Source organism: Streptomyces sp. NPDC003284, assembly GCF_053589675.1.
The window spans coordinates 1-57,671 of record NZ_JBSFSI010000015.1 but is presented as its reverse complement, the minus strand read 5'-3'; the positions used below and the strand labels follow the sequence as shown (position 1 = coordinate 57,671).

General features: G+C 68.9%; 44 protein-coding genes and 8 pseudogenes (1 of these 52 running past the window's edge). 27 read left to right on the top strand and 25 right to left on the bottom strand.

All coding sequences use genetic code 11. From position 1 onward, the window contains the following. The 4 genes from ACWDYF_RS27295 to ACWDYF_RS27280 form a co-directional block, all read left to right on the top strand. Positions 1 to 467, top strand: the 3' portion of a protein-coding gene (locus ACWDYF_RS27295; protein ID WP_389468366.1) for a helix-turn-helix domain-containing protein. Its footprint begins 178 nt before the window's first position; the window shows 467 of its 645 coding nt (coding positions 179–645); its start codon lies beyond the left edge, outside the window; the stop codon is at positions 465 to 467. Between the two features lie 198 nt (positions 468 to 665). After that, the gene (locus ACWDYF_RS27290; RefSeq protein ID WP_389468036.1) at positions 666 to 2,081 is read left to right on the top strand and encodes a lamin tail domain-containing protein; all 1,416 of its coding nucleotides are present in this window, start codon (positions 666 to 668) and stop codon (positions 2,079 to 2,081) included. A gap of 179 nt (positions 2,082 to 2,260) precedes the next feature. Then, on the top strand, positions 2,261 to 2,536 hold the full coding sequence (locus tag ACWDYF_RS27285) for a DUF4190 domain-containing protein (protein WP_018567314.1): 276 nt from the start codon (positions 2,261 to 2,263) through the stop codon (positions 2,534 to 2,536). Between the two features lie 117 nt (positions 2,537 to 2,653). Then, a complete protein-coding gene (locus ACWDYF_RS27280; protein ID WP_018567315.1) occupies positions 2,654 to 3,106 on the top strand; it encodes an SRPBCC family protein in 453 nt (150 codons plus the stop codon). Positions 3,107 to 3,238: 132 nt separating this feature from the next. Here ACWDYF_RS27280 and ACWDYF_RS27275 read toward each other — a convergent pair whose 3' ends face one another. After that, positions 3,239 to 4,675 carry an FAD-dependent monooxygenase gene (locus ACWDYF_RS27275; RefSeq protein ID WP_389468031.1) on the bottom strand — a complete coding sequence of 479 codons (1,437 nt, stop codon included), beginning with the start codon at positions 4,673 to 4,675 and terminating at the stop codon, positions 3,239 to 3,241. Between the two features lie 163 nt (positions 4,676 to 4,838). Then, positions 4,839 to 5,582: a GntR family transcriptional regulator gene (locus ACWDYF_RS27270; RefSeq protein ID WP_381736543.1), complete on the bottom strand. Its 744-nt coding sequence runs from the start codon at positions 5,580 to 5,582 to the stop codon at positions 4,839 to 4,841. A 197-nt stretch (positions 5,583 to 5,779) separates the two neighbouring features. Here ACWDYF_RS27270 and ACWDYF_RS27265 point away from each other — a divergent pair, with 197 nt between their 5' ends. The 6 genes from ACWDYF_RS27265 to ACWDYF_RS27240 all read left to right on the top strand — a co-directional run bounded on the left by ACWDYF_RS27265 (position 5,780) and on the right by ACWDYF_RS27240 (position 11,273). Beyond that, positions 5,780 to 6,319 (top strand): YbhB/YbcL family Raf kinase inhibitor-like protein, encoded by a 540-nt coding sequence (locus ACWDYF_RS27265; RefSeq protein ID WP_389468028.1) that lies wholly within the window; start codon positions 5,780 to 5,782, stop codon positions 6,317 to 6,319. Between the two features lie 8 nt (positions 6,320 to 6,327). Next, positions 6,328 to 7,065 carry a metal-dependent transcriptional regulator gene (locus ACWDYF_RS27260; RefSeq protein ID WP_381736545.1) on the top strand — a complete coding sequence of 246 codons (738 nt, stop codon included), beginning with the start codon at positions 6,328 to 6,330 and terminating at the stop codon, positions 7,063 to 7,065. Between the two features lie 420 nt (positions 7,066 to 7,485). Further along, on the top strand, positions 7,486 to 8,886 hold the full coding sequence (locus ACWDYF_RS27255; RefSeq protein WP_389468024.1) for a DUF7507 domain-containing protein: 1,401 nt from the start codon (positions 7,486 to 7,488) through the stop codon (positions 8,884 to 8,886). Positions 8,887 to 9,109: 223 nt separating this feature from the next. Next, on the top strand, positions 9,110 to 9,832 hold the full coding sequence (locus ACWDYF_RS27250) for a DUF4232 domain-containing protein (RefSeq protein ID WP_389468021.1): 723 nt from the start codon (positions 9,110 to 9,112) through the stop codon (positions 9,830 to 9,832). A gap of 439 nt (positions 9,833 to 10,271) precedes the next feature. Then, positions 10,272 to 10,793 (top strand): hypothetical protein, encoded by a 522-nt coding sequence (locus ACWDYF_RS27245; RefSeq protein ID WP_389468018.1) that lies wholly within the window; start codon positions 10,272 to 10,274, stop codon positions 10,791 to 10,793. A gap of 87 nt (positions 10,794 to 10,880) precedes the next feature. Then, positions 10,881 to 11,273: a hypothetical protein gene (locus ACWDYF_RS27240; protein ID WP_018567324.1), complete on the top strand. Its 393-nt coding sequence runs from the start codon at positions 10,881 to 10,883 to the stop codon at positions 11,271 to 11,273. A 150-nt stretch (positions 11,274 to 11,423) separates the two neighbouring features. Here ACWDYF_RS27240 and ACWDYF_RS27235 read toward each other — a convergent pair whose 3' ends face one another. The 9 genes from ACWDYF_RS27235 to ACWDYF_RS27195 all read right to left on the bottom strand — a co-directional run bounded on the left by ACWDYF_RS27235 (position 11,424) and on the right by ACWDYF_RS27195 (position 19,779). Next, positions 11,424 to 12,383: a GNAT family N-acetyltransferase gene (locus ACWDYF_RS27235; protein WP_451584306.1), complete on the bottom strand. Its 960-nt coding sequence runs from the start codon at positions 12,381 to 12,383 to the stop codon at positions 11,424 to 11,426. Positions 12,384 to 12,523: 140 nt separating this feature from the next. Continuing rightward, positions 12,524 to 13,672 carry an NUDIX domain-containing protein gene (locus ACWDYF_RS27230; protein ID WP_389468012.1) on the bottom strand — a complete coding sequence of 383 codons (1,149 nt, stop codon included), beginning with the start codon at positions 13,670 to 13,672 and terminating at the stop codon, positions 12,524 to 12,526. Positions 13,673 to 14,029: 357 nt separating this feature from the next. Next, a complete protein-coding gene (locus ACWDYF_RS27225; RefSeq protein ID WP_389468362.1) occupies positions 14,030 to 15,892 on the bottom strand; it encodes an ABC transporter ATP-binding protein in 1,863 nt (620 codons plus the stop codon). An 888-nt stretch (positions 15,893 to 16,780) separates the two neighbouring features. Next, positions 16,781 to 16,954 carry a hypothetical protein gene (locus ACWDYF_RS27220; protein WP_389468009.1) on the bottom strand — a complete coding sequence of 58 codons (174 nt, stop codon included), beginning with the start codon at positions 16,952 to 16,954 and terminating at the stop codon, positions 16,781 to 16,783. Beyond that, complete coding sequence (locus ACWDYF_RS27215) at positions 16,942 to 17,451, bottom strand: hypothetical protein (RefSeq protein ID WP_389468006.1); 510 nt, start codon at positions 17,449 to 17,451, stop codon at positions 16,942 to 16,944. Before ACWDYF_RS27215 ends, ACWDYF_RS27220 begins: the two co-directional genes overlap by 13 nt. A 12-nt stretch (positions 17,452 to 17,463) precedes the next feature. Continuing rightward, positions 17,464 to 17,613, bottom strand: coding sequence for an Atu4866 domain-containing protein (locus ACWDYF_RS27210; protein WP_389468003.1), 150 nt, complete (start codon positions 17,611 to 17,613; stop codon positions 17,464 to 17,466). Between the two features lie 322 nt (positions 17,614 to 17,935). Continuing rightward, positions 17,936 to 18,979 carry an amidohydrolase family protein gene (locus ACWDYF_RS27205; RefSeq protein ID WP_389468001.1) on the bottom strand — a complete coding sequence of 348 codons (1,044 nt, stop codon included), beginning with the start codon at positions 18,977 to 18,979 and terminating at the stop codon, positions 17,936 to 17,938. A gap of 25 nt (positions 18,980 to 19,004) precedes the next feature. After that, positions 19,005 to 19,466, bottom strand: coding sequence for an amidohydrolase family protein (locus tag ACWDYF_RS27200; protein WP_389467998.1), 462 nt, complete (start codon positions 19,464 to 19,466; stop codon positions 19,005 to 19,007). A gap of 181 nt (positions 19,467 to 19,647) precedes the next feature. After that, positions 19,648 to 19,779 carry a hypothetical protein gene (locus tag ACWDYF_RS27195; protein WP_389467995.1) on the bottom strand — a complete coding sequence of 44 codons (132 nt, stop codon included), beginning with the start codon at positions 19,777 to 19,779 and terminating at the stop codon, positions 19,648 to 19,650. A 131-nt stretch (positions 19,780 to 19,910) separates the two neighbouring features. Here ACWDYF_RS27195 and ACWDYF_RS27190 point away from each other — a divergent pair, with 131 nt between their 5' ends. Further along, positions 19,911 to 20,060, top strand: coding sequence for a hypothetical protein (locus tag ACWDYF_RS27190; protein ID WP_389467992.1), 150 nt, complete (start codon positions 19,911 to 19,913; stop codon positions 20,058 to 20,060). A 90-nt stretch (positions 20,061 to 20,150) separates the two neighbouring features. Beyond that, a pseudogene (locus ACWDYF_RS27185) lies at positions 20,151 to 20,710 on the top strand (transposase family protein); the annotation flags it as partial. 63 nt (positions 20,711 to 20,773) lie between these two features. Here ACWDYF_RS27185 and ACWDYF_RS27180 read toward each other — a convergent pair. Both ACWDYF_RS27180 and ACWDYF_RS27175 read right to left on the bottom strand, forming a co-directional pair. Beyond that, complete coding sequence (locus tag ACWDYF_RS27180) at positions 20,774 to 21,520, bottom strand: GNAT family N-acetyltransferase (protein WP_389467990.1); 747 nt, start codon at positions 21,518 to 21,520, stop codon at positions 20,774 to 20,776. Between the two features lie 328 nt (positions 21,521 to 21,848). Then, positions 21,849 to 22,788 (bottom strand): annotated as a pseudogene (locus ACWDYF_RS27175) (IS630 family transposase); the annotation flags it as partial. Positions 22,789 to 23,229: 441 nt separating this feature from the next. Between ACWDYF_RS27175 and ACWDYF_RS27170 the strand changes: the two are divergent. Further along, complete coding sequence (locus ACWDYF_RS27170; RefSeq protein ID WP_389467985.1) at positions 23,230 to 24,153, top strand: DMT family transporter; 924 nt, start codon at positions 23,230 to 23,232, stop codon at positions 24,151 to 24,153. A gap of 221 nt (positions 24,154 to 24,374) precedes the next feature. Here the strand turns inward: ACWDYF_RS27170 and ACWDYF_RS27165 are convergent, their stop codons facing one another. Beyond that, positions 24,375 to 25,757, bottom strand: a complete 1,383-nt coding sequence (locus tag ACWDYF_RS27165; protein ID WP_389467983.1) for an STM4012 family radical SAM protein — start codon at positions 25,755 to 25,757, stop codon at positions 24,375 to 24,377. 269 nt (positions 25,758 to 26,026) lie between these two features. Between ACWDYF_RS27165 and ACWDYF_RS27160 the strand changes: the two genes are divergently transcribed. The 12 genes and pseudogenes from ACWDYF_RS27160 to ACWDYF_RS27105 form a co-directional block, all read left to right on the top strand. Continuing rightward, on the top strand, positions 26,027 to 27,133 hold the full coding sequence (locus ACWDYF_RS27160; RefSeq protein ID WP_389467980.1) for a DUF1152 domain-containing protein: 1,107 nt from the start codon (positions 26,027 to 26,029) through the stop codon (positions 27,131 to 27,133). Between the two features lie 636 nt (positions 27,134 to 27,769). Next, a complete protein-coding gene (locus ACWDYF_RS27155; protein ID WP_389467977.1) occupies positions 27,770 to 27,931 on the top strand; it encodes a hypothetical protein in 162 nt (53 codons plus the stop codon). Between the two features lie 551 nt (positions 27,932 to 28,482). Beyond that, entirely contained in the window at positions 28,483 to 28,947 is a 465-nt protein-coding gene (locus ACWDYF_RS27150) for an aldehyde dehydrogenase family protein (protein ID WP_389468359.1), read from the top strand. Positions 28,948 to 29,585: 638 nt separating this feature from the next. Beyond that, the gene (locus tag ACWDYF_RS27145) at positions 29,586 to 29,957 is read left to right on the top strand and encodes a hypothetical protein (protein ID WP_389467973.1); all 372 of its coding nucleotides are present in this window, start codon (positions 29,586 to 29,588) and stop codon (positions 29,955 to 29,957) included. Between the two features lie 223 nt (positions 29,958 to 30,180). Continuing rightward, positions 30,181 to 32,040: an FG-GAP-like repeat-containing protein gene (locus tag ACWDYF_RS27140; RefSeq protein WP_389467968.1), complete on the top strand. Its 1,860-nt coding sequence runs from the start codon at positions 30,181 to 30,183 to the stop codon at positions 32,038 to 32,040. Between the two features lie 806 nt (positions 32,041 to 32,846). Continuing rightward, on the top strand, positions 32,847 to 36,281 hold the full coding sequence (locus ACWDYF_RS27135; RefSeq protein ID WP_389467966.1) for an ALF repeat-containing protein: 3,435 nt from the start codon (positions 32,847 to 32,849) through the stop codon (positions 36,279 to 36,281). A 29-nt stretch (positions 36,282 to 36,310) separates the two neighbouring features. Further along, positions 36,311 to 36,625 carry a hypothetical protein gene (locus ACWDYF_RS27130; protein WP_389467963.1) on the top strand — a complete coding sequence of 105 codons (315 nt, stop codon included), beginning with the start codon at positions 36,311 to 36,313 and terminating at the stop codon, positions 36,623 to 36,625. Positions 36,626 to 37,999: 1,374 nt separating this feature from the next. Then, positions 38,000 to 38,164: a hypothetical protein gene (locus ACWDYF_RS27125; RefSeq protein WP_389467961.1), complete on the top strand. Its 165-nt coding sequence runs from the start codon at positions 38,000 to 38,002 to the stop codon at positions 38,162 to 38,164. Positions 38,165 to 38,727: 563 nt separating this feature from the next. Continuing rightward, a pseudogene (locus ACWDYF_RS27120) lies at positions 38,728 to 39,406 on the top strand (MBL fold metallo-hydrolase); the annotation flags it as partial. A 12-nt stretch (positions 39,407 to 39,418) separates the two neighbouring features. Beyond that, positions 39,419 to 39,708, top strand: a pseudogene (locus tag ACWDYF_RS27115) (transposase); the annotation flags it as partial. Positions 39,709 to 40,182: 474 nt separating this feature from the next. Next, positions 40,183 to 40,281, top strand: a pseudogene (locus tag ACWDYF_RS27110) (transposase); the annotation flags it as partial. 53 nt (positions 40,282 to 40,334) lie between these two features. Continuing rightward, positions 40,335 to 40,798: pseudogene (locus ACWDYF_RS27105) on the top strand (transposase); the annotation flags it as partial. Positions 40,799 to 42,002: 1,204 nt separating this feature from the next. Here ACWDYF_RS27105 and ACWDYF_RS27100 read toward each other — a convergent pair. The 3 genes from ACWDYF_RS27100 to ACWDYF_RS27090 form a co-directional block, all read right to left on the bottom strand. Further along, on the bottom strand, positions 42,003 to 43,391 hold the full coding sequence (locus ACWDYF_RS27100) for a helix-turn-helix domain-containing protein (protein ID WP_389467958.1): 1,389 nt from the start codon (positions 43,389 to 43,391) through the stop codon (positions 42,003 to 42,005). Next, a complete protein-coding gene (locus ACWDYF_RS27095; protein ID WP_389467955.1) occupies positions 43,388 to 43,912 on the bottom strand; it encodes an RNA polymerase sigma factor in 525 nt (174 codons plus the stop codon). The genes ACWDYF_RS27100 and ACWDYF_RS27095 overlap by 4 nt, the downstream gene beginning before the upstream one ends. Before the next feature lie 364 nt (positions 43,913 to 44,276). Then, positions 44,277 to 45,233: a hypothetical protein gene (locus tag ACWDYF_RS27090; protein WP_389467953.1), complete on the bottom strand. Its 957-nt coding sequence runs from the start codon at positions 45,231 to 45,233 to the stop codon at positions 44,277 to 44,279. 635 nt (positions 45,234 to 45,868) lie between these two features. On the opposite strand from ACWDYF_RS27090, the gene ACWDYF_RS27085 reads away from it, so the two are divergent. After that, a protein-coding gene (locus ACWDYF_RS27085) for an IS5 family transposase (protein WP_389468356.1) occupies positions 45,869 to 46,701 on the top strand; the annotation gives its coding sequence in 2 pieces (ribosomal slippage) (positions 45,869 to 46,208 and positions 46,208 to 46,701; 834 coding nt in all). 18 nt (positions 46,702 to 46,719) lie between these two features. Here the strand turns inward: ACWDYF_RS27085 and ACWDYF_RS27080 are convergent. Continuing rightward, a pseudogene (locus ACWDYF_RS27080) lies at positions 46,720 to 47,325 on the bottom strand (transposase); the annotation flags it as partial. 448 nt (positions 47,326 to 47,773) lie between these two features. Between ACWDYF_RS27080 and ACWDYF_RS27075 the strand changes: the two are divergent. Then, complete coding sequence (locus ACWDYF_RS27075; protein WP_389467950.1) at positions 47,774 to 51,379, top strand: TIR domain-containing protein; 3,606 nt, start codon at positions 47,774 to 47,776, stop codon at positions 51,377 to 51,379. Positions 51,380 to 51,409: 30 nt separating this feature from the next. Here ACWDYF_RS27075 and ACWDYF_RS27070 read toward each other — a convergent pair whose 3' ends face one another. The 7 genes and pseudogenes from ACWDYF_RS27070 to ACWDYF_RS27040 all read right to left on the bottom strand — a co-directional run bounded on the left by ACWDYF_RS27070 (position 51,410) and on the right by ACWDYF_RS27040 (position 56,709). Beyond that, a complete protein-coding gene (locus tag ACWDYF_RS27070; RefSeq protein WP_389467947.1) occupies positions 51,410 to 52,300 on the bottom strand; it encodes a DUF4231 domain-containing protein in 891 nt (296 codons plus the stop codon). Between the two features lie 179 nt (positions 52,301 to 52,479). Beyond that, the gene (locus ACWDYF_RS27065; protein ID WP_389467944.1) at positions 52,480 to 53,187 is read right to left on the bottom strand and encodes a hypothetical protein; all 708 of its coding nucleotides are present in this window, start codon (positions 53,185 to 53,187) and stop codon (positions 52,480 to 52,482) included. Between the two features lie 60 nt (positions 53,188 to 53,247). Next, positions 53,248 to 53,535, bottom strand: coding sequence for a hypothetical protein (locus tag ACWDYF_RS27060; protein ID WP_389467940.1), 288 nt, complete (start codon positions 53,533 to 53,535; stop codon positions 53,248 to 53,250). Between the two features lie 13 nt (positions 53,536 to 53,548). After that, positions 53,549 to 54,181, bottom strand: coding sequence for a hypothetical protein (locus tag ACWDYF_RS27055; RefSeq protein WP_389467936.1), 633 nt, complete (start codon positions 54,179 to 54,181; stop codon positions 53,549 to 53,551). Positions 54,182 to 54,608: 427 nt separating this feature from the next. Continuing rightward, a pseudogene (locus tag ACWDYF_RS27050) lies at positions 54,609 to 54,993 on the bottom strand (DUF6415 family natural product biosynthesis protein). Positions 54,994 to 55,129: 136 nt separating this feature from the next. Then, the gene (locus ACWDYF_RS27045; protein ID WP_389467933.1) at positions 55,130 to 56,098 is read right to left on the bottom strand and encodes an alpha/beta hydrolase; all 969 of its coding nucleotides are present in this window, start codon (positions 56,096 to 56,098) and stop codon (positions 55,130 to 55,132) included. A gap of 38 nt (positions 56,099 to 56,136) precedes the next feature. Further along, entirely contained in the window at positions 56,137 to 56,709 is a 573-nt protein-coding gene (locus ACWDYF_RS27040; protein ID WP_389467931.1) for a TetR/AcrR family transcriptional regulator, read from the bottom strand. Positions 56,710 to 57,671: the final 962 nt, after the last annotated feature.

Here is a 57,671-nt window from a genome sequence, read left to right as displayed (position 1 = left end):
TGGCGAAGGCGTACGACGCCTCCCTGGACGAACTGACCGGCACCGCACCCGAGACCGCCCCTGCCACGACGACCGGCCCACGCGCCCCGGCGACCGACCCACGCACCCCGGCGCCGCCGCCGCGCCCCGGTGACGACAAGGCCGTACTGCCGCTGACCCGCTACGTGGGCGGCCTGCACGCCCACAAACACGTCCTGCCCGCGCCCGGCACACCGCCCACCCGGCCCCGGCAGGTCTCCCACGACGGCTACGAATGGCTGTGCGTCCTCTACGGGCGCCTGTGGCTGGCCCTCGGCGACCAGGATCTCGTGCTGGGCGCGGGGGACATCGCCGAGTTCGACACCCGCACCGCCCACGGAGTCGCGAACGCCGGGACCGGCGGACCGGTCGAGTACCTGATCATGTTCGGCCCCCAGGGAGAACGCCTGCGGCCCCGTACACCACCGCTCCCCGGCCGTACCCGGTAGGAACGGCGAGGCGGCACGCCAGGGTCAACCACCCCCGGCAAAAAGCCAGTTGCCCGAGACCGGCGCCCACCCTGCCTGCCCGCCGCAACACTTCGGCGATCGTTTACCCACCGGTCACCTGGGTAGAGCAGTCCCGTTCGGCCGGCGCCGCAAACCTCATGGCGCCCTGCCCCCCCCGACGCACTCAGGACGGACTCCGTGACTGCATCGATCGCCCGCCGACGGCGCCGAGTTCTCGCCCTCCTCCTCGTGGCGGGCCCGCTGCTGGCCTGCGGCACCCTGACCGCCCCGGCGCACGCGGCCCCGGCCGACGACATCCGCATCAACGAGGTGGTGACCACCGGCGACGTCGACGACTCGATCGAGCTGTACAACCGGGGCACCGCGGCGGTCGACGTCTCGGGCTGGATCCTCAAGGACGACGACAACGACTCCCGGTACGCGATCCCTTCCGGGACCAAGCTGGCGGCAGGGGCCTTCCGCGCCTTCGACGTGCACGCCCAGTTCGGCCTCGGCTCCAACGACAAGGCCCGGCTGTACCTGGCGGACGGCAAGACCCTGGTCGACAGCTTCTCCTGGAGCAAGCACTCCGCCCCCTCCTGGTCGCGCTGCCCCGACGGCACCGGCCCCTTCAAGGCGGCCGCCCTCACCCTGGGCGCGCCCAACGACTGCGGAGGCGACGGCGGTGGCACCACGCCCGTGGCCTGGCCGGGCGGCAGCACGGTGAAGACCGCGGACGCCGCGAACGTCTTCGGCGAGGACCTCAGCGGCCTCTACCAGGAGGGCGGCGTGCTCTGGGGCGCCCAGAACAGCGGAAGGCTGTGGCGCCTGGTCCGGGACGGCTCCGGCGGCTGGAAGCCCGACACGTCCGCCGGCTGGTCGTCCGGCAAGTCCCTGCGCTTCCCCGGCGGTTCGGGCCGCCCCGACAGCGAGAGCGTCACCCTCACCGGCTCCGGATCCGCCGGGGGAGTGTTCGTCGCCACCGAGCGCGACGGCGACGCCTCCGGGACCAGCAGGCTGTCCGTGCTCAAGTACGACGTGAGCGGCACGGGCTCCGAGCTGACCGCCGCCAGGGAGTGGAACCTCACCTCCGACCTCCCCGCCGTCGGCTCCAACGCGGGCTTCGAAGGCGTCACTTGGGTGCCGGACACCTACCTCACCGGCGCCGGGTTCAAGGACGCCTCGACCGGCACGGCGTACGACCCCTCCCGCTACGGCGCGCACAGCGGCGGTGTGTTCTTCGTCGGCGTCGAGGGCACCGGCATGGTCCACGGCTACGTCCTCCAGGACTCCGGCGCCTACCGACGCGTCGCCTCCGTCAGCAGCGGCATGAGCGGCGTCATGGAACTCCAGTGGGAGCCGCAGGCCAAGCGCCTGTGGGTCGTCTGCGACGACACCTGCCACGGCCAGCACCGCACCATGAGCGTCAACGCCTCCGGCGCCTTCGCCACCACCGCCGTCTACAACCGCCCCAGCGGCATGCCCGACTACAACAACGAAGGGTTCGCGCCGGCCGGCGCCGACGAGTGCGTGTCCGGCACCAAGCCGGTCTACTGGGCCGACGACTCCGACGACGACGGCCACGCCCTGCGCAGGGGCACCATCACCTGCTGAACGCGTACCTGCTGCCCTCTCCGCCCCCGAAGCTCCAGCTCATCGCCGCCCCAGGCCAACTTCTGGGACACGCGGCGAAGTTGACCTCGCCGCGCACAGGCATGACCCGGCCGGTACGGGCAACCAGAAAGGTACCGAAGGAGTAAAGGAAACCAACCGCCACAGACTGGGAGATAACAATGTCGTCCTACAGCCATCGAACGAGCGCGCGGAAGCCGAGCCGGACGAGCGGGCTGGCGATCGCGGGGCTGGTCTGCGGCATAGTCGGCCTGTTCTTCCTCCCGATCATCCTCGGCCCGCTGGCGATCGTCTTCGGTGCCGTCGCGCTGAAGCAGACCGGCTCCACGATGGCCAAGTGGGACATCGGCCTCGGCGTGGCCGACATCGTGCTCATGATCGTGATGTTCGCCGTCGCGGCCCACAACGGCGGCAGCCTGACCTGGAACATCGGCTGATCCACTCCCCTCGGGCGCCGAAGCGGGAAAACGCCAGGCATGAGGACCGGCGGGCAAGGAACTCTGTGGAGGAGCAGAGGCTCGTTCCCCTCGGCCGATGAGAGGAGAGGAAGACACGTGTCACACGTCGAAGAGTCCATCGAGGTCAATGTCCCTGTCCGCGACGTCTACGACCAGTGGACGCAGTTCGAGGACTTCCCGCAGTTCATGGACGGTGTCGAGCGCATCGAGCAGCGCACGGACACCCTCACCCACTGGAAGACGAAGATCGGTGGGAGGGAGCGCGAGTTCGACGCCGAGATCACCGAGCAGATCCCAGACGAACGCATCGCCTGGACGTCCATAGGCGGCGACGCGAAGCAGGCCGGCGTCGTCACCTTCCACCGTCTCGACGACGGCACCACCAAGGTCATGCTGCAACTCGACTACGACCCCGAGGGCCTGGCCGAGACGATCGGCGACAAGCTCGGGTTCGTCAAGCGGCAGGCCACGGGCGACCTGAAGCGGTTCAAGGGGTTCATCGAGGACCGTGGCGGCACCGCGACGGGCGCCTGGCGCGGCGGTGTGTAGGTACGCGGACCACGTCACGCGCCACGCACCACCCGCCACGCACCACCCACCATCGTGCCCGGTCCGGCTGAGGTCCGGGCACGGTGGGCTCGACGACGCGTCCCGGTCCCGGATCTCCGCCGCCCGCCCGGCTCAGCGGGGCTCGCCGAACCAGCGGCCGAGCGCCGGTACCGGATCGCCCGCTCCGGCCCAGCAGACGTAACCGTCCGGCCGGACGAGCATCGGCTCGGCGGCGACGCCCTGACCCACCCGGTCCACCCGGTCCGACCAGGGCGCGGCGGTCCGGGCGAACGCGTCGGCCGGGTCCAGCAGGACGCCGTGCCCGGACCGCAGCAGTTCGTGCACCCGGGCCGGGCCGAGGTCCAGGTCCGGAGCGGGACGGCCGACGAGCGGGTGGTCCTCGGTGCCCGGCATCGGGTAGCGGACGGCCATGCCGGACATCAGACCGGCGAGCCGGTGCCGGACCTCCGGAAGCCCGGTCAGGTCCGTGAAGATCTCCCGGGCGGCCAGCACCTCGGGGTCGCGGGTACCGGCCCAATCCATCAGCAGGCTCTGCGCCCGGACGTTGCGCAGGACGGCGGCCCCGGCCGGATGCCGTTCCGCGTGATACGTGTCGAGCAGATCCTTCGGTGCCCAGCCCTGCACGGCGGCGCCGAGCTTCCAGCCCAGGTTGAAGGCGTCCTGCATCCCGGTGTTCATGCCCTGCGCGCCGAGCGGCAGATGGACATGGGCGGCGTCGCCCGCCAGGAACACCCGTCCGTGCCGGTACTCCGCGACCTGCCGCGACGCGTTGGTGATACGGCGGGCGTAGCGCAGTCCGAGCAGACGCACCCGTGTCCCGAACACGGTGTCCAGGCCGCGCCGCACCTCCTCCTCGGTGACCGGGACCTCCCTCGGCAGTGAGTGGTCCGGCCCGCCGAGGACCAGGCGGCGCAGCGGCCTGCCCTGCGGATCGGTGCCGAGCGGGAACAGCGCCGCCCAGTGCCCGTCCTCGTTCCAGGTGTGCGACAGGACCGCGTCGGCGCCATCCAGCCGCGCATCGGCGGCCACGACCGTCGACGTACCGGCCTGGCCGGGGAACGCGGCTCCCAGCAGGGACCGTACGGTGCTGTGGGCCCCGTCGGCGGCGACGAGGTAGCGGCAGCGCAGCACGGTGCCGTCGGCGAAGGCCGCGGTGACTCCGTCGCCGTCCTGGGCGAGCCCGGCCAGCTCGTGGTTCCGCCGGGCGCGCAGGCCGTGCGCGGCGAGGTGCTCCTCGAAGAAGCCCTCGATCACCACCTGCGGCACGGACCGCCACGGCAGCGGGTGCTCGTCGGATCCGAGCGGGAGGGGGATACCGGCGAAGTGACCGTTGCCGACGGGGTGTTCTCCGGTGGCGAGCAGCGGCTCCAGCAGCCCGCGCTGGTCGAGCGCCTCCAGAGTGCGCGGCTGCACGCCGCCCGCCCTGGACAGATCGCTGCGCTGCGGCAGCCTGTCGGCGACCACGGTCGAAACCCCCGCCAGCAGCAGCTCGTTGGCCAGTGTCAATCCGGTCGGTCCTGCGCCGACGATGAGCACATCGGTGTCCATGGATTCTCCCGTTGCCGTGCCGATCAGGTCAGGAGCAACGCTCCGCCGATCGCACGACCTGTGCCGGGAACCTGAGCCGTTGCGTCGTTTTCCGACGCGTTCGGCCGTCGCCCCGGTGGAATTCGACTACGACAAGACGGCGGCCTGCCACCCGCCCCGCCTGTCACCGCCCCCGCCCGCCGCCGGATCCGCCTGCCGCCCGGCGTCCTCCGTTCTCCGGGGCGGGACCGGTCTCCCCGGTCAACGCGGCCGCGGTCAGGGTGAGATGCCGGACCAGCACCGCGGCGGCGGTGTCGGCGTCGCGGGCGAGCGCCGCCTCCTCCAGTCGCCGGTGCTCGTCGGCGCCGTCCCGGTGCGGATCGCGCCGGGCGGACCAGCGGCGGGCGAGTTCGCTCGCGGTCCACAGCCGGTCGAAGGTCTCCATGAGGACGGGGTTGCCGCACCCCTCCAGCAGAGTGCGGTGGAAGACCCGGTGGGCCTCGGCCCAGGCGGCGGTGTAGTACTCGCCCTCCTCCGCCGCGAACGCCGGGGTGCGGGCGAGGCGGTGGTGGGCGGCCCGTACGCGCGCCTCCCAGTCGACGTCGCCGCGCTCGACGGACATACGCAGCATGACCGGCTCGACGGTCCGGCGGGCCTCCGCGATCTCCTGCCAGCGGCGGTCGGAGAAGGCCGGGACGGCGAAGCCGCGGTTGGGCAGCCGGTCGGCCAGGCCCTCACCGACCACCCGTACCAGCGCCTCGCGCACGACGGCCAGACTCACGCCCTGTTCCCTGGCGATGTCCTGCGGTTTGAGGGCGTCGCCCGGAGCGTGGTCGCCGCGCAGGATCGCGTCCCGCAGGTGCGCGTAGACCTGCTCGGAGAGCATCCGCTTCCCCGGCGGGGCCGAGGTGTCTGCTGCTTGATTCATGCCTTCAGCATAGACGATCCAGCAGATAATCGATTTTCCGTGGTACTGTCGATCGGCAGGCGGGGAACTCCGGACCATCCGGATCACCGGACCATCCGGATGATCCGGTGATCGTGATCCGGACCGCCGCGATCCCCGCATGTCCCGGACACCCGGGCATGCCCCGACCTCCCCGTATTTCCGAGAGGAACCACGTGTTGAACACCGACGACCCCTTCGCACGCCTCCCCGAGGCAGCCGCCTTCACCGTCACCAGCACCACCGTCTCCGACGGCGCACCCTGGCCGCCCGAGCAGTACTCCGGCCTCTTCGGTGTCCCCGGCGGCAAGGACCTCTCCCCGCAGCTGAGCTGGCACGGAGCCCCCGAGGGCACCAGGAGCTACGCCGTGACGGTCCACGACCCCGACGCCCCCACCGGCTCCGGGTTCTGGCACTGGGCGGTCGCCGACATCCCCGCCGCCGTCACCGAGCTGCCCGAGGGCGCGGGCGACGACACCGGCTCGGGTCTGCCCGCAGGCGCCTTCCAACTGCCCAACGACGCCCGCGCCGCCCGCTTCATCGGCGCCGCCCCGCCGGCCGGACACGGCCCGCACCGCTACTTCGTGGTGGTGCACGCCCTCGACACCGAGTCCATCGGCGTCGAGGCCGACGCCACCCCGGCCGTCCTCGGCTTCACCATGGCCGGCCACATACTCGGCCGCGCCGTGCTGACCGCCACCGCCGAGACACCCGCCTGACGGACCCGATGTCGCACCTCATCGACACCACGGAGATGTATCTCCGCACCGTCCTGGAGCTGGAGGAAGAGGGCGTGGTACCCCTGCGCGCCCGCATCGCCGAGCACCTGGACCAGAGCAGCCCCACCGTCAGCCAGACCGCCGCCCGCATGCAGCGCGACGGCCTGCTGCGCCTCGCCGGTGACCGCCACCTGGAACTGACGGCGGAGGGCCGGCGCATCGCCACCCGCGTGATGCGCAAGCACCGGCTCGCCGAATGCCTGCTCGTCGAGGTGATCGGGCTGGAGTGGGAGCAGGTCCACGCCGAGGCGTGCCGCTGGGAGCATGTGATGAGCGAGGCCGTCGAACGCCACCTCGTGCGGCTGCTGCGCCACCCGACGCGATCTCCCTACGGCAACCCCATCCCGGGCCTGGAGGAACTCGGCGCGCCCGGCACCGCCGCCGCTCCGCTCCCCGGCGGACGGGAGGTCAGCCTCGGCGCGCTGGCCTCCCGCCCCGGCGGCGCGAGCGCGGTCGTACGGCGCATCGGCGAGCCGGTCCAGACCGACCCCCGGCTGCTGCGCACCCTGTGGCACGCCGGAGTGCGGCCCGGCGCGGTCGTCCATGTGTCCTCCTCGCCCGCGGGCGTCGTGGCGGTCGGCAGCGGTCCGGAGAGCGCCGAACTCCCCTCGCGGACCGCCGCGCACATCTTCGCGACCGCGAGCCGAGCCCCGGCCCCCGCAGACGGGCAGGCGACGGGCAGGTGACCGGCCGCGGCGGCCCGGCGACCGGCCACCGGGCCGCCGTCGCTGCCGACGTCGCTGTCCGGCCCGTGCGGCTGCCGCAGGGGCCGTCAACTTCACCGCGGCGGATTCACCCTCGGCGGCACCGAACGCGGCCGACGAAGCAGGCGTGTTCGGCCACATCGGGGCGGTCCCCAGGGGGCGGGCGGGCAACCGGGGCGCCAGTGGTGCGCCGGGCGCAGTCGCGGCCGGGCGGCGCACGGGGAACCGCCCCGGGGCAGGCCGGCAAACCTGTCGCCGCGGGGATGGCCGATCCCGTCCCGGCGGCACTTTCCCCGGTCACGTGCATGCGCTGCGCTACCCGGTGTCCGGACACCCCGGCGCACGCAGAGGTGCGGTCGTCCGGTGGTGCCCTCCAGCAGCGTCGTACCGAGGGGAAGACTCATGACCACTCCTCCCGCAGTTCCGCTCCGGGTCGCGCTGGCCAACGGCAGCTTCGAACAGCCCACCGTGTCCGGTGTGGAGATCCTGCCGGACGCGTCGCAGACGCAGGCCGCCAAGCGGGTCCCGGGCTGGCTCACCACCGCCACCGACCACAGGATCGAGCTGTGGCACTCGGGATTCCAGGGAGTGCCGGCGGCCGACGGCGCCCAGTTCGCCGAGCTGAACGCCAACCAGGTGTCCACGCTCTACCAGGACCTGCCGACCACCCCGGGGACGAAACTGTACTGGCGGCTGTACCACCGCGGCCGCCTCGGCGACGACACCATGGCCCTGGACATCGGCGCCCCCGGCGCCACGGTGGAGCAGCGGCGCTTCACCGACGGCAACACGGCCTGGGGCTACTACACCGGCACCTACACCGTCCCGGCGGGCCAGACACTCACACGTTTCGCCTTCCGTTCCGTCTCCGCGGCCGGGGGCAACCAGAGCATCGGCAACTTCCTGGACGGCATCTTCTTCGGCACCGCCCCCGCCGTGGTCCTCGACAAGACGGCGATCCCCGTGGGACCGCTGGAGGTGGGCGACGTCATCACCTACCGCGTCACCGCCAGGAACGTGGGAGGAGGCGCGGCCGAGAACCTGGTCCTGACGGACGCCGTACCGCCCGGCACGACGTATCTGCCGGGCTCGCTGCGGATCGTCGACGGCCCCAACGCCGGGGCGAAGACCGACGCCGAGGGCGACGACCAGGCCGCCTACGACGCCGAGGGCGAGCGGGTCCTGTTCCGGCTCGGCAACGGGGCGTCCGCCGCGGAGGGCGGAAGCCTGCCCAGCACCGAGACACTGCCGGCGGGCACCACGGTCGAGTACCGCGTCACCATCGACCTGGCCAGCGCGGGCAAACAGGTCAGCAACACCGCGACCGCCACCTACGAGAACCGGCTCGGCACCACCCCGGAGACCCTGACGGCCACCTCCGACGAGGCGATCACCCAGGTCGAACCGGCCGCCGACCTGGTCCTGACGAAGGCCGCCGACGCGACCACCGTCACCGTCGGCCAGACGGTCACCTACCGCGTCTCCGTCCGCAACACGGGACCGAACGACGCCACCGGCGTCACCGTCACCGACCAGCTCCCCGACGGGCTCGTCCTCCTGTCCGCCGAAGGTCCCGGACACCACGACCCGGACACCGGGGAGTGGACGGTGGGCGACCTCGCCGTGGGCGCCGCCGCCACCCTCGTACTGCGGGCCAAGGCCACCGGGACCGGCCTGGTCACCAACACCGCCACCGCCACCGGCAACGAGAAGGACCCGGACACCGGCAACAACACCGACACCGTCAGCGTCTGCGTCGCACCCGCCCCCTCCTGCTGCGACCCCTGTGCCACCGGGAAGTAGCCGCCGCCACACACCCTGAGCGGGCCGGAGCCGCGGTGCTCCGGCCCGCTCAGGGTGTGCGCGGAGCCCGTCGAGGAGGTGGGTGCGGGGAGCCCGCGGGGCCGTGCGGCGCGGCCGATACGCCTGTGACAGAACGAGGACGTCGCGGTGGACCGCCTGTAACTCGCTGCGGGATACAAATACTCCAGACCACAACGCACCGCGCTCCTCCTGGGGGAACACCGTGAAGTACACCCGCATCGCCGCCCTCGCCGCCCTCAGCGTCGCCGCCACCCTCTCGCTCACCGCCTGCGGCGGCGACGGCTCCGGGAAGGACACCTCCGCCCAGGACTCCTCGGCCGCGAACGTGTCCTCCTCGTCCTCGGACAGCGGCGCGCAGACGGAGGGCGGCTCGGACTCCGGGAACGCGCAGGCCTCGAGCGGCACGAAGCCCGGCTCCGGCAACGGGAAGTCCGGCTCCGGCAACACGAAGCCGGACTCCGGTGACAACACCAAGGCCGGCGCGGGAACCGGCGGCGGCGCGGCGCAGACCAGCGGCAAGATCACGTTCTGCAAGACGGCGAACCTGGCCATCGACGCCACGAACGCCGCGCCCGACGCCAGCTCCGGCAGGATCAACATCACCATGGTCAACCGGGGTTCGACCACCTGCTCGGCGTCGGGCTTCGCGGGCGTCGACATCAAGGACGCCGACCACACCTCGAACCCCATCGAACGCGGCCACGCCGAGCCGCGCATCACCACGCTGAAGCCCGGTGACACCGCGATCTTCGACCTCGCCTACGACATCGACACGACCGGCAAGAGCCTCACGTCCCCGACCAACCTCCTGGTGACGCCCCCGAACGAGACCCACACCGTGACCCTGGACTGGCCCGCGGGCGCGGGGCAGATCAAGGGTGCCTACACCGACGTCCAGGTCTTCCCCACGCACACGACCGAGTGAGCGCGGTACGCACGACCGGTCTCGCCTCGGTGACCAGCCGACGCCGGGCGGCGAAGTCGCCCGCACACCGACCACTCCGTGAGTGCCTTCAGAGCCCCCGGAGCCCCCGGAGCCCCCGGAGCCCCCGGAGCCCCCGGCCAACCGGGCAGGCTCACCGTCGCAGCGCCGCCGGAAGTGACGGCGGGCGTGCGGCTGACCTGGCGCTAGGACGAATCTAGGACGGACGGCGGCCCCGCGCCCATAACGTCACCGTGGAGCGGGACTTCAGCGTGATGTGGCCTCCGGGATCACGTGACCTGCTGCCGGGCCCTCTCCCCCGCACCGCCCTGCGAGGACCAGGTCCCAGATGGTACTGAGGTCCCGTACGGGCGGCCGAGTGCGAGTGCGCACCCGGCTGTCGGCCGACGTCTGTCTCCCCCCACGAAGGGTCGGAACACCCATGAACCCAGCCCGTGTCCTCAAGTCCCTCGCGGCCGGTGCGGCCCTGACCGCCGCCGCCCTCGCGGTACCCACCGCGACCGCGGCGGCCGCCCCCGCGGACTGCTCCTACTCCTCGGTCACCAGGAGCAACGTGGAGCTGTACGGCCACGTCGGCTACGTCGAGCTGATGTACTCCTCCGGCTGCCACAGCACCGAGGCGCACTTCCACGTCGACAGTTCCTTCCTCGCCAACCACTCCGGATGGAACGTCACCCTCTGGGTGGGCAACGGCAGGAAGTCCGACAGCAACCCCCAGTCCGTGGTGGTCACGACCCCGTACCCGAACAACACCTCGTACGCGGACTACTGGTCCGTCCCCATCGGCATCTACGGGCAACCGACCGAGCAGTTCGTGGCCGGGGTGACCTGGACCTACAACGCCTGTCACGGCGATTGGGGATCCGGCTGGCACGACTACACCAACGGCTACAACTACGGCGACGGCGGTGCCTACAACTACAGCCAGGGCTGCCACGGCTGAGCCGTCCTCCGTCCGGCAAGCAGGCAAGAGAGAGCCACGAGAGAAACCACGAGAGAAGCCACCAGAGAAGGCAGAGAACCAGACGACATGCGAAAATTCCGCACCGGCCTCGCCGTGACCGCCCTCGCCGCCGCCACCGTCATCGGTGTCGGCACCACCACCGCCTCCGCCGCGGTCGGCAGCGACTCCTACACCCTCCACGGCGTGACCATCACGGGCACGAACATGCAGGACACCACGCCGTGGGTCTCCGCCTCCCTGTGCAACCACCAGAGTTCGGCGAACAGCTTCCGCTTCTGGATCCAGGACGCGGCGGAAGGCCACCGCCACATCACCCCCTCGGACCACACCACCCCCCTGCTCGCCCCCGGCGCCTGCGACTACGTCTACGGGGAGGACAGCGGCCAGGACGCGATCCAGGTCTTCGCGAGCTCCGGCAGCCTGTGGACCTTCGGCACCGACCCGATCTCCCTCGGCTAGCGCGGCGGCCCCCTTCCGCACCCCGCGGCCGGGTCGGGGGACCGGCCGCGGGGTGCGGGTGTCCGCGGAGCCCCACGGGGCCGTCCCGGACCAGGACGCCGTCCCGGACCAGGACGCGTCGCGGCGGCTCGGGTACCGCCACCGGGCCGCTCACTCGGTTTCCCAGTCCCAGGCGTCGACGTAGGCGGCCACTCCACTGCGGCGGGCCCCGGCCACCGCGGTCAGGCGCGCGAAGTCCCGGGACGGCATCAGAGCCTCCCAACCGGCCAGGGGAAGCACCCGCGCCTCGTCGTGCTCACGCGGATCCAGCGTGAGGGAGCGGATCTGCGCGGCGGTGAGCCGGCCGCCGTCGAAGACCAGGCCGAGCGTGCTGTACGGCCACTGGGCGCCGGGCAGCCCGTACACCGTCGCCAGCAGACGCGGCGGGCCGACGACCGTCAGCGCGGTCTCCTCCCGGCACTCACGCACGGCCGTCGCCCAGGGGCGTTCGCCGGGATCCATGGTGCCTCCGACCAACTGCCAAGGGTGCGCGGGCGAGTAGACGGAGTGCAGCTGCAAGGGGCGGTCGTCCTCGTCGGTGAAGTACACGCAGGCGAAACAGGTCGCCTTCAGCACCGTCCCGGCATAGATCTCCAGTGGCATCCGGCCGGGGTCACCACCGCCGCGCGGACCCCCTCCGGTGGCCTGCCCGCCGACGAGGGCCGGCTCCTCCCGGTGTGTCGTCCGCATCAGCGTCGCACTGCCGGCGAACCCGAGGCCACGGTACAGCGGTGCGGTCTCCTCCCCGGCCTGGACCTCCAACAGGGTGACGTGCTCGGAGCGGAGCCGTTCAAGGAGTGCGCCCAGCACCGCTCGGGCGTACCCGCTGCGGCGGAAACGCGGCCGGGTGGCGACGACCTGCACCCGTCCCGCCAGCCCCTCGGGACAGTCGGGAGCCGGAAGCACGGCGTGGATCAAGCCCAGGGCGCAGGCGGCCAGTGAGCCGTCCGGGGCCTCGACGACGAACGCCCGTGCGTCGCCCGTGGCGGCCAGCCGGGGCGCCAGCTCACAGACGCACCGGCGGATCCACTCCTCGCTCATGGGCTCGGCCAGGACGTACGCGGAGCGCATCCGGACGATGCCTTCGGCATCCGCGGGCGTCGCCTCACGAACGACGGCTTCCGGCCCGCTCGCCCGGCCCGGCCCGCCCGGTGTGCTCCGCCTGTGCGGCCGGTCGGGGCGTCCGGGCGCGGCAGACGTCGTATCGGTGCTCATGAACGCTCCTTCACAGACGAGTTGCGCCGCTCCGCGCGCAGACGTGCCAGCGTCCGGTGTCCGCGCTCGGCCAGTTCCGGATCGCCGTGGACGACGCCGAACGAGATCCCGCGCACCGCATCGAGAGCCATGTCGATGACCAGCCGGTCCTCCTCGGCGGAGGTCAGGGGCCTGCCGTACCCCGCCATGAACGCCGCGTGCAGGTCCGGCCGGTCGGCCCAGGCGTCGGACAGGCGGACCAGATCGCGCACCGCCGGGCTCGGCTCGCTCCTCTCCAGATCGATCACGGCCACGGAGCCGTCGGTGTCTTCGCCGTCGTCGTGCAGGATGTTGCGGAGCCGGAAGGCACCGTGGGTCTCCACCCACTCCAACTGCGCAGGTACCCCGTCCTGTCGGACCAGGTACCGGACGAACTCTTCGTCACCCGGGGCAAGATGAGGACGCGCTGCCCGCAGGTGCCGGCCGGGCAGCGCCGTGACGACGACGGCCCGCAGTTCCGCGTCGGTGGCCACCAGCCGGGGCGCGGCCCCGCCCAGGGACCGGGCCCAGGTCCGCAGTGCCCGTACCTCCCGGCCGTGGAACTTGTCGTTCTGGTGGATCTGGCGGCTGACGTGGGCGGGGCGGCTCGCGTCCGGCACCAGGCGGAGACGGTCGGCGTCGGGGTCGTGGGCGATGGCGTCGCCGGGCAGCTGGAAGTGCACGGCGAGCCGGGCGCCGGCCCGGTAGGCGTCCAGTCCGGCGCGGCAGTACGCCACCATCCCGTCCGGCAGAGCGTCCAGAGGCGCCCAGTCCATGGCGTCGCAGACGTCCGGCTCGCAGATCCGCGGTCTGCCCTGCCACCGCCGGACCTCGAAGAAGTGGCCGGTGCGGGAGGAACCTCCGGGGCTGCGGTGGTGCACGGTCACCGCGGCCCGTACGTCGGCCGGGTCGATGACTACACCGCTCTCCTCCCGTGCCTCCCGCACCAGGGCCGTGACGACGTCCTCGTGAGGACCGTCCAGATGCCCGGAGACCAGGTGCCACAGACCCGCGGCGTACACCTGGCCGGCCCGCCGCGACAGCAGCACCTGCGGCCCCGCGGCGCTCTCCCGGCGGAGGATCAGATGGACGTCCACCGGCTCGGTGTGCCGCTGTCCGCCCCTCATCGCGCACCTCCCGGACACCGGGCGAGCAGGGCTGCTGGGCTCGTGTCCCGTACGGTCGTCGTCCGTCCCCTCCCCGCCGCGGGTACAGCCGCCCGGCGGGCACATTGTCGATCGCCCGGCGGGCGTACGGTACGACGGTGGCCGGTCGGTCCGCCGGATGCCGCCGGCGCCACTCCACGCACCGGCCGGGCTCGCGGACGACCGGGGTGCCGGACCAGGTGCTTCTCGGTGTTCGCGCGGATGTGGGAACGGGTGAGCGGCATGTCATCACCTCGGAACGGCGGGGGAGGTGCGGGCAGGTGGGGGTCGCGGGTGCGGCCGCTCCGGCGGGGCGTACCGACGCGGCACCGGGGCCGCTCACGCGGGGGTCCCGCGCTTCTCGCCGTCGGCCCCGGACGTGATCTGGTAGGACAGCAACTGCTGGAACAGGCCCGGCTGCCGGGAGAGTTCGGCGTAGGTGCCCTCCTGGACGATCCGGCCTTCGTCGAGGACCACGATGCGGTCGGCGATGGCGACGTTGGTGATGCGGTGTGTCACCAGCAGCACCGCCCGGTCCCGGGCGAGGGTCCGCAGCCGCTGGAAGATGCGGTACTCGGCGCGGGGATCGAGGTTGGCGGTCGGTTCGTCGAGGACCAGCAGACCGGCCGGACGGAAGAACGCCCGCGCCAGGGCGATGCGCTGCCACTGACCGCCGCTCAGCTCCTCCCCGTTGAGCCATTCCCGGGCCAGGAGGGTGTCCAGTCCGGCGCCGAGCCCGGCGACGACCTCGTCGGCGTCGGCGGCCTCGCACGCCTCGCGGACCGCCACGTCGCCGCGCGCGGTGGGCTGGCCCTGGGTCACGTTCTCGCGCACGGTCAGCGGCCAGTGCGCGTAGTCCTGCGGTACCAGGGCGACCCGGCGCCACAGGGCCTGCGGATCGCAGTCGCCGGTGGGGACGCCGTCCCACAGCACCTGTCCGCCCGACGGCAGGTAGAGCCCGCTGACCAGCTTCGACAGCGTCGACTTGCCCGAGCCGTTGAAGCCCACCAGCGCGGTGACCTCGCCGCGGCGCAGGGTGAGGGAGACGCCGGACAGCGCGTCGCGGCCCTTGCCGGCGTAGCGGTGGGTGACCGACCTGACCTCGATCGCCTCCGGCGGTCCGGGGCGGTGCCGGCCCCGGCGCATCCGGAAGCCGCCGGCCTTGTCGAGGAAGCCGGTCCAGTCGTCCATGTACAGCCCCGTCCGTACGGCGCGCGCGCCGACGGCCACCAGGCCGCGGACCGACATGCCGACCGTCTGCAGGGCGAAGACAGCCGTACCGGCGCGGCCGACGGTGATCCGGCCGGTCGCGAGCAGCCACACGACCGCCCCCCACACTGCCGCCGACCCCAGCCCTCCGCACACCGCGCCGACCAGGGACGTCCAGGCGCCCTTGTCGGCCGCGTCCCGGTCCTCGCGGTTGATCCGGGCGACCGTGTCCCGGTACCTGCCCGACAGGAATCCGGCCATGGTGCCCGCGCGGATCTGGTCGGCGGCGTCCTTGGTGTAGATGTGCCACCGCAGCACCGAGAGCATCCGGTTGTCGCCGTTGCTGCGCAGGTTCGCCAGGTACCGGACGCGCGCGGCGCTGACCTGGGCCAGCGCCTGCGGCAGGCTGGCCGCGACGAGGAGGGGGAGCAGGATCCAGTGGACGCCGGTCAGCACGATCGCCCCGGCGAGGAAGGCGGCACCGGAGGCGATCAGGTCCTGGCCCTCGTTGATCAGGTCGCCGGTCACCTGGGCGCCGCGGTCGGCGGCCTCGCGGTCGCGGTTGAAGTCGGGGTCGTCGTACGCGCACAGCTCGACCTCGGCGCAGCCGGCGAGGAGCATCTGCTCGGCCTCACGTGACATGAGCGGACTCAGCCGGGACGACAGCCAGTTGACGGTGATGCCGAGGAGCGCGCGCACGCCGGCGGCCCCGGCGAGCAGGGCGACGGAGGGCCACGCCTGAAGGAGACGGTGGTAGACGTCTCCGTCGCGCAGGAGGGCGGTCAGGGTGCCGCTGATGGCGACCAGGCCCAGGGCCTGCATGACACCGGTGACGGCCTGGCACAGCAGCAGCCCGACGGTCGCCCGCCGGTCGACGCGCCAGGCCAGGCCCAGCGAACGGCGCACCAGTTGCGGCAGACGGCGGGCCATGTCCCGCATCCGGATCGAGCGGCCGGCCGCCTCGCGGCTTCCGGTCAGGTCGACGTACCGCATCTGCGGCGCGGGAGCGGGAGTTGCGGCGGGAGCGGCAGGGGGCGTGGGTGATGCCTGGGCGGCGGTGCGCGGCCCGGGGACGCCGTCGGTCGCCGCATCGGTGGGCTCGCTCATGCCGCCCACCCCGTGTCCGGTCGTTCTACGGTGCACGTGCCGTCAACGCTGTGAGTGGGCAGGCCGGTCCGCCGTTCGATTCCGAGAGACTGCTGCAAGGGTGCGGGGGTCGGGTACACGGCGTCCTCCGTCTGGGCGTCGGTGTGGCACTGATGCTCTAGAAACGCGGCCGATCTGGTCCCGTCACGGCCTGAACAGAGGGCATTTGGTGAACGCGAGTTCCAATGCCGGGGTCGGGCCATGCGGTCTCGGGATGTCGCCGCTCAAACTCGTTCGATCAGGTTGAATCACTCCGTCGGGGGGTTGCGGACAGCACGGACGGGGCCGCGGTGCGCGACGGCGGCCGCTCGGAGCGGGTGATTGGGGCTGGGAGGGGGGAGGGGCTAAGCGTCGAGGATGGTGAAGGCGACCGCCGGGAAGCGACGGCCCTTGACCTGGAGGGCGAGGGAGTAGGAGCCGGAGGAGACCTTCCACCGCGCGGTCGAGCGCAGCGGATGCGCTTCGGCGAGCCGCGACTCGTGGCCACGCTCGGCGGTGATGGGGCGCAGGAGGCCACGCTCTCCCGCGGCCGGCCGCTCGGCCCCGTGGTGGTGGTCACAGTCACCACGAGGACGGATGCGGTCGTGGTCGCGGTGAGGGCGACGGAGAAGTCCAGGGTGTCGCTGTCGCGGAGTTCGGTGCGTTCAAGGACGAGCGGGGTGAGGGTGGTGGGTGTGCCGTGGGAGGAGGCGAGGAGGGCGTAGGCGAGCGGGCAGCCCTTCTCCAGTCGGTTGCTCAGGTGTTGCGTACGAGGAAGGCGAACTGCTCGCCGGTGACCCGGCCCGAGGTCTTCCACCGCTGGAGGCCGGCCGGTACGCGGTCGGGCTGGGGGGCGGCGATGTCTGCCAGGCGCTTGGCCACGGCTGTGTAGAGGGTGACCAACCCGGCCGTCAGGGTCACGGTGGCCACGTACGGGGCGACCGGTCGGCCGTCTTTCGCAGCAGCCGGGGCATCGCGGCGAAGGCGTGCGGCAGGCCGCCTCCGGTGTCCGGCCGCGGTGTGGAGCGCAGGGCGCGGCGTACGGGCAGCAGCCTCAGGGTCGTGAGGGCGGTGCTGAGGAGGAACACCGCGCCATCCGGGCCCAGCAGATATGACTTGGGCTGCGACCTGTATGAGGACGGCGGCGCCGAGCATGCCGCTGGTGACGCAGTCAGGGCGACCGGGCGCCGTTGTGGTGCGATGTGGTGGACGGTGCGGGAGAACGCGGCCGGTGAGAAGGCGGCAGCTGTCCGTACCTGGGCGACGCGCAGGATGATGACCCAGGTCAGGCCGGGGACCATGCCAGCCGTGGCGGTGGCGCAGATGGCCGCCACCAGGTCGGCGGACATCACCGCGCATGGTGCGAAGCCGGACGCGGTGGCGATCCAGGTGACCTGCTCGGATGTGGTGTTCAGGGAGCGTGCCATGGGGAAGGGTGTTCAGCAGCGGGTGAAGCGGTGTCGGGCGTGGGGCAGACAGCCGTCCCTGAACTCGCCGAAGGCCCAGAATCCCAGGTCGTCGAGGTAGTCGATGCCGTTGCCGGTGATCCAATAGCGGCCCTGGCAGGTGCTGGGCCAGCCCCCGTGCACCTCGTCTAGCGCCCGTCGGGCAGCGTCTGCGCCCTGGCCGGGGTGAGGGCAGCGCGTCAGCATGCGGGGCGGTCAAGTCGGCGCCGGTGGGCAGGACGAGGGTGCCCGAGCAGTTTATGACGATCACGTCGTCGGCGCTGTCCGCGGTCAGCAGACCGGGACCGATGCCCACGATCACCGTGCTGCCGATGAGGACGTCGGTGTTCTGCCAGTCGCCCAGCAGCGGACTACCGGTGATGACGGGTGCCGCCGGTCGGCAGCAGGGGCCGGCCTTCTGGTGTGCGCAGGTCACGCCGCTCGCTGTCGTCACGGCGAGGCTCACTCAGGGGGTGAAGGACGTGTCAGTACATGCTTCGGTCACAGAGAGGGAGGAAGGCGGGCCCTCCTGCCGCCCGGAGGTGTGCGGGGCCGCGCGGCAGGAGGAGCGGGTCGTCGGGGCGCGTAGGGGCCGGGGCCAGGCGGCCGGGGCGTTCAGCACGTACTCGCGGGAGGCGTGGACCTCATCGCGCAGGGCGGTCAAGTCGACATCGAGGACCTGACTGTTCCACTTGCGTGGCTGCCCGTTGATGAGGACGGCGCTGATGTTGCGGGGCTCGGAGCCGAGCACGACGGTGCCCACGGCGTCGTTGAGCGGCATGGTGTTGAGGTCCTCGGCCCGAATGACCAGAAGGTCGGCCTTCTTGCCCGGGGTGAGCGAACCGGTGACACCTGCCAGGCCGTTGGTGCGGGCGCTCTGGAGGGTGGCGAAGTCCAGGACGTCATGGGTGGTGATGCGGGCAGGCGGCTGCTCGGTGCCGTGGACCGCGTTGACCGCGCACATCCGCCGGAGGGTGTGCAGGGCCCGCATCTGCGTGAACATGTCGCTGACCAGGGCCACCTCCACATCGATGCTCAACCCCGGCCGCACCCCGACGGCCAGGGCCTCGTCGATCGCGGGGATCGCGGTCTCCAGCCCGATCTGGGTGTCCGAGGTCGGGGCCAGGGCGATCGTCGTACCGCTCTCCCTGACCGCCTGCCACGCCGCCCGGGTGAGGCCGGTGGCGTGGATGAGGGTGAGGTCCGGGCCGAGGAGGCCGCCGTTCGCCCACAGCAGTATGGCCGTCGAGGAGGAGACGCCGAAAACGGCATCGACGCTCACCCCGATACCCAGATCTTTCGCCGTGCGGGCGAGTTCGGGGCCGTAGGGCAGAGCGGGTCCGGCGATCTCATCAGTGGCCAAAGCGGCCAGGCGCAGGGTCAGCAACCGGTCGTCGTCGGTGAAATACGTGTCCTTGAGACGGGCCAGGTCGCCGGGCCACTGCTTGTCCCAGTTCCCGAAATGCGGCCCCATCGTGGCGTGCACCCCGCGGATGCCGGTATCGATCACCGCCTGGACGGCGGCGTCGGAGTGCTCAAGGGTGCGGGAGGGAGCTGTGGGAGAAGTCGAGCATGGTCGTGATGCCGCTGTCGACCGCCGCTAGTGCGGCCAGCTTGGTGCCGACGTACATGTCGTGCGCCCGATAGACGGTGGCGTAGCCAGCGAGGGTGGACATCATGTAGGCGCCGAGGTCGTCGATGTCCGGCATGATCCGGCGCAGTTGCGTCTCCCAGGCGTGCCGGTGGGTGTCGACGAAGCCCGGGGTGAGGATCGTGCCCTCCGCGTCGACGAGCACCGCACCGCCCCGGTCCAAGCCGGTACCGACCGCGGTTATCGTGTCGCCCTCGACGAGCAGGTCGGCGCCGTGCAGTACACCGAGGTCGGCGTCCATGGTGACGATGGTCGCCCCGATGAACAGGATGCGCCGCTTCGGGTCGGCGGACCGCTGCTGAAGATGCTCGAACACGGCCGGGCTGGTGGTGTCGGAGAAAGGCAAGGGTGGTCCTGTTCATCGGGCCGGGGCGCAAATCCCGGCCGGGTGGGCGATGACCTCAGCCCCGGCCCATCCGGCAGGAGCAACCAGACCGCCGCTTGCCCAGGTACAGCACACCCCGGCTCACCGCGCGTTCCACGTGTCGGCCGACGTGGAAGTGTCAGCGGTTCCGACACCGGAAGTGTCAGTGGTCCGTGCGGCCGTTGTCCTGCTCGGCGTGCGCCTGGTTGTGCTCGTCGACGTCGCCCTCGGCGTGGCTGTCGACGGACCGGACATCCTTCACCGCCGACGGCCCCAACCGGTGGGATGCCTCCATCGGGCAGATCACCGCCTGGACCCACACTCCTGTCTACCGCCCCGACCACACCTCGACCATGCCAGCGCGATGCCGAGCCGCCTCTCGCCGTCGACTCTGAGAGGGGCAGCGAGAGCAGCGGGCTCCTGGTCGTGCCCTGCAACTCCGTGCAGTGCCTCGCCTCGCGCGATGTGAAGCAGCAGTTGTTGGACTGCTGGCCCATCCTCGTCGACCTTGAACGCGGAGACGTGCGGTTCGGGCCCCTGGACGAACGCCATCTGTGGCGGAACCCGAGCCCCTGAGGAGGCTGCGACTGTCCCGCGACCACAGTTGCGGGACAGCCCTTGAAGGGTGTTGCAAACTATGATCAGGGCATCTCCGTCGTTCGGCTGGGGAGCCGCCTACGGCGGTTGCCGCTGGCCGAGCGAGTGCTGTCGGTGGCCGTGTACCACCGCACGAATCTCACCATGCGGCAACTCGCCCCGCTGTTCGATGTCTCACCGGCGACGGTGTGCCGGGTGATCCGGCGGCTCGGTCCACCGTTCGCGCTCGAGTCGGCGCCTCTCCCCGCAACTGCCGATTCTCTGGGGACATGCAGGTCATCGTGGACACGGAGACGCGCCCGGTGGCGGCCGGTGCCGGCAGCACAGCGGACGCGAAAGTCTGGTGGGACTGCGGCCCCGCCGGGCACGGCGAGGGCGTGGCCGTCCTCGGCGACGTCGCCTGCATCGACACCAGGCTGATCGTCCCGCACCGCAAACGCCTTGGACGCGCGCTGTTGGCAGGCGAGGAAGAGGACAACGCGCAGCATCGCAAGGCCCGCACCCGCGTCAAGCACACCTTCTCCTACGCGAAGAACGACAAGATCCTCCGCGACTGCCGACGACGTGGTGACGGCCTTCACCAGGCTGTCCATGCCGTCGCCCGCATGCACATCCCCGCGCTGGCCGCGTATCACACACGTCCGGACACCAGTCCGACCTGCTTCATCAAGGCCTTCTGCAACCCCCTTCGGCTATGGCACTACGACGGTCAGCGATGTGCCAGTCAGCTGGAATCCGAGCTTCTCGTAGACACGGCGGGCGGGATTCGCATCGCTCACGACCAGCGAGATGTCGGTCAGTCCGTCGGCCGCGGCGGCGCCGAGCACGCGGCGCAGCAGACTGGCGCCGAGGCCCGCGTAGCGTGCTCCGGGCTGGCGGAACACGTCCGCGACCCACGGCAGTCCGTCACGGTCGGTGACAATCGCTCCGGCCACCACGCGGTCCGTCTCGTCCACCACCAAGGCGCTGCACGCAAGGACTGGCCCGAGAACGGAGCCCGCCAGCATGGGTGTCAGGAGCTTGTCGAGCGCTTCTTCGTCGCTACCGCGATGGTGGTCGGGATGGTCGGCGGGAAAGGCGGCTCGCCATGCCGGAAACACCGCGGCGGCATCGCGGTCGCAGGGGACGGCCCGAAGTCCGTCTCCAAGGGTGTGGGCGGACCAGCCGACCGGGGGCGGACACGCGACCAGGTCTCTCCGCATTTCATGGGCGTGCCGCATCACCCGTGCGCCACGGCGCAGCAGTTGCTCACCCAGCTCCACGGACCCCGACACCGCCCATCCGGACATGCCGGAGACGATGGATTCGACAGGATCGGGGCCGACCACCTCGGCCAGGTCCGCCCACGGGTGCCCCTCCCGTACACCCTGCAGATAGGTCAGAACCGGCACGCCCTGCCCGTTGGTCAGGGTGTGGCGCTGCTCGTCATCCTCGGTCACTCTTTGTCCTTGCATGATCATGTGTATCTTGGCGCGGGCATCCTATGGTTCCGTACCCGGTGTCACAACAGAATTTCCGCACTGTGCGGAGCGAGCAATTCACCGATGCCCATGAGGTCGAGTGGGCCGTTCCGATCGCCGTGTCGGCGAACTCCACCAGACATCCGCAGCGCGTGCCCTGTTGGTTGTCGTGCAAGGCCATCTCCACCTCGGCATGAACCGGGGTAGATTCCCGCGCCGAGTCTATCTTTGGCGTCGGTTCCGAATTCATGCTTTGATTTCACGTCCTGAATTACTGCGGTTGAACTCGTGATGTCGGCTTCGGTGATCAGGGGCTGATGGTCAGTCCTGTCTCGGTGAGGCAGCCGTCTATGAGGTGGCTGCGTACTGGATGTGGCGGAGACCGCGTCGGGTGGTCTGGACGAGGTGTTCGGGGGTGGTGAAGGCGACGTTGGAGAGCCAGCCGCGCCGCAGGAGGGACCAGATGCCTTCGACAGGGTTGAGGTCGGGTGCATAGGGCGGCAGGTAGTAGATGGTCAGCCAGTCCTGGGCTGCCGCCCATTCCCGGAGGTCAGCGGCCTTGTGGACGTTGAGATTGTCCCAGACCAGGACGATCGGGCCGCCGAGCTGCAGGTGTGCTGCGATCAGCGGGTCGCGGTAGTCGCGCCAGGAGAACCTCTTACGTCCGTCGCGGTTGCCGTCGTCGCGGCGAGGCCGGTAGATCAGCCTTGAGCGGTGACCGGGTTTGTAGCAGGTCAGCGCTGCGATGGAGATGCGTCTGCGGGCGCGGCCGCGGACCCGGACCACCGGGGTTCGACCGCGCTGTGACCAGGCTTTCGCCTGCGGCGGCGTCAGGGAGAAACCGGCTTCGTCCTCGAAGACGGGCCAGGCTCCACGGGCCGCCGCGAGTCTTCCGCGCAGGCCCAGGTCTCCTTCACCCGGCCGGCCACGGCTTCCTCGTCGCGTTCCAGGGCCCGGCGGCCGGGGACCTGGCAGGACCAGCCGTTGCGCACCAGCAGCTTGCGCACGCCCTGAAGGGTGCAGGTCAGGTGGACGCGTCGGCCGATCACGGTCTTGATCCGGCCCAGGGTCCAGCGCTGGTCCTCCCAGCCGTGCGCGGCCGGCCCCTTGGCCAGCTCCGCCTCCAGTTGCGCGAACTGCTTCTCGCTCAGTCTCGGCAACGACGCCGGCCCTTGCGACCGCAGAGCACGCGGCCCGCCCTCCGTCCACGGCCGCCACCGCTGCACCTGCCGGACACCGACGCCCAGGCCCTCGCCCGCCTCATCGACCAGGGACAGTGCTGGCACCGGCTCTGGAGCCACCTACGCACCCAGTACGGCGACCCCCCGTCCGATCACACGCCACCTAAGACCATCTCCCACGTGGTGAGGCGGACGAATCGCTCGTAGCAGCAGATGGTTGCAGCGTGAACGCCGCCCGCTGCCCGCTGCCCGCCGCCCGCCGCCCGCCGCTCCGAGCACGGAGCCGGACCGTCGGTGGTGTCCGACGTCGTCCGCCCCGCACCGCTGCTCGATCCGTCGGCAGGGCAGGAGTGGATAACTCCAAGCGGCAGCAGCAGAGTTGGTGGCTTCCCCCAATGGGGGCGGCCGCTGGACGCTGACTAGCGTCGGGGCCAGGAATCGCCGGGTGTGCCACCGAGGTGTGCTGTGCCACGGGCTCCTGCCCGGCTCTGCGGAATGAGAGTGAGTGTGACGAGCACAGCGGGCACGACGGACCGATGCGTGCGCGGCGGCGGAGTGGCGCCGGTGCTGACCGCCGCCTTCCTGTGGGGCACGGTCGGACCCGCGCAGATCCTGGCCGCGAGCAGCGCGTCTCCGGTGTCGATCGGCGGGTTCCGGATGCTTGTCGGCGGTCTCGTCCTGGGGCTGTTCACCGCACGACGGGCCGGCCTGCGTACCTTGGTGCGGCGGCGGACGCGCGGCTGGACGGCGGTGAGCATCCTGGTCACCGCGGCCTTCCAGGTGTGCTTCCTGGAGGCGGTGGCGCGCTGCGGCGCCGCCCTGGCGACCGCCGTCGCCTTCGGCACCGTACCGGTGGTGTCGGGGGTGTGCGGGCGCGTCCTGGCAGGTGAGCGGCTGAGCCGCGTGTGGGCGTGCGGGACCGCGTGCGCCGTCGGCGGCATCGCCCTGCTCCTCCTTCCGGCCCACGGACGGCCGACCGACACCGCGGGCGTCCTCCTCGCCATGGTGGCCGGGGCCAGCTTCGGGGTGTACATCGCGGCGACCAAGCAGCTGGGGGAACGCGGCGGGGACACCACTGCCGCCGCCCCGACAAGTGTGTTCGTGGCCGGTCTGCTGGTACTGCCGTGGGCCCTGGCCCACTCGGACGGGCTCGGCGAACCGCGGGCGCTGTTCCTGATCGGCTGGCTGGCCCTGGCCACGACCGCCCTGGGCTATCTCCTGTTCACCTGGGGGGTGACGCGGATCAGCGGGGCGACCGCCGGCACCCTCAGCCTGGCGGAGCCGCTGGTCGCCACCCTGCTCGGGGTGCTCCTGCTCGGGGAACGACTCGGTGCACCGGCGATCGTCGGCGCGGTGCTCCTGCTCGGCGGGCTCGTCCTGGTCTCCGTACCGGCCCGGTGGGGCCGTGCGGGTGAGGCGTCCCGGGAGTGACCGCGCCCACCTTCACCCGGCGACGGAAGGACGCTTCCCGCGCCGCCCGGACGGGGACGGCGCGGAATGCGTCAGGAGAGGGCGGACGCGGAAGGCCGTTCAGCGGCTCACCGGCAGCCGTTCAGCGACGCGCGACGCGCGACTTGCGACTCGCGGGTGGCGGGTGGCGGGTGGCGGGATCAGGATGTCCCGGCGTCCGGTCAACGCTTCCCGGTGTCCGGTCAGCGGTCCCGATAGGACGACATGGCCTCGTTCACCCGGTGGGAGAAGAACAGCGGGCCGATGGCGTCCGCCCACGCCATGCCCTCCAGGGTCAACCGCAGTCGCCCGCCGTCCTCCCGCACCCAGTCGCGCCCGGTGACGAGAGCGAACTGAGCGGGGAAGTCGTCCTGCGGGAGGCTGCCGAACAGGTCCGCGTAGCGGTCCACGCGAAGGCCGTCCGCCTCCAGCAGCATGCTCAGGATGTACATACGGCGCCGCTCGTCGTCGTCCATGCGGAACGACCACTGGGCGCGCCGGAAGTCGTCGGTCGGCGTGGCGATGTAGTCGTCGATGATGCGCCGGACCTCCGGCACGGCGACGGCGTAGTCGGTCGTGTAATGCAGGTCCGTCGTGAACGACCGGGCTCCTACGCCCAGTCCGACCATCCCGGCCTGCTGGTTGTACTCGCTGATGTTGCTGTCGTCCGCCCCGTCGACCGCCGCGGTGCCGATCCGGCTGAACACCCGCATGGACGTCTGCCGGTAGCCGGCGGCGAGCAGGTGGTCACGTCCGAAGCGGTACAGGCGCAACCGCTGCTCGTCCCAACTCTCCCCGCTGTTGTCGTGCTTGGCCATGAGACCGGTCAACGGCCGTACGTACAGGGGGTATAGGTAGATCTCCTCCGGTTCCCAGCTCAGCGCCGCGTCCAGGGACACCTGGAAGGACTGCTCCGTCTGGCCGTCGATGCCGTAGATGAGGTCGATGTTGAGGATGGGGAAGGCGGCCTCCTTCAGCCGGGAGAGCGCGGCGTCCACCTCCGCGCGCTTCTGCGGCCGTATCGCGGCTCGCGCCTCCTCCTCCACGAAACTCTGCACACCGATGCTGAGCCGGGTCGCGCCGCGCCGCGCGAGAAGCGCGATGCGGTCCGCGGTCGCGGTGGCGGGAGAGGTCTCGACCGACCACGGCACCGCCGCCAGATCCGCACCCATCACGTTCTCGCAGATGTCGCACAGCCGACGCAGCTCGTCGGCGGTGAGATACGTCGGAGTGCCACCGCCGAACGCGGCGAGGGTGAAGCGCGGTGAGCCGTTGGCGTCCAGCGCCTCCCGGGTCGCGGCCGCCTGCCGCTCCAGCGTGTCCAGGAAGCCGCGGGTCACGTCCTCGGGCGCCCCGGTGCGGGTGAAGAGGTTGCAGAAACCGCAACGCATCTCGCAGAAAGGGATGTGGACGTAGAGGGAGAGCGCGTCCAGCCGCTCACCGGCCCACACGTCGGTGAGGAGCGGCCGTTCCTCACCCAGCCGGTACGCCTTCTGGTGCGGGTAGGCGTACACGTACTGCTTGTACGGGGTCGTCGGCTCGTCGGGGGCGGAGCGGGAGATCCGGAGCGGTAACGAGGTTGCCACTTGAGCGATGCTTCCTTCCGGGGTCGAGATCGGGACCGGGATCGGGAGGCGATCCCGTCCGATGGTCGCGCCAAGTGACAGCATGCTCGACACAGGGTGACGGAATACATGAGGTGATCCACCGAAGTAATTGGCTTTTCCTTTACCGAAGTTGGCACCTTCAGCGCCTTGCCCGGAAACATCTGGCATGACATGGCGGGACCCCGTACGGACGGCAGGATCCGGGAATCCCTGGAATCCGCACGGCTGTTGAGATACGTATGTCGTCCATGAAGCGACTTCTGCTGGCCGCCGGCGGGGGCGGGGACGCCATCACGACAGCGATGGTGCACGCCGCCCTCCACGGCCCCGACGAACCCGCGCTGATCCTCACCTACGCCTGGGAGCGCCTGGTGGTCGATCCGGTCCCGGGCCCACGCCGACCGTCCGACTTCACCGGCACCGTCCCCGCAGGCCCTACGCTGCGCCTGGTCACCCCGGACTCCGCACCCCGGCCACCGGCCGGCTCGCTGCTGCCCCGTCTCGCCGCGGATCTGCGCACGGAACTGGGGCTGCTCGACCCGTACGGCGGGGCGGTGGGGCTCGCCCGGCAGATCACGGAGGCCGCCGCGTACTGCGGAACGGACCACGTCGACGTCGTGGACGTCGGGGGAGACGTCCTGGCCGACGGCACCGAGCCCACCCTGCGCAGCCCGCTCGGCGACGCACTCGCCCTCGCCGCCTGCGCGCACGCCTCGCTCTCCACCTCGGTGCACATCGCCGGGCCGGGGCTCGACTCGGAGGTCCCCGAAGCGGCCCTGCTGCCCACGCTCGGAGCACCGTTGCGCACCCTGACCGCCGCCGACACCCAGGTCGTGGAGCGCGTCTTCGACTGGCACCCGTCGGAGGCGAGCGCCCTGCTGGTCGCCGCGGCACGGGGCATCCGCGGGATCTGCGGAACACGCGACGCCCCCGAACCCGTCACCCTCACCGACGCCAGCCCCGGCGTCTACCGGCTCACCCTGACACGCGCCCTGCAACTCAACCCCCTGGCAAGGGCGTTGGCCGACACCACGGACCTCGACGCGGCAGAACGGGCCAGCCTCCAGGTGTGCGGCTTCTCCGAGATCGCCCGGGAACGCGCACGGGCGGCCGCCTCACACCAGGACACCCCCGCACTCCCTCCCCCCGACGGCAGCATCCCCCTCCCCGAGCGCTTCGCACACTGGGAGCAGTCGACCGCCCGCCGCGGAATCACCTACGTCACGACCCGCCGCATCACCGAGGAACTGGCGCTGCTCCCACCCCAGTCGGCAGAACTACGCGCCCACCTCCTCGCGACCTCCCCGCCCCGCCAGGCACCGCCGCTATGGCGGCTCTCCCCGACAGAGCGGTAAGACGACCGGCGGCTCCAGAAGCGGCGACGGTCCCGGCGCCGTGGGGGTCGCTGCCGGGCGGCGGTGTATGCCGTTGGGCGTGGTGGTGGACTGCGGGGAGGTGCCGTCGTCGTCCGCCCAGCCCCGGGCGAGGACGCGCCAGCTGGGTCATCGTCTGCAACTCCTGCGGACGATGCGGGGCCGAGGCGCCGCTTGCCATCCGATGCCGACCATCACCAGGCTCCTGTCACCTGATCTTGACCAGTATCGAGGAAGCGGTGGGAGCGGCTACGCAGTCGTCGATGCCGACGCGGGCCCCGGGATGAGGCGGTTCCGTTGCAGCCCCCGTCGGCATTCATCTCCGGAGAGGGGTGTGTCTCTTCCCCCCCAAAAAAAGAAAAAGGGGGAGACGCGAGTAGGGCCCTGGAAGGCGACATGCGCCGCTCGATCGGCGAACTGACCCGGCGGACCAGTCTGATTCCGCCGCCCTCGTGCGCTTGGCCCTCGTACGGCTCCTGCGCGAGCTGGGACTGGGATGGGACCTGCCCACGACCGCCGTGGCAGCGGGGATCGACACTCGGCCATGACGGCGAGCTTGTCGTCGCAGGGCTCGCCGCCCACCATGCGCACCATCGCGGCCAACCCGACGACGCAGCGATGCGCCCTCGGCTGCTGCGGCGGCTGGAGAGCGCGCACGACCCGCGCCAGGACCAGTACTTCGAGCTGCTCACCGCGATCAACCGCTGGTCCACCTCGCAGACCGTGTCGCCCGTGCTCAACTGGGCTGTCGCGGCCGCGCGCTCTCCGGGCTTCCCGTAGAGGCCACGCGCCGCTACCTCGGCCGCGCCAACGGACGACATGACAGTTCCTCCCGGAGCCCGCTGCCCTCACCTCGATCGCCACCGCAGCGAGCACCCGTGCCGAAAAACGCCGTCCCCCATCTTCTCGGACCCGGTCCCCTATGCCTCTGCTTTCGTCTGCCGCGACAAGGTCAGCGCTTCTGCCACGGGAAGTAGCAGTAGGGTGCTCGTGCAGGGACAGGGCGAGGAATGAGGGATGCCTCCGTCGCCCCGGTGTCACGGTGTCCGGAGTCGCCTACGACGTCGATACGGGTTGGGTCCGGCGGACGGCCACGGCGATCCGGGGCCTCGTCAGTGGTACAGGACTTCCCAGCCGAGGTCTGCCGGGGAAAAGGACTCTCTGGCGGGTCGCACGGCCCGCCCTCACGATGAGGGAATGACCAGCGCTTGGAGCGCCGACCACGGTTCGCGGCGCGGCCCCGGTTCCGTGACCGAGAGCTGTCTATTATGCGTGAGCACAATGAGCTGTACCTCGACGGCGCCTGACACGCCCCGCTCCAGGGATCGTTCCTGGAACTGGCGGATCCGGCGACCGTGGAGGTCACCGGGCGGGTGGTGCTGGGCCGCGAGGCCGACGTGAGCACCGCTGTCGCCGCCGCCGAGCGGGCGTTCGTCTCGTACTCGCAGACCAGCCCGCAGGAGTGCATCGAGCTCCTGGAGAGGATCCTGACCGAGTTCGACCGGCGGGCGGAGCATGGCGCATGCGGTCACTGCCGAACTCGGCGCCCCGCTGACGCTGGCCCGAGGCACATGTGCCCACCGAGCGGGTGCAGATCACCACGGCCATCGAGGTCCTCAGAACGTATGCCTTCACCGAGATGCGCGGGGAGACTGAGAGCCGCAAGGAAGCCATGGGGGGCGGCGGGGCTGATCACGCCGTGGAACTTCCCCGTCCTGCAGCCTACGGGCAAGACGGTCTCGGCGCTGGCCGCCGGATGCACCGTGGTCCTCAAATCGGCCCAGCTGACCCCGTAACTCCGCGGTCGTCCTGGCGGCGGAGGGCGCACATGGCCGCTGCGGCCTTGTCTGCGATCTCCGGCAGCAGAAGGCTGGCATAGCGGTCGAAGGCGAGACCGACGTCGAACCGGCCCGCACTGGCAGCCCTCACGTGCTCGGTTCGTCGATGTTCTGCGGCGCACGGGCGGTCACCTCGATGCCGGCGTAGGCGTCGCCGGACCGGGTGAGCAGGAGATCGAGGTTCAGGACCCTGGTGTCGCCGAGCCGGTAGCCGATCCCGGCGTCAGCCAGAACGCGGCGACAACGAACTCCGCACGCATTTGCAGGAGTTCGCGGCAACTAATGCGTGTCTGCCGCAGTGAGGGGGGTTCCTTGTGGAGCGTGGCCAGCAGCCTGTTCTGGCGGCATGACAGAAGTTCAAAGCCGTGACCCTCGGGTGAAAACATACAAGATCCTTACATATGATTTACTTACGTCATCGCTACGGGGCGACACGTGCCCCGTAGCTCTCCAGAAGTGAGGAAGAAGTGCCGAAAGCCTCTGCGCGCGCAGCACTTGGAGTCGGGCTGATCGCAGTTTGCGGGGGCTTCGTCTCCCTTACCGCCGCTCATGCGACACCCGCAGACGTCACCCCGGTGCCGGCAGCCTCCAGTCAGATGCCCCATCTTGTGGAAGACTTCTCCTACCCCGGCGCTGAGAAGATCCGGGCTGAACAGGGCATCACTCTCAAGCGTGGCGATGGGCACATCACGCTGACCGATTGTGCTGCTTCCTACGACATCATGGTCAAGTCCCGTACCGCGCAGAAGAACTATTGCTTCACGGTTCTCGGAAAGACTGGATTGCTGACTCTGGAACTGCCTGATGCCTTCGGTTTGTGGACGCAGCAGCACCCGGTTCAAGCCACATTGACTGCTGATGGGAAGAAGACCGTAGTTAAGGCTCCGGCCAATGACTACACCCCTATGGGTGAAGCAGGCGCCACGGGCGTGCCCTCCGTGCTGGTGGAACTGCGCGTTACCAGCTGACCCGCGCCTTGTTTCGGTAGCTCCGCCAGCTCTCCGGTACGTCTGCGAGTGCACAGAGTCAACGGTCAAAAGGTCAGCGCGTGCCGTCCTCTGACGGTGGCCCGGTGTCTCAGTGTACGAGGGACGGAGTCCGTCGCCGCGTGGCCTTCTGACCTCCCTTTTTGCGTGCTCTCGTCTGCTTATGGCGCCATGCGCGTGTTCCATCGTAATCATCAGGAATGTAATGTCTGCTAGAAGCAATCGTTTTGTATGGGGCTCTGCCTTGGGCGCCTCTGCTCTGCTGGCAAGTCTGTTCGTCGGCTTGCCAGCAGGTGCCGTGACAGGTCCCGAAGCGACCACGAATGACCTCGCTTTCACCGCCCGCCTGGACATCGGTGGCGGTCATCGCGCTTGCTCCGCTACCCTCGTAGATCCTCAATGGCTCGTGGCCTCGGCTGGATGTTTCACGGACGATCCCAACAGCATGCAGGTCAGCGCAGGCAAGCCCAAGTGGAAGACTATGGCCACCATCGGGCGTACCGATCTGACCGCTGCCGGTGGTCAAGTCCGTGAAGTCGTCGAGCTTGTGCCCCGAAGCGACCGGGACTTGGTTATGGCTCGGCTGGCGACGCCCGCTACCGGCATCACCCCTGTCGCAGTGTCTACCTCCGCACCAACTGCCGGTGAGGAGCTGAAGATCGCAGGGTTCGGCCGGACGAAGGCTCAGTGGGCGCCGAACAAGCTGCACACCGCCAGTTTCACGGTCGAATCCGTTGCCGAGACCACCCTCCTGACCAACGGCAAGAGCATCACGGACACGGCCTGCGCCGGCGATGCCGGCGGCCCAGTCGTCCGACAGGCGAACGGCAAAACTGAACTTGTGGCCCTCAGCAGCCAATCCTGGCAAGCAGGCTGTCTGGGGACCGACGAGAGCGAGACCCGCACCGCCGCGCTCGACACCCGCCTGGACGATCTCAACGCGTGGATCCAACAGGTCCGAAGTCTGCCGCAGCAGGCGCAGGTCACCGCCGGAGACTTCGACGGCGACGGCAAGGCCGACGTGGCCGCGCTTTACGACAATGGTAAGGACTCCCAGGGCCGCAGCGCTGCCAGCCTGTGGGTCTTCAGAAGTGATGGGACGGCGCTTCGCGCGCCGCGCGTCGTGTGGAACAGCGACAGCAGTTGGAACTGGAGCTCCAGCAAGCTCACCTCCGGTGACTACAACGGCGACGGCAAGACCGACATCGGTGTTCTGTACAACTACGGACAGACTGCTGACGGCATCAACCGGACCAAACTCTGGATCTTCACCAGCTCCGGCGATGGTGACTTCACAGAGCCAAAGATCGTCTGGGACAGCGGTAGCACCAGCTGGAACTGGGACTCCAGCAAGCTCACCTCCGGTGACTACAACGGCGACGGCAAGACCGACATCGGTGTCCTCTACAACTACGGACAGACCGGCGACGGCCGCAACCGCAGCGGCCTTTGGGCCTTCAACAGCACCGGCAACGGATTCCAGACACCGGTCAAGGTCTGGGACAGCGGAACGAACAGCTGGAACTGGAACGCCAGCAAGGTCGCATCCGGCGACTTCAACGGCGACGGAAAAATGGACATCGCTGTCCTTTACAACTACGGACAGGCCGCCGACGGCCGCAACCAGACCGGCCTGTGGTTCGCTGGTGGCGCCGACGGACTTGGCTCCCCCAAAAAGGTGTGGGACAGCGACACCAGCTGGAACTGGAACTCCAGCACCCTCACCACGGGCGACTACAACGGCGACGGCAAGACCGACATCGGCGTCCTCTACAACTACGGACAGGACGCCCAGGGCCGCAACCAGACCGGCCTGTGGACTATGGCCGGCACCGCTACAGGCGTCGCCGGGCCAAAAAGGGTCTGGGAGAGCGCCACCAGCTGGAACTGGAACTCCAGCCAGCCCGTCTCCGGCGACTTCAACGGCGACGGCAAGACCGACCTTGCTGTCTTCTACGACTACGGCAGAACAGCTGACGCCCGCGCTCGACACGGCCTATGGACCTTCATCAGCACCGGTGACACCATGACCGCCCCCCGTCTCGACTGGGACAGCGCCCTCTAATATTTCCCCCCCCGGATCAGAATTCATCAGGGGTATTTGGCCCCTCGTCTCGTAGGCGACAGAGGCATTAGCCGTTCCGGCAAACGAGTGTGCTGCCGCGGCGAGTCGGGGGATATCTTGCTGCAGCAATCAGGCGTCATAGCCGCGCGATGTCGAATCACGCGGCTATGACGCGGACTCCCCTCCTGGCCTACGGCGATGCAGGCATATTTCCGCCCTATGGCGGGTAGTTGAGGCTCCGCCTTGATCCATTATTTATTTGTCGACCGCTACCGGCGGCTGGTGCAACCATCTCAGCCCTAGGCGAGACCGCAGCAGCGGAAGCGCTGATGCCTCAGAGGGGCTTGTCGAGGATGGGGGCGACCATACCCTGAATCCGTCAGGATAATCTGACTAGGGTGGGCGCGTCACCGAGATTAGCCAGTCCATTGTGTTGCTTTGCCTGTGCGCAATAACTGTAATGATTCTCACGGGAATGCTATTTAGGGTACGGAAGGATGCGTCCCAAGAGAGTCCTGCGGCGATACGGCGCAAGACGAGTGCTCATCGATATTTTCGCAGTGAAGCGATTTTCGATTCGAGTTCTCCATCTAGATTTTCACCTCTTTGGGGGAAGGGCGCATGGGAGGGCTATCGCGCCCGGTGGGCCCCATTGCTTATTCCTTTGAGTTGATTTAGGAGGAGATAGAATGGCAAGAAGATCACGCAGTCTGCGGGGAGCGTGTGCCCTGCTATTGCCAGCCGCACTGACTGCAGGGCTCTTGGGTGCTATTCCAGCAGCCGCTTACACAGTGGATGAGAACGGTGTGCCTGTACTCTCCCCGCGGGAGCGGGTAGTCGACTACTGGACCAGCGGTGGCGCCGGTATCAAGTCCGCTGCGGAACATGCCCTTCTGGGGGATGACGATGCAATCCGTGAATTCTTGGATGAAGCACCTGTAATCCAGGATGACGACGATGCGGTGGATGCCAGTCGGCTGGTGAACGTGGGTGGGCCAGGGGTGCGTGCCGCCGCCAAAACTGCTCTGGCCGGCAGCTCGGAGGAGCTGCGTACTTTCCTGCGTACCGGTTGGCAGGCTCCGTTGAGGGACGATGAGAGCGTGGAGGTCTCTCGGATCATCAACTATGGCGGGCCGGGGGTGAAGGCCGCCGGGAAGAAGGCGTTGGAAGGGGACAGCTCGGCGCTGGAGGATTTTCTCAACAAGGGCCAGTACGAAGAGCGTGCCACTGATAACGAGGTCCTGGTCTCCAAGCTGATCACCTCAGGTGGCCCCAACGTGAAGGCGGCTGCCAAAGTCGCCTTGGCCGGCGGCCCGGAGGACGTCGAGGAATTTCTGGAGATCGGTCAGTTCACGGCTCGTGACCGGGATCAAGAACAGGCCACCATCCAGCAACTCGTCGACGAGGCCACTCAGGCCGGCGTCGAGGCCAAGGCAGCGACCGAGGCCGCGCAGGCAGATTCCGACAAGGCCGTGGCGGCTGCCGCCCTGGCACAGTTGGCGGCAGAGAAGGCCGCCAAGGAGACTCAGGCCGCCAAGAACGACTCCACCAAGGCTGCGTACAAGGCAAAGCAGGCAGCGGCAGCTGCACGAGCTGCCGCATCCGCCGCTCAGACGGCTATCAGCGCATCCAATGCCGCAAATCGCTCCGCCCGGATCGCGGCGCTGGCGGCCGCGCAGACTGCCAGCGCCGCCGCTCGTGCCGCCGATGCGGCCGAGGCTGCGTCGAACGCGGCCATCGCCGCCCGCAACGACAAGAACAGCGCCGCTGAGGCTAAGAAGCAGGCCCAAAATGCCCGCGCCGCCGCCAACCTGGCCAAGCAGTCCGGCGAAGCGGCCCTTCAGGCCGGCAACGCCTCGAAGGCGGCTGCCGCTGCGGCGGCCGCCTCGCGCAGTGCCGGAACCAACGCTGATAAGGCGGCCGATGCCGCCGACGCGGCCAGCGCCGCCGCTGACGCTGCCGGCGTCCACTCGGCCGAAGCCGCCGAAGCGGCTGCCGAGACCCGTCGCCACGCGGCTGAGGCCAACCGGGCGGCGGATGTCGCTGAATCGCTGGCCAACCGCTCAGCGGCAGCAGCGTTCGCTGCCCGCGACTACGCCAACTCCGCGGCTGACCACGCAAACAAGGCAGCAACTGCCGCCGATGACGCAGCAGCACATGCTGGCCAGGCAGCCGGTGCGGCTGCACAGGCGACCAAGAACGCGGCCGACGCGAAGGCAGCCGCCGACACTGCCACCGCCGCGGTCGCTTCGGCCAAGAAAGTCTTCGCTCTCGCCCGCGAGGCGGAATCAGAGGATCTCAAGACCCGCACCAACGCAGCCATCGAAGACGCCAGGACTCGAGCCGCTCAGGCCATCCAGGCCACCTCCGGTAGCGCTCAGACCGCCTACGACGCCCGTACCCTTGACGACACCGCACACCAACTGTCCACCCAGGCCAACAAGGCCGACGCCGACACCGCCGTCCTCGTGCCCCGCGGCCGGGTCCTGGCTGTGAAAGCCCTCAAGACCCGCGGCCCCTGGCTGCAGGACGCTGCGTCTCAGGCTCTGTCAGGTACTGACGACGACGTCATGGCCTACCTGCGTACCGGCTGGGACACTGCCGTCGCAAACGAGACCCGCGACGCCGTAGCAGACTTGAGCACCACCAGCCCCTACGCCAGCGTGCGCACCGCGGCAGCCGAGGCGCTTAAGGGCGACGCCAAGACCGTCACCGATTTCTACACGACCGGCCAGTACGACGTCGCCTGTGACGACCTCTCGGTCGCGGTGTCCAAACTCATCAACACAGGCGGCCCCAGCGTCAAGGAGGGCGCGAAGAAGGCCTTGGCCGACGGCAGCGGCAAAGCCCTGGCCGCTTTCCTTACCGTGGGCCAGTACGCCGCTCGCTCCACGGACGAGGCAGTTCAGGCATCCATCCTCGTCACCACCGCAGGTCCCGAGGTCCAGGCCGCCGCCAAGATCGCTTTGGCTGGAACGGTCGACGAACTGCACGACTTCATCCTCGTCGGCCGGTACATGGCTGACCGCAAGGACCAACTCGCCAGCACCCACGTCAATCAGGTACAACACCTGCTCGACGAGGGCGACGTGACCGCCGCACTCGCTCAACAGCACCGCTGGCTTGCTGCCGCCGCGGCAGCCCGCGCCAACAAGGCGGCAGCCGAAGCCCAACAGGCATCTGACGACGCCAACAAATCCGCCACCCAGGCAGCCGGCTACGCCCAGAACGCCAAAAACAGCGCCACCCAGGCCCAGGCCAGCGCTGATCGCGCCAGGCAGTCCGCCACCACAGCCCGCAACGCCGCGAACTCCGCCGACCAAGCCGCCGCAAACGCGACGGAGTCCGCGGCTCAGGCTCAGTTCTCCGCCACCTACGCCCGCAACTCAGCCGCATCTGCCAGAGAGTCGGCCGATCAAGCCAGGGCCGATGCCATAGAGGCAGGCAAGAGTAAGAATGAGGCGGACAAGGCAGCCGCTCAGGCATGGCAGCGCACCTACGACCTGCGCAAGCAGGAAGAAGAAGCCGTCCGCAAGGCGGCTGAGGAACAACGCAAGAAGGCCGCGGAGGAGCAGAATAAGCCCCGCTGCACCCCGCGCTTGTACAGGGATATCGACACCCAGTTCACCGCCTGCGTGGCCAGAGGAGGAACCTACGAAGCACCGGTCATCGACCCCACCCTCACCGCCATCTTCTGGAAGCTTTCCGGACTAGACGACATCAAGGAGTGCATCGCCAAACCAACCACAGGACAGTGTCTTACGGCGCTGGCGATGGTCCTTCCCCCCGGAAAGGCGTTGAAGGGCGCGGAACTGGCTGGGGTAGGTGTCAAAGCAGTCGTGGGAGCGACCCGCTTCAAACAGTACGACGGTCTCGTCGTTGATGCAGAGCACATTGCCGAGATGACCAAAAAGGGGGTTAAATTCAATCGGGAGGACGTTGTAGGTACCGTCAGGCTCTCTGACGGGAGCATAGCCTGGCTAGAAATAGGGAACGCGGACGCCGGTCTGAAACACGTACTGAATCACGCGGATGAATTCCTCGGAAAGGGTATTACGGAAGAAGAACTCCCGGGCTTCCTCATGAAGGCTATCACGGAGGGTGAAGTTGTGGCCTATCAAGGTAAGGGGAAGGGTCGCCCAATCTTTGAATTGACCTTCAAGGGTAAGACTCAGAGGGTCGCTGTTACGATTGGCGGAAACGGCTTCATAGTCGGGGCCAACCCGAGAAGCATCCCCTAGGAGGATCAGTGGAGAAGAGAGTGCGAGTTATGGCTGACTACGGATGCTATCCGCTGTGGCTCTTCGGAGAAGACCTGGGTGATACAGATCCGCGAGACGCCCGATTCGGCCTCTCCGACGAGCTGGTCAACCGGTTGGACACGTGGGCCGAGGTCTACGAGGGGATCCTGGTTTTCGACGATCCTGCCCGATCTGGCTTCCCGTCACCCGAAGCGAAGTCCCGATGGGTAAATGAGGGGCATGCGATTGCCGCTGATTTGGCCGCAGAACTGGGGCCCGACTGGACGGTTCGCTACTTCGACTATATCCAGGGAAGGGATTTGGACATCCAACTGGCAAAGTGAGGCGGCTGGTGCTGAAGCCGCCCGCAGTAGCCGTCCGGAATCACATGTCGAGAGTCTAATCACGCCTTCCTTGATGGGTCGCCAGCTTGCTGTCGACCCATCTTGCTCGGCGCCACCGATGAGGGGGCGGACGGCGTGGCCTGTACCGCCCCCGAGTGACGGTCGGGGCCCGAGCCGGAGGGGGTGTCACCACCAGGTGGTGACACCCCCTCCGGCTCGGCCGCTACCAGCGCATCACGAGGGTGGTCCACTCCGCGCGCTGCTCGTCGGACAGCTTGGCCGCCCGCCGCCGGGTGTTGTCGACCCACGGCACCCAGTTTGATCTCAGTCCCGTCCGGCAGTACCTCGACCGCCTTGCGCGGCACCCGCAGGTGTCCCTCCCGTTCGAAGTACTGCCGGGCAGCGGCCAGGTTCACAGCCCGGGCTACCTCCCGCCGCCTCACCGGCCGCGCCCCGCCGCGCTCTCGGCGGCGGGGGCGGGCTCCAGCCCGGGCGTCTCCGGACAACACCTCCGACCCGGTCTCCCGCAACCACCCCAGCGCCGCCGCGATCCCGCGCTGCCAGTACGCCCGCTCGGGGTCGATGACCCGCATCCCCACGAACGCGGCCACCCGTCGCAGGGGCGCGCTCGGTACTGAATCGCAGCACACCCCGGGCCGCCGCACTCACCCGCAACTGCGCTGTCGTCGACCTGGTCCTCGTCGTCAGGCTCCGGTCGACGAACTGGCGCTTGTCTTCCGAGAGTTCGCGGTCCTTCGCATTCGATCCTGTGGATAGCCCGCATCCGTGCTGCTCAACGGTCCCGGAGTGCGGCGCGGATCGTATCGGTGTGGGGCCGGATGCAGGCCTGCGTGGCTGTGTTCACAAGCTGCATCAGCAGTTGTACACGGGGTTTGGGAGGCCCCCGGATCCACGGTCGGGTGATGTTCATGAGTTTTGTCAGCGCAGGGGTACTTGCCAGGACAGCATAAGGGTGTTCCCGGTGAAAGGTCCTGGTCATGCCGCAGATGTCGAAGGCTGAGCTGTACGCGGCGTTCCGGCGAGACCACCGGGCCGGCATGACGATGCGGGCGCTGGAGCGCAAGTACAACGTCGCCTGACGGACGGTGCGTAAGGCTCTGAACTCCGCGTGGCCGGAGCCGCGGATGCCGTTGTCGCCGCGGCCGTCGGTGCTTGATCCGTACAAGGCGGTGATCGATGGGATTCTACGGTTAGACCTGGATGCGCCGCGCAAGCAGCGGCACACGGTGACCCGGCTCTTCCATCAGCTGGTCGAGGAACACGGCGCCGACGTGCCGTATCCGATGGTCAGACGCTATGTCGCCGAACGGAAGCCGCAGAACGCGGTGGAGGCGGTGCAAGGCGCCCGTCGAGGTGTTGGTCCCGCAGACCCATCTGCCCAGCATGGAGGCCGAAGTCGACTTCGGCGACGTGGCCGTGAGGCTCGCCGACGAGCTGGTGACCTGCTACCTGTTCGCCTTCCGCCTGTCGTATTCGGGCAAGGCCGTCCACCGCGTGCTCGCCTCTGCCGGCCAGTGAGCTTTCTTCGAGGGGTACGTGCACGCACTGCGGGTGCTGGGCGGGGTTCCGCGGGGCCGGGTCCGCCACGACTACCTCAAGGCCGCCGTCGCCCAGGTGTTGGGCCTGAGCCGGGCCCGGGTGGAAACTGACCGGTGGATTGCCTTCCGCTCCCACTTCGGCATCGAGAGTTTCTACTGCCGGCCCGGCATCGACGGCGCCCATGAGAAGGGGGTGTCCTGCTTCGGATCGTCCCTCTTGACCAGCTCATGACCTGCGATTTCGTCGGCGTCTTTGGAGGCGGGGCGAGACCGGTGCCCGCGCCGGACGCGGCCTCGCCAGCGGTCGGCTGACAGACCCCGCAGCTCAGCCACCGCTCCTGCCTTCGCCGATCGGCGGAACCACTTGCCACCGTACACTTGGCGGCTTTGGCTCGGTTCTCCGGACGGTTCACGGCGGTGGCTGGCTTCTTGCGTCTGCGGAAACATGGCAGTGGCCACGGAGAGCGCTAGGCCCCCACGACCTGCGGCGGGAGCGAGAGCACTATCGCCGAGTCCACCGAGTCCAGGGCAGCTGAACCGGGCATCGCCGCACGTAACGCTGCGGTGCGCGAGCGCCTCCCCTTCGATGACCGCCAGGACTTCGAGGACTCCAGGCGGGGCTACCTCGGAACCGCTGAGGACACCGAAGTGCGCGGCGGCGACGGTGGCAGCGTATGGGGGCTGGGGCGTACCGTTTCCCTGGCCGGGAGTGCCCTGAAACCGCGAGCCCCAGCCTGTGGCGGCAGAGCCGCCTGGTCGCTCAGTACGGCCTGTACGAGGTGGAAGAGAGCATCTACCAGGTGCGTGGTTTCGACCTGCCGAACGTGACCCTGGTGGAGGGCGACCGCGGGGTGTTTGTGATTGACCCGCTCATCAGTGCCGAGACAGCCGCGGCCGCACTGGCTCTGTACCGGCGCCACCGGAGCGAACGACCGGTGATCGCCCTGCTCTACACGCACAGCCACAGCCACATCGACCACTTCGGCGGTGCCCGAGGCGTGCTGAGTCAGGAGGACGTCGACGCCGGGGTGCCGGGCCGCCAACATGTACGGCGCGGCGCTGCCCAAGGTGGAGCGCGGGCAGATCGGTGCTGGCCTCGGCCAGACAACGTCCACCGGTGCTACCGGTCTGATCCCGCCCACGGTTGTACGTCACTCGTACCGGGCAGAGCCAGGCCGTAGACGGCATCCGGATGGTCTTCCACCTCACTCCCGGTACCGAGCCCATCGGGTCCCGGCGGGGCTCACGTCGGCGCAGGCCTGGCAAGCTCCGCGCCGACAAGGGCTCGACGACCGTCGTCTGCGGCAATGGCTGGCACAGCGAGGCATCCGGCACCGCATCGCCCTCAAGGGCGCCGAGTCCTCGCAGCGGCTCGGGCGGCACCGCTGGACCGTAGAACGGACCATGGCCTGGCTCGCCGGCTGCCAACGACTCCACCGCCGCTACGAACGCAAGGCCGAACACTTCCTCGCCTTCACCAGTATCGCCTGCACCCTCATCTGCTACCGCAGGATTGCCAAATGAGATGACTTCTGAAGGCCGGCCTCCTGGTCCGCGTGGGAGAGAGCGAGAACCGCAGGAGACGGTGGGCTCGGCGGCGCAGACCTGGCATGCAAGAGAGGTCACCTGCCCGAAGTCCCAGGTCGGCCCGAACTCCCCCTGCGTGGCCCACGGCCTCCATCATGAGCGGGTGGAGTGGGTGCAGGAGTTCACCCGCAAGCTGTGGGGCTGAAGTACCAGCCACTGCGCCGCCGGGCCGGCGTGGCGCAGTGCCGTTCCAGTAGAACGGTTCGCTCGAGGTGCCCTCTCTACGTCGTAAAGAAGCCGTTGCATTTCCTGATGCCACCCGCCTGGGTGTCGCTCGCCGGCGTAGGCAGCTCAGGTGCCGTCCTCCTGCCCGGCAGAACCAGCTGTCCCGCTTACGAGGGGTGCGGGGACGCCAGCGTCGGCCGGGTGCACCTTTAGGCCGTTTCCTTCGGATCATATGATCGTCGGTTGATGTGTGTCGTTACCGGGACGTCGTGGACGGACCTGCCCGGGCACTTCGGCTCGTGGAAGGGCGCCCACAACCGGCTGCGGAAGTGGGCCGCCGACGGCACCTGGGAGAAGGATTTCACCGCCCTACTCGCCCGGGCTGACGCCGAAGGGGATCTCGACCGGGTCGTCGCGGTCGACTCCACGACCTCGCCGCGGACAGCCGCTGTCGTCCGCTCGCCTTCGTGCTCACGCCGGGCCGGGGACGAGCCCGCGTTCACCGAGGTCATGGCCCGCTTGCGGGTTCCCGGCCGGTCGGCCGGCCCAGGACGACGCCGGAGGCGGTCCTGGCCGACAAGGCGTACTCGTCCCGGGCGATGCGGGCCCATCTGCGCCGACGCGGGATCCGGGCGGTGATCCCGCAGCCTTCCGACCAGATCGCCGGGCGCAAGAAGCGAGGCCGGTCCGCGGCCGCCCGCCAGCCTTCGAACGCGAGACCTACAAGCGGCGCAACACCGTCGAGCGGTGCATCGACAAGCTCAAGCAGTGGCGCGGCCTGGCCACTCGATACGCCAAGACCGCGATTGTCTACCTGGCCGGATTCCACCTCGCCGCCATCTTGATCTGGTCGGCAAGGTGATCCGGAAGAAACTGTCTAGGCCACCGTCGGCGTCCAGTACGGGACGACGGCCGGGATAGGCCTTGCGGCCTCCACGTCACGCTCGTCGAATTCACCGGCGAAGATCAGTACGATGTGGAAGAACTCCGCCTTCGGCGCGGCGGCGGTGGGCCAGCCGGCGAGGATGGCCTAGGTCATGGGGCTGCTGGTGACGGCATGTCCGGTCCGGGCATTCGCGGCGCCCTCTCGTTCGGTGACCGACGTTCCGTTACCGCAGCTGCTCCGTCAGACGGTGCCGGTCGTGGTGTTGGACGGCTTGCTCGGGAAAGGCGCGAGTCATGCAGTACAAGCGTGGCGGTCTGCCCGGAGTCTTTCACCGTACGCAGGTGCAGTTGCCGACCGCCAGCCTCAATGCTGCTCATCCGAAGGCCGGGGATCCCATGGGGGGTCGTCACTGCTTCCTGGTGCGGGAGCCGCTGGGAGTAGGCGGCTCAGACAGTGCTCGGGGAAGGAGCACCGCTTGTAGCCCAAGTATGCGTCGAGGTGCAGGGTGAGGGATGTAGCGGTGCTGCTGAGGGAGGCAATGCCGAAGGCGTGGGCACACAGTCCGGAAGGTTCCCAGTTGCTCAAGGACGAGGCTCTCCAGCCAAGTCGGCGCCAGTGAGGCCGCGGGCGCCGGATGGCTGGTGCGAAGGCCGGTGCGGCGGGACTGGCCACTGCACTCGGCCCAGTAGCGTAGTTTGCGGGACTCCCACGAGGAGTGGTTGCTCACGGCAGTGCCTTCCTGACGCGCCTCAGACCGATCCCAGCACGTCAACACCGACCAGTTGCTGGGTGTGGTTACGGTGGTACAGGCCGGTGCAATGCCACGCTCCTTGCGTTCCGGTACGCCGGATCGGGCGGTGGTCGGAACGGGGCCCGCCTCGGGCCAGTTCCGAGCAGCATCTAGTACAACCACGGTCAGGACGGACGACACCGTCACCGGTTCACTGGAACGGGTCCTGTGCCTCACGCCAGAGGAGGGAGGGGGTGCCGGGCACACCCAGGCCGTGGCTCAAAATGGGAACGGGCCGCCTGGACGTGCCCCGACGCTACTGCATGGCATGCCGACAGTGATCGCAGTATGTGACGCGAAGCTCCGGCCACGGACGTCGCTGGGCACTGTCCCGCCTGGCCAAGGAAGGCATCAGAACTCGTCGACGCGGCGCCTGGGTAACTGACGGCATCAACTGCAAGCGGTGATGAGGTCGTCGAGAATTTCCTCCGTGTATTTCGGGGGTGGGGCCTCGGCCGAAAGCCGGTCCATGACTTCTGTGTAAGCCTTCGCTTCTGCGTCCGGCACAGTGCTGAGCCGAGCCTTGCCGGCGCGTTCGAGGAATCGGTGCAGGAAGTTCTTAGTGTGCTCAGGCTTCTCGGCGGCACTCGCCAGTTGATCCATCAGGCGCCCGTAGCTGTCGCTGGCGTGTCCACTTCTGATGTAGGTGGCACCAGATAGCTGCTCCAGGTAGACGACATCGGGCAACGCTGGTTCGGCGAATTGCATGACGGTGAGAGGCGCGCCGATGTCCGCGTGATAATTTGCCTGGAGCGGCAGGATTCGGAGCGTGATGTTGGGCCGCTGCGACATCTGCACGAGGTGCTGAAGTTGTTCCCGCATGACAGCCGCTCCGCCCACCTGCCGATGCAGAACCGACTCGTCCAGAAGGGCCACTAGTTTCGGCGCCTCCGGGGTATGAAGAAATTGTTGGCGCTTCATACGCAACCCTACACGGAGGCTAATGTCTTGATCGGTCGCCATAGGGTATCCCACGCGAGTGATCGCCTTCGTGTACTCCGCCGTCTGGAGCAGTCCGGGAACGATTCTCGCCTCGAAAGTCTTGATCAGGCTAGCGCTCCGTTCCAGGTCGAATAGCGTCTGCAGCCACTCGGGCGTGATGTCGCTGTACTCGTGCCACCAGCTCTTCTCATCGGCCATGCGCCGAACTTCAAGCAGGCGGCACCGATCCTTCGGGTCATCAACCCCGTACAGGGTGAGCAGCTCTTCCAGTCGCTCTGGTACCGGCACGCTCACTCCCCGCTCGATGCGGCTGATCTGGCTCATCGAGCATCGAGTGGTGCGTGCAGCCTGCTCGATGGTGAGCTGGCGGGCCTGGCGCAGCTCCCGCAACGCAACTCCCAGGAGCATCCGTTGAGCGGTCGGCGTCAGGGGCGAGGGTGTGGTGGGGCGGGTGAGGGCGGGCAATGCAACTGGGACGCTCTGTCGCACGGGCCCGCGGTCCGTCTCTTCCTGCTTCTGAGCGCGGGCGTCTGCCCGTGGTGCTCCGTCGTACACCACGGCCGGCGCGCTCCTGGGCCGAAGGAGAAGCTCTGCACCCGTCACGTGATAGCGAGCGGCGGTGCGCAACCAACGCAGCGCCTGGTCCCTGTGTCCCAGCTCGAGGTGCTCAAGGCCCAGCGCGTACGCCTGGTATCCGAGTTCAGCCTGGTCAGCTTGGAGGGCTAGGGCCGCTCGTTGCTCGTCCGTGAGGCGGTCGATGCTGTCCATAACAGCGTCGAAGCCGTCGTCGGCCCCGTCCAGGGCGGCTTGATGGCGAAGCCGGTCTTCGGTACTCACTTGCGTTCTCCCTCGCCCGTAACCGCTGGCCGATAGTCGCTCAAGGCTGTGGTGTTGCGGAGCGTCTCTAGGGCCTTCTTGAGTAGGTTCTTGACTCCGCTCGGACCGATCCCCATCAGTACGGCTGTCTCGTCAACCTTGAGCCTGTCGATGTGGTGAAGATGCAGAGCCGCGCGCTGCCTCTCAGTTAAGCAAGCAAGCGCACGCCTGACATCGACGCGGCATTCAATCCCAGCAGGCAAGTCCGGGGTCATCGCATCAATCAGCACGGCCGCGTCCTCGACTTCAAACGAAACTTCTCGCGCGCGGCCTCGATGGTCCCAGAATTCTGCGATGCGGCACGACGCGATCGGATAGAGCGCCTTCACCGGTTCGTCGTAGGACTCGACAAAGTGGTCGTATCTGATGAAGAAGAGGCGCCAGATCTCCTGGCACAAATCCTCCGCTTCCTGCTTCCCCTCGACCCGTCGCGCCACGAACGACGCGAGCTTCGGGTGATGTTTCATGTAGAAGGCCCGCATGGCTTCCTGGCGCTCACGGTCCTCCCTCGCACGGGCGGAGACGCTACCGTCTTGTGCCGAGCTCACTTAACCTCATCGCTGTCTGGCGCCCACTCGGAGCCTGCGGTGCGGCCGACGGCGACTGTGCGGTCCGTGCCGAGATCGATGGACCACTGGGCCCCGTCGACCCGCTGGTTTGCGGACACCGACCGGCCGCTGTCGCTGGCCGCGCCGATCACGACTGCCATAGCCCGCCGCTGCTCTCGGGCGAGTGCCACCCGCCCCCGGCGCCGCATCAGTGCGGCGGCCAAGCCGCACAAGCCTGAGATCGCTGTCGCCATCTCCCCGGGACCCATCGATCGCAGCACCGCGGAACCACCGACCTTCACTTGACGGAAAACCCTGTCACGTATACATCGGCGCAAGAGGCAGTTTCGGGTACCCCCTTCCCGCGTGACGAGATTCGCACGCCTTGATTCGCCGCCACGCCCGTGCCCCAGACCGCGCCGGAGCCTCCGGCCGCCGCGCCGGGAGCTTCACAGGCGCCGGTGAAGACGCGCAACATGGGATCGGCAGGCATCCACCAGGCACTTGCCGCGCACCAGGCCGTCGTGCCCCGAGCCGGGTCGACCCGTTGATCGCGGGGTAAAGCGGCAGTCCGCCGCGATGCGGGCGCTGAGCCGCCGGGCGTTCCCCGGCGGTGGGCGAGGACGTCGTCGATACGGAAGGCATCGGCGACCCACGTCGAGGCGGCTGGCGCTATGAAGCTGAGCACGGTCTGGATGTCGTCCCGGCGGGCTTCGAGGGGCAGGTGCCAGATCCCCTCGTGGTGAGTGATGCGGTTGCGGAACTGATGCAGCCGCTTGACCGGGTTCTCCACCGTGGTCAGAGTACGTTTGGGAGCGTGAGGGAAGGCGCCCGCGAGGTCGGGCCACTGGCTGAGCTTGTACTGGCGGGCCAGCAGGAAGCGTCTGAAGCCGAAGCCCAGTTCCACGATGCCCTTCCCACGCGGGGTGGTCGCAGCGCCGCGCCGCTCAGCGCGCTCTCGGGCCTGGGTGATGTCGCCGCGGCCCTGCCGGTGAGGGGGGACCTTCCTGCCGGTGTACCACTCGGTGGTGCGGCCCCGGCGCTGCTGGCGGGCAACGAGCCGTGCGTCCAGCGCGTTGCGCAGCGTGATCTCCAGGTGCCCGAGGGGTTCGAAGAACGCCCGGGCGAGGTCGCTGTTCCACCGGTATAACGCGAGCGCGGCGGCGGAGTCACCGGCGCACGCGGTCAGGTTAGGGGGCGTCCCCGTGCCCGCGGGGGTAGCTCGCGCGACGACGTCACGCTGCTGGAGAACCACTCGTCGTCCCTGCGCACGCAGGGGTAGCTCCCGGACCCGGGCCTGAGTCCGACAGGTCAGTACGTCGTTCCCGCGCCCGCAGGGGTGGCTTCACCACCACCGACGTCACCACCCCCGACGCGCTGTCGTCCCGGGGCCGCGGGAGCGGAACTGGACCGGGTGAAGGGGCTGCTGCAACTGCGGGATGGCGCGCCCCGGCTGCTGGCCGGCCAGCTGACGGACCGGCTGGTGGAAACCGGCGGCGAGGCCCTGGTCGAGCGCCCGTGTCCGTGGCTGATCCGGTGGGGCCTGGTGCAGCGCCAGGCGTGCACGGACCGGTGGTGCGAAGACGGGATCCGCCTGGACGCCGGGTGGCGAGTGCGAGATGTGCGGCAACGTGATCCGCATCTGACGCGCCCGGCGGGTGAAGGCCGCAGCACAGGTCGACCGGGAGCTGCCTGGTCTCCTGACCGAGGACGAACGGCGCCGGATCGCCGAGGAGCGGCTGCGTGAACAGGCCGCCGCCGAGGCGGGGGATCTCGTGCGACGGCACGAGCGGGCCCACCGCGATTGGCGAGTCGGCCGATGCGGGGCTGGCGTGCAGGTCTGGTCCTAGGGCGTGTTCGCAACGTGGTTGGGTCGTTGGTGTGTTCGTGGTGCGTCGTCATGAGCTGACTGATGAGTCGTGGGCGGTGATCGGGCCGTTGCTGGCTCCGCCGCGGATGGGCCGTCCGGTGCGGGACCGGCGCCAGGTGGTCAACGGCATTCTGTGGAAGCTGTCCACGGGAGCGGCGTGGCGGGATCTGCCGGAGCGGTACGGGCCGTGGAAGACGGTCTGCGAGCGCTTCCGTCGCTGGTCGGCCGACGGCACCTGGGACCGGCTCCTGGCCCATGTCCAGCAGCATTCGGACGCGGTCGGCGCTGTGGACTGGACGGTGGTGTGCGTGGACTCCGCGGCTGTGCGGGCCCATCAGCATGCGGCCGGTGCCCGAAAGGGGGGCAGGACCGGCCGGGCGAGGCGATCGGCCGGTCCCGCGGCGGGCTGACCACGAAGATCCACCTCGCCTGCGACGGCCGGGGGCGACCGCTGGCCTTCACCCTGACCGCGGGGAACGTCAACGACTGCATCCGGTTCGAGCAGGTCATGGCCCGCATCAGCGTCCGCCGGTGCGGGCCCGGCCGGCCCAGGACCCGGCCCGAGCGGGTCGCCGCGGACAAGGGCTACTCGTCCACGAAGATCCGCACCCACCTCCGCCGACGCGGCATCAAAGCGGCGATTCCCGAGCGGACCGACCAGATCAACGGACGCCTCCGCCGGTGCGAGAGCCTGTGCCGCCTCGACCGGGTGGCCTACCGGCGCCGCAACCTCGTCGAACGCTGCTTCAACAAGCTCAAGCACAACAAAGCCCTGGCCACCCGCTACGACAAACGCGCCCACCACTACCAAGCCATGGTCACCCTCGCCTGCCTACGCCTCTGGCTCCCCTGACATTGCGGATACGACCTAGGTGAGGGAGACGAATGCCTTCTGCCCGAGGCCAGCGGCCAGGGCTGCCACCGCAGGGTGCTCGATGGCGGTAGCGGGGCTGGCCACGGATTTGGCGTCGGACGGGTGGGCACTCACGTCCGCGCGGACGGCCAGCATGTAGTTCAATTCCCCTCTCGGCCAGGCCAGCCCGCAGGTGGGGCATTGGTGCCGTAGGCGGCGTCGGTCACGACAACCGGTGGGCGCATGCCCCACCTGGCCAGTTCATCGAGCATGTCCAGAGCCAGCCGCCACTTCTCGCGGTGTGTGGCCTCCGGTGGGATGCGGGATGCAAGTGGCGGCGCGGCTGTCGGTATCCGCGTCGCACTCCTTGGGCTGGAACTGCCACCACTGCAGCGGGCAGGAGGCGATGTCGGTGGCGGCGTGGACGCTGACCGAGACCTGGCAGTTGGCGCGTTTGCCCACGGCCCCGCAGTACTGCGGGACCACGGCGACCGACATTCTCCCGTCCTCGGGCAGCGACACGTCGTCGATCACCCAGGCCGCCGGATTGACCATCGGCAGCATCCGCTCGCAGATCCGCCGCTGCACGGGAACCGGGTCGCAGGTGGACTGTTTCTCGTATCGGCTGCGAGAAGCTCGCGTTGGATGCGAAGCGATTCGGGGCCAATCCTAGGGTTCACTGGTCATCGACCGGTCCTCCCCGACGGGCTACCGCACATTTCGATCGCCAGCTCTCGGCTCCCTGAGCGGGCCCCGGACAAACCCTGCGGCCCTTGATCCGCGCCCCATGCTTCGCGAGGATTGAACGGGCAACTGGCGGATCTTCATTGGGCACTTGACGAAGCAAGCGGAGTAACGTCGGGCAGAACCGTGCCGGTCGCAGCAGCAGTCCGCCAGCTGAGGGTCTGCCCAGGCCGCGGTACGGCGAGGATGCGGCAAGGGGGACGGCGTGGCGAGTTCAACAAGGGCGACGGGGCCAGTCGATGCTGTAAAGAAGCGTGTCACGCGCGTGCAGCGGTTGGGAACGAGTGAGACGACGGCCTGGTCGGCGGCGTGTCTAGCGAGTTGGGCTGTGTTCCTTCCGCTGCTCGGGCCGTGGTTGGCGCTCGCCGCTCTGGTCATCCCCTCCGCTGTCCTTTTCCCGTTTCCCTCGGTTGCGGCGCTGTGCCGGGCAGTGCGGGGCCGGGTCACCGTTTCGTGGTCGTGGCGGCGACTGCTGCGCGTCCAGACGCTGTCACTGCTGCTGGTGCTGCTGGTCTTCTTCTGCGGCACGCTCGTCGTGGCATCCTCCAGCAACGCGGCCTTCTGGTTTGCGCTCGTGCTCCTGCCGGCCGGGGTTGCTGTGCTGGCCGTGTGCGGGGCGCTCGAGATTTGTGCGGAGGCGGTTGACCTCGGTCAAGACGACGCGAGCCCCGCGTTGCGCATCTGGCCGTCCGTATCGTTGCGCGTGGGTGTGGTTCTGTTTTTCTCTGCGGCGTCCGGGGTGTGCGCCCGGGTGGTGCGTGACCGGGTGCGTGCTGTTGCAGCGGTGCCTGGTCAGCCCGTCCCGGGCCGAACCGGCGGCGTCGCGCAGTGGGTCGATGCGCAGATCGCCTCAAGTGTGTACGGACCGACTTACGACCGGCAGTGGTACTGGACTTTCATGGTCGCTGCTGCCGGTCTGCTGGCTGGCGTCTGCGGCCTCCTGCTGCGGAACGCGTTCCTGCGGGCCATGGTCAGGACTGACCTTTTCGACGATGTTTCCGGGACGTACGCCGCCCCCACCGAGTCCGCCGGCAAGGTGTTTCTCAGCTATTCCCGAAAGGACAGCGACTGGGCCCGCCGGTTGTCGGCCCGTCTGGAGGGGAGGTTGGGCGAACTGTGGGTCGACTGGCGAGCCATCCATCCCTCCGAGCAGTGGCGCGAGTCCATTTCCGAGGCCATCCGCACGTCGGATGCACTTGTCGTTCTGCTGAGCCGGGGCGCCCTGGCGTCCAAGTACTGCTTGGACGAATGCCGACAGGCGATCGAGCAGCGCAAGCGGATCTTACCTGTGGTGATCGATCCAGATCTGGAGCGCGGCAGCACGAGCGGAATCCTGCGCGAGAGCGAGTGGGGCGAGCTGACGCCGTATCAATACTTGTCGTTGGTGGATCCTGACGAGGAGGAACTCGCCCAGGGTGTCGAGGACGTCGTCGCCTTCGTGCACGAGCATTACCGGTGGGTGGCATTCCACGGCCGGCTCGGCGTACTGGCGCACCAGTGGTGGGCAGGCGGCCGGAACGACGGGCAACTGCTGCGGGCCGAGGAACTGTTCGTCGCCGAGGCATGGCGACGGCGCGCCCCGGCCGAGGAGAATTTCCGGGCAGGGCTCTCCGACAAGCAGAAGCGATTTCTGGAGGCAAGCGGCAGATTCGTCCGGCGGCGCACGCTCCGCATCCGGTCGGCCTTGGCTGCCGGCATCGCGGTGATCGTCGGCCTGTCCGGAGTCATCGCCGCTGGGCAGGCCGGCGCGGAGGCTCAGTACCGAACCGCGCTCTCCCGTAAACTGGCTGCCGCAGTCGGCGATGTTTCTGGCGTAAACCCGGAGCGGGCGCTGCAGTACGCTCTGGCTGCGCGCGGGCAGGCAAACACCGCCGAGTCACAGAACGCCATCGCCGAGCGGCTGACCGAGTTCAACAGTGTTCGCACCGTCGTCGCCCCGCGAGGCGAACCGGTGAGGAACGTGCTGCTCAGCCGGACAGGGGACATCCTCTTCATCGAGCGGGGGCAGGCCTCCGGGGGAGTGGTCGAGCGAGGGCAGTCCACCGAGGTCTGGGACGTCAAGCGGGCGCAGAGCCGGGGAACGCTTTCCGGCAGCCTGCTGGAGTCCGGCAGCGGAAGCGCCCACTCCCTGTCGGCCGACGGCCGGACCGTGGCATTGACGTCGGACGACGGAACCCACATATATCTGGCTGACACAAGGACGTTGCGTGTAGAGGGCAGCTTCTCCACAGCCGAAGCGGGTGTCCCGACCGGACTGTTCGAGGGCTCGGCAGGACTGAGCGCGGATGGTCGGCGCCTCCTGGCTTCCACCTCCTCAAATGTGAATCAGGTGCCCACCGTGGTATGGGATGTGCCCAGTCATCGCATCGTGGAGAAGTCCAGCTGCACCACGGCGCTCTTGGCACCCTCCGGGCGCAGAGCCGTGTGCGACGGCCGACTCATGGACTTCACGGACTCCAGAACGACACAGGACAGGGCCCTACACGACCAGGACCAGGCTCTACAGCACATCAACGGCGGCGAGGTCAGATTCGTGGGCTTCACCGACCATGACGATGTGCTCGTCGATGTCGCAGGGGAAGCACGGCTCTACGAGCAGGGAAGTACACACCCGTGGGTGCCGGCTCCTGGCATGTCCGTTGCGAGCAGTACCCCGGAGGGCGTGGGCCCCTTGATCGGGGGACGCTACGCGGTGCTCAGTCGCGTCGGCGCGGATCGCTTCGAGCTCTGGGACCTGGTCGATCACCGGCGTATCGGGTCGTCAAGCAGCCTTGAAAAGATCATCGCCGCGCGATCGGGCGGTGCTCCGCCACAGTTCAAGCGCGCCGAGAGGGTCCTCGAAGCGGAGACAGCTGACGGATCGCTCGTAGCGGCGGCGGCTGTCGACGAATCTGTCGTGCTGTGGGAGAAAGGGGGCGTCGGGCGGATCAGCGAGCATCTGCCGGTCCCCGCCGACAAGCAAGGTTTCTACGCCGTCAGCTCAAACGCCCACACCGTGGCGGCAGCCACCGGCCGGACTGTGGGCCTCTGGGACACCGCTACCCGTGCGCGTACGGGAAACTTCCGGCTGGGCGAGGACGCAGGCATGCTCGCCTTCAGCCAGGACGGCTCGCTGCTCGCGGTGGGCGAGGGGATCGAAGAGGGGCGCCTGGATGTGGAAGTCCTCAGCGGACGTGACGGCCGGCGCATCGCCCGGTTCGAGGCGGGACAGGGTACGAGGAACCACATCGCATCTCTGGTCTTCTCCAACGATGGGAAGCAGCTCTATGCGGCCCTGACCGGACAGTTCCGGGTCGTCGTATGGGACGTTGCACGCTCTGGTAGCGCACCCCGCACGGTGGCCGAGACTGATGGCTTCGCCGACCAGGCCGCTCTCAGCCCTGACGGCACTAAGCTGGCCGCCACCGGCCGTGACGGCACCGTCAGCCTATGGGACACGGCCTCCGGCACCCGGTTGCACACCATTGAGGGGGCCTACGACGCGGCATTCAGCCCGGACGGAAAGACCGTGGCCACCACGGACACCTCGTACCGGTCCGTGTCCCTGTGGAGCGTACAAAGCGGCAAGAAGATCGGCCGCGACATCGTTCCGACGGCGGGGGCGTCCCGTGTGCATTTCGACCCTGACGGGCACCACATCGCGATCATCGGCAGCCCCGATGGAGGTCTCGTCAGTCACATACCGGTGACGCTGTGGGACCTCGCCAGCCGCCGGCAGGTCGGTCCCCAGGTGGCCGCGGTGGACTCCTACGCTGCGTTGGGCTTCGCCCCGAACGGCGACCGTCTTGTGACTGCCGGACGCTACGGCACCTCCGTCGCCGACGTCACAGCGGCCGGCTGGGTCTCCTCGCTGTGCGGCATCGTCACCCGCCGGCTCAGCGCATCGGAATGGCGGGACGTCGCACCTGGAGAGCGGTTCCGCTGGCCCTGCTGACGGGTTGGCGCCCGTCGCCCGTGCTGCCTGTCAGTCCAACGTCCAGCGGATCATCCACGCCTCGTTCTGTACCGAGATGACGTGCTCGCACGCGGCCACGAACCGGTCGGTGTCCTCCGGTGCAAGCTCGCGCTCCACCGACCACTGCTGAAGCAGCCGTGCCAACTCGTCCCCGGTGCGGGTGAATTCAAGCTGCTGATAAGCGTACCGCTGGGCGTGGGCATGCGCAGTGATTGCCCCTCCAACCGACGCCGCGACCGCCACCCACGCCGCAATCTGCTCCACACTCCACGTGGCGGCGACCGCCGCCATCACCGCACCAAGCCCGCCGAGCACGAACTCAATCCGTTCGTACAGCCGGACCTTGCCCAACATGAACGCGGCCCGCGGCCGGTAGTAGCTCTCCAGTTGCCGACGCAGCCGCTGCTCCACGTACGTCCCCTCGTCCCCTACGTCGGGCACCGGACGCTCGATGGCCGTGATGCCCGTAGTGTGCCGCAGCAAGTCCTCTCCGTCCCGCACGAAACCGCAGACCCTCTCGCACAGCAGTTCGTCGGCGTTCTCGCTTCTTCGGTAGGCCCCGACCCCCGCCAGGTACGTGTACGACTCGGCCTTGATGGCCTCGGAAACCGCACGCAACCGGGTCCAGTCACTCACCTTGTCAGGCCCACCGCGAGGGCTCACCAGCGGCATGCATCCCGCGGCGATCGCGGCGGCAAAGGCCAGTGTCCGCCCGACAGCCTCGTTCCACGCCATCGTCTGGGACGCAGCGGTGCCCAGCACCGCTGCCGTCACTCCCAGGGCCAGGACCGCCACCCGCGCCCGCTCGACCTGCTTCTTGAGTCGCCCCGCCGCCTGGGACCACACGCTCTGCTGAGCCCAGACCGTAGATATCGCCGTACCCTGCGAATCCTCTGTCACAGAGGGGATGATGACAGGCCGTGAGGACGCCTGCCAGGGGCAGGCCGGCCACCGGCCAAGACAGCATGCGCCTCCATAATCTGGATCAAGGACCTCACCCCATTGCGAACGGCTCGATACAGGCCCTGACGGTCTCATGTCGGTGGTCTTTGCGACGGCTGTGATGAGTGAGGTTCTCGTCATTCGGGGCGGGGCGGGTGCTTGTTGTGCTCGTGCGTGTGGTCGTCGGGGCGGTGTGGTCTTGGCCGGAGCCATAGGCCGGCGGTGGCTGAGGTGATGAGGAAGAAGGCTCCTACGGCGTAGGCCCAGTGAGCGGACCTGAACAGGGCGATGAGGAAGAAGACCACGCCCACTGCGGCGAGGGCGGCCTTGAGCAGCGCGATGCGAGCGGCGGAATGCTGGTTGTCTGGCGCCATGGCGGGTTCCTCGTCTGCGCCGGGGAGGCTGGGCTCGCCGCCCGGGGCGCGGCGGCGGGCGCGTGGACCCGTGGTGTGCTGTGCGGGTGGGGTCAGCCGCGTGAACTCGCGGTCGGTGAGCAGGCACTGGAGCTGTAGCTCGGCTTGCAGCGCCAGCGCCATGTCGACCAGGTCGTACAGGTGGCCGTCCTTGATCCATCCCCGGGGGTAACCGTTGTCCGTCAGACGGAAGTACTCGCCCGCGCCCGAGTACCCGCCCATGGCCAGGGAAGGAATCTTGCCGAGGAAGCGGGAGACGGCAGGATGCTGGAATGCGGTCACGCCCGTGACCGAGGGGAACCTCCTGATGCCCGCGACTTCGGGGAGCCTCTCGTTCCGCGCTCGCTGCGCGTCCAAGAACGTCTCAGGGGTGGTGTGCCACTGCTCCCTCTCCTTGTCGGAGAGCTCGTCGTACCACTCGATCTTGCGCACTCTGGCCATCTCGTCGGCCAGGAACTGCTTGAAGTCGGTCAGTTGCTGCTGCCTAAGGCATTACTCGGGGAGGACGGGGAGGGAAGAGTTGAATTGCCTGTCGACGCGTCTGAGGGCGGCCAGGATCTGGTCGCGCTGGAAGACGTACATGCGCAGGAGCTGGTCGATCCGGTAGTGGTCCTCGGGGCGCAGGGCTTCCGGATCCCACCCCCAGACCTTCATCGCGTCCTTGGCATTGGTGGTGTACATGTTCAGTTCGCTCTGAACGTTGTAGACGATCTTGTCGTCCATGCCCGGCTGGTAGCCGAGGTCATGCAGTTTGAGGTTGATCTCGTACTCGATGTGCATGTGAGTCCCCTGGTCAGGCCGCAGCTTCGGCGGTGTCGAAGGTGATGGTGCGGCAGACCTCGGTGAGGATCTCCACGCACGAGTCCCACTCGGCGAGGTTCTCCGTGGCGATGGCGAAGTCGGCCATCGCCAGACGTCCCGGGATCGGCACGAACACGTGCAGCTGGCGCACGACGGTCGCCCCGCCGCCCTCGCCCAGCAGATTGACGGGCTTCTCCACCTTGCGTTCCTCGGTCAGCAGCACCGCCGGCCCTGCCTCCAGGCGCACCACACCGACCTCCGCCTTCTGATAGACGGCGCCCATGGTGCGCGCCAGCCGGTGGACGGTCTGGTCGTTGGACAGCTCGCTGGGGCGCGCGGTGACGGTCAGGATCGCCGAGGACAGCTTCGCCTCGGGCTTCTCCTTCGTCGGCCCGTACAGCAGCGTTCCCGCATAGACCGCACCAGCCGCCGACAGCAGTTCATACATCGACTGCTGCGCCAGAACCGCGTGGGCCATCTCCTCCCGCGAGGGCTTGGGATCGACCATGTTCAGACGTTCGATGAGCTTGCTGGTGTTCGCCTCGGCGGAGACGGAGAAATCAATGTCGTTGAAGGCTTCGGGAACTTCGAAGCTCATCGGCAGGTCGATCGAACTCTTGGCCATGGCAGGCGATACTCCTCCAGATCAGGGCACAGACCGACCTCCGGGCAGTGGACGGCCGGAGGTGCTGCTGGACGACCTCGATTTCGAGTGGGGGCCACGCATCCGCCTCAGCCGGTGAGCAGCCGGGAACGAACAGCGGGGTCGGGTCAGCCACAGTCGAGCATCTCCTGTGCGAAGTCGGCCGGGGCCGGACTGGGCGCGGACGCGGGTGGGCCGTCCGGTCGGGCGGCCGCCCAGCGTTCGGCTGACGGATAGGACACCGGGCGCACAGGGTGAATTCCAAGGGTCCTTCGCTTTCCGGGGTCAGCCGCACTTGCTTCCAGGCCTTACACGCATGCACCGGGGTGTGATGCCTGGGGGTTCTGAGCTGGAAAATCGCACTGGTGTGCGTGTAAGCCCTGGGATCTCGGGATGCACCCCCGGTGAACTACGCGGCGGCCGGGGCGGGTTCGGTGAGGTGACCCAGCCGGGTGTAGAGGGCCTGTACGAGACGGGCGCGGTTCTGGACGCAGCGGGCGGTGCCCTTGAGCGGGCGGACAGGCGGCCGTCGGCTTCGCGGAGGACGACATCGGCGAGGGCGCCGCGGCCGTCGCTCTTGGGCAGGGAGGTAGTGAGGCGCCGGACGTCGGTGACGACAGCGCGGGCGTGCCCGGTGAGCTGGAGGGCGATCTGCTCGTAGTCGCGGGGTGCGAGGTCCGGGTTCTTCCACGCGAGGACGGCAGTGACGAAGCCTCGTGCGGGGTGCGGTCCAGGGGGAGCTCGGCCTCGATCAGGCCGTCGGGGTCGTGGAACACGAAGTAGGTGTCGCTCACCGGGCGCTCGCCGCGTCGCCGTCCTGGTCGTGGTCGCCGGGGGCGGCTGCCGGGGCCTGGAGGGCGAAGAATCGGGCGTTGCCCCGGCCGGCGCGGGCGATCAGCGCCGGGGAGGGTCGGCGTCGGATCAGGTCGGTCAGGCCGTGTTCTTGGTGACGAAGTCCGCGATGGCGTCTTCCATCTGCTGGAGGCCGGGGTCTTCGAGGGGGTAGTGGCCGGCGTCTTCGAGCATGACGGTGTCGACAGGGACCTTGGTGATGCGGGAGAGGACGGGCACGCTGAGGCGGTGGGGGGTCCAGCGGTCCTCGGCGGGCTGGGTGAGGAGCACGGGGCAGGCGTCGAAGTCCTGTGGTTCGACGGCGGGGGTGTAGTTCCCGTAGGTGTCGAGGAAGCGGACGCTGACCCAGTTGGCGGCCGAGGTGCGGTCTTTCATCAGGACCTTCATGGCGTCCGGGTCGTTGGCGAGCGCGGACATCTTGGATGCGAGGCTCATCGGATACTTGGCGGAGGCGGCCGGTGTCCTGGCGAGTACGCCCATGAGGGGGACGCCGGCACGGGCGGTGAGCTTGTCGTGGGCGGTTTCGTCGCGGACCTGCTGGTCGCGCTGGTCGAGGAAGGTCATGCCGACGATGCCGCGCAGGGTGCCGCGGGGCGCCTTGGCCGCGACGTGGTAGGTGAGCATGCCGCCGGCGCTCAGCCCGTACAGGACGATGGGGCGGTCGTCGCGGGACTGCTCGAAGGCGAGGAAGTCGACGACGAGGTCGACCCAGTCGTCGTAGGAGGGGGTCGACCCGGGCCTCACCTGGGTGAGGCCGTAGCCGAGGTTGTCCAGGGCGACGGTCTCGAACCCCCGCTCGGCGAGCGGGGCACCGAGGATGAGGGACATCTGGCGGCCGTTGGTGCCGACTCCGTGATGGAGGACGACCTTGGCTCTCGTGCCGGGGTTGCGGTAGCGGTCGAGGTGGACGCGGTGGCCGTGCCAGTCCCAGTACTCTTCCTCGGGGGCGGTGGCGTCGGTCAGGCGTAGCCGCTCGGGCAGGAACCGCTGGAGGTCGCGCCATGCCTGCTGGTCGCGGTAGTACGTGGGGGCGGGGGTGCTGTTCATGGAGGGGGCGCCTTTCGGCGGGGTCCGACCCTGGCGGGTCAGGCGGGGGTGGAAGCGGAGCGGGCGAGCGCCCCGCAGGTGATTATCCGCACGCCGGCGACGAGTTCGTCGCGTACCGCTCCGGCGTCGCGCAGGTCGTCCTCCAGGCCGCGGGTGAAGGTGAGCAGGACGGCGGCTGCTTGCCGCGCGCCGTCCCCGGTGGCCTGCGCGAGCGCCGACGTGAGGAGTGCGGTCAGGTGATCGGTGTAGGTAGTGACCAGGTCGGGTGCCTGGGCGGTGGCTGCGGACAGCAGTTCCCGTGTGTGGGAGGGGCTGTCCTGCCAGAGCCGAATGGCGACCTCCAGCTTCACTGTGAGCACCGCGAGGACCACCTCCTCCGCACTGGCCGCCGCCCCGGCTGCCGCCTCCGAATCCACAACGGCCTGCTCCAGCAGGGACCGCACGACCTTGACGATCGCCTCCTCCTTGCTTCCGACGTACTTGTAGACCGTCGGGCGCGACAACTGCGCCTCCTCGACGATGTCGGAGACCGTGGTGCGGCGGTAGCCATTGCGGCAGAAGCAGCGGTAGGCGGCGTCGAGGACGAGTTGGGAGGAGGGGACCTTCGGCATGTCTACAAAGTTAACACTGGAATGGAATTATGTAAACCTGGGGAGGCGTGCCCGACGTCGTCTCCACCGTGGGGCCGTTCACCCGGCTCGGCCTGCCCGCTATCACCGCCGCGGCCCGGGTAAGGGCCCCCGGCCCGACTCCACCGAAGACCCCCCTTCACCTGGCAGGCCTTCACCCTGAATGACACTGCCACCGCCCCATCGGTGCGAGCATCATCCCGGCCTTCGGCTACGACTACGTCCCCGGCAACCTCGTCGGCGCACTCGCCCTCAACCTCGCGCGCGAACAAGCGCGGCGCATCGAGATCGGCTACTCCCTCACCCGCTCCGGCACGGCGCCGAAACGCGCTACCGCAGCACCCTGCGCGACGCCTTCACCCTCACCACCGGCGGCACCCGCGCTTCCCTCGCCGGCGCCGCCGTCGAGGACGCCTTCGCCCACCGCCGCCCCGCACGAGCGGACCCGCCCGCCTCGCCCCCGAACACACCGGCGCCCGCCTGCTCACCTTCCGGTACTCGGGCCTCACCCGCACCGCACTGACCGTCAGCGGCTCCGAACACCTCGGCTTGCCCGGAGCCTTCCCCCACCTCGGCTCCATTGTGACAGCCCGTCATGGACCGGATGGCGGAGGGTATACCAACGACAACGGGTCGGAACCGGTGAGTCACCGCAGCCGGGTGGTCGTAGTCGTATCCCTTGACATGGGTACGACTCAGAGGAATGAACGGACAAGGATTCTAAGCCAGTTATGAATTGACAGAGATTTAGGTCTTTGCAAGAAACCTAAAGGAAGAAACGTGTCCCCCTCGCAGCTAGCCTAAGAAATTCGCGGAGCGAATTTCTTCAGCCCGGATTGCGGAGCAATCCGGGCTTGGGCCAACGGAGTTGGCCCAAGCCGGTGACGGAGTCGCCGGCTCGCCGCGCGGAGCGTGGCGATGTGTCCGCCGCGTAGCGGCGGCGC

Coding starts and splice junctions, on each gene's coding strand:
- ACWDYF_RS27285 (WP_018567314.1), top strand. CDS start 2,261: ATGTCGTCCTACAGCCATCGAACGAGCGCGCGGAAGCCGAGCCGGACG.
- ACWDYF_RS27275 (WP_389468031.1), bottom strand. CDS start 4,675: ATGGACACCGATGTGCTCATCGTCGGCGCAGGACCGACCGGATTGACA.
- ACWDYF_RS27270 (WP_381736543.1), bottom strand. CDS start 5,582: ATGAATCAAGCAGCAGACACCTCGGCCCCGCCGGGGAAGCGGATGCTC.
- ACWDYF_RS27260 (WP_381736545.1), top strand. CDS start 6,328: ATGTCGCACCTCATCGACACCACGGAGATGTATCTCCGCACCGTCCTG.
- ACWDYF_RS27255 (WP_389468024.1), top strand. CDS start 7,486: ATGACCACTCCTCCCGCAGTTCCGCTCCGGGTCGCGCTGGCCAACGGC.
- ACWDYF_RS27245 (WP_389468018.1), top strand. CDS start 10,272: ATGAACCCAGCCCGTGTCCTCAAGTCCCTCGCGGCCGGTGCGGCCCTG.
- ACWDYF_RS27240 (WP_018567324.1), top strand. CDS start 10,881: ATGCGAAAATTCCGCACCGGCCTCGCCGTGACCGCCCTCGCCGCCGCC.
- ACWDYF_RS27235 (WP_451584306.1), bottom strand. CDS start 12,383: ATGCGCTCCGCGTACGTCCTGGCCGAGCCCATGAGCGAGGAGTGGATC.
- ACWDYF_RS27230 (WP_389468012.1), bottom strand. CDS start 13,672: ATGAGGGGCGGACAGCGGCACACCGAGCCGGTGGACGTCCATCTGATC.
- ACWDYF_RS27225 (WP_389468362.1), bottom strand. CDS start 15,892: ATGCGGTACGTCGACCTGACCGGAAGCCGCGAGGCGGCCGGCCGCTCG.
- ACWDYF_RS27215 (WP_389468006.1), bottom strand. CDS start 17,451: ATGGCACGCTCCCTGAACACCACATCCGAGCAGGTCACCTGGATCGCC.
- ACWDYF_RS27195 (WP_389467995.1), bottom strand. CDS start 19,779: ATGGAGGCATCCCACCGGTTGGGGCCGTCGGCGGTGAAGGATGTCCGG.
- ACWDYF_RS27160 (WP_389467980.1), top strand. CDS start 26,027: ATGAAGCGACTTCTGCTGGCCGCCGGCGGGGGCGGGGACGCCATCACG.
- ACWDYF_RS27155 (WP_389467977.1), top strand. CDS start 27,770: ATGCGCCCTCGGCTGCTGCGGCGGCTGGAGAGCGCGCACGACCCGCGC.
- ACWDYF_RS27145 (WP_389467973.1), top strand. CDS start 29,586: ATGCCCCATCTTGTGGAAGACTTCTCCTACCCCGGCGCTGAGAAGATC.
- ACWDYF_RS27140 (WP_389467968.1), top strand. CDS start 30,181: ATGTCTGCTAGAAGCAATCGTTTTGTATGGGGCTCTGCCTTGGGCGCC.
- ACWDYF_RS27130 (WP_389467963.1), top strand. CDS start 36,311: ATGGCTGACTACGGATGCTATCCGCTGTGGCTCTTCGGAGAAGACCTG.
- ACWDYF_RS27095 (WP_389467955.1), bottom strand. CDS start 43,912: ATGCGGGCCTTCTACATGAAACATCACCCGAAGCTCGCGTCGTTCGTG.
- ACWDYF_RS27060 (WP_389467940.1), bottom strand. CDS start 53,535: ATGCACATCGAGTACGAGATCAACCTCAAACTGCATGACCTCGGCTAC.
- ACWDYF_RS27055 (WP_389467936.1), bottom strand. CDS start 54,181: ATGGCCAAGAGTTCGATCGACCTGCCGATGAGCTTCGAAGTTCCCGAA.
- ACWDYF_RS27045 (WP_389467933.1), bottom strand. CDS start 56,098: ATGAACAGCACCCCCGCCCCCACGTACTACCGCGACCAGCAGGCATGG.
- ACWDYF_RS27040 (WP_389467931.1), bottom strand. CDS start 56,709: ATGCCGAAGGTCCCCTCCTCCCAACTCGTCCTCGACGCCGCCTACCGC.